General features: G+C 67.1%; 60 protein-coding genes (1 of these 60 running past the window's edge). 24 read left to right on the top strand and 36 right to left on the bottom strand.

Annotated features, from left to right (window positions below; genetic code table 11):
• From ABZX92_RS12780 to ABZX92_RS12725, 12 genes are all read right to left on the bottom strand, one after another.
• Positions 1–169 carry the start of a hypothetical protein gene (locus tag ABZX92_RS12780; protein WP_355557447.1) on the bottom strand. 527 nt of this gene lie to the left of the window's left edge, so only the first 169 of its 696 coding nucleotides appear in the window; it begins with the start codon at positions 167–169; the stop codon falls past the left edge of the window.
• A gap of 10 nt (positions 170–179) precedes the next feature.
• Positions 180–860: a hypothetical protein gene (locus ABZX92_RS12775; protein ID WP_355557446.1), complete on the bottom strand. Its 681-nt coding sequence runs from the start codon at positions 858–860 to the stop codon at positions 180–182.
• Positions 861–886: 26 nt separating this feature from the next.
• Positions 887–2,203, bottom strand: a complete 1,317-nt coding sequence (locus tag ABZX92_RS12770; protein WP_355557443.1) for a hypothetical protein — start codon at positions 2,201–2,203, stop codon at positions 887–889.
• A gap of 43 nt (positions 2,204–2,246) precedes the next feature.
• Entirely contained in the window at positions 2,247–3,047 is an 801-nt protein-coding gene (locus tag ABZX92_RS12765) for an ABC transporter permease (RefSeq protein ID WP_355557440.1), read from the bottom strand.
• Complete coding sequence (locus tag ABZX92_RS12760) at positions 3,044–3,820, bottom strand: ABC transporter permease (protein ID WP_355557437.1); 777 nt, start codon at positions 3,818–3,820, stop codon at positions 3,044–3,046. Before ABZX92_RS12760 ends, ABZX92_RS12765 begins: the two co-directional genes overlap by 4 nt.
• Positions 3,817–4,761, bottom strand: coding sequence for an ABC transporter ATP-binding protein (locus ABZX92_RS12755; protein ID WP_355557434.1), 945 nt, complete (start codon positions 4,759–4,761; stop codon positions 3,817–3,819). Before ABZX92_RS12755 ends, ABZX92_RS12760 begins: the two co-directional genes overlap by 4 nt.
• On the bottom strand, positions 4,758–5,879 hold the full coding sequence (locus ABZX92_RS12750; RefSeq protein ID WP_355557431.1) for a hypothetical protein: 1,122 nt from the start codon (positions 5,877–5,879) through the stop codon (positions 4,758–4,760). Before ABZX92_RS12750 ends, ABZX92_RS12755 begins: the two co-directional genes overlap by 4 nt.
• Positions 5,876–7,891, bottom strand: a complete 2,016-nt coding sequence (locus ABZX92_RS12745; protein WP_355557428.1) for a pitrilysin family protein — start codon at positions 7,889–7,891, stop codon at positions 5,876–5,878. The genes ABZX92_RS12750 and ABZX92_RS12745 overlap by 4 nt, the downstream gene beginning before the upstream one ends.
• Before the next feature lie 683 nt (positions 7,892–8,574).
• Positions 8,575–9,963, bottom strand: coding sequence for a dynamin family protein (locus ABZX92_RS12740; protein ID WP_355557426.1), 1,389 nt, complete (start codon positions 9,961–9,963; stop codon positions 8,575–8,577).
• Positions 9,960–11,723 (bottom strand): dynamin family protein, encoded by a 1,764-nt coding sequence (locus ABZX92_RS12735; protein WP_355557423.1) that lies wholly within the window; start codon positions 11,721–11,723, stop codon positions 9,960–9,962. Before ABZX92_RS12735 ends, ABZX92_RS12740 begins: the two co-directional genes overlap by 4 nt.
• 6 nt (positions 11,724–11,729) lie before the next feature.
• The gene (locus tag ABZX92_RS12730; protein WP_355557420.1) at positions 11,730–12,302 is read right to left on the bottom strand and encodes an IniB N-terminal domain-containing protein; all 573 of its coding nucleotides are present in this window, start codon (positions 12,300–12,302) and stop codon (positions 11,730–11,732) included.
• Between the two features lie 55 nt (positions 12,303–12,357).
• Complete coding sequence (locus tag ABZX92_RS12725) at positions 12,358–12,927, bottom strand: hypothetical protein (protein ID WP_355557417.1); 570 nt, start codon at positions 12,925–12,927, stop codon at positions 12,358–12,360.
• Between the two features lie 232 nt (positions 12,928–13,159).
• Between ABZX92_RS12725 and ABZX92_RS12720 the strand changes: the two genes are divergently transcribed.
• From ABZX92_RS12720 to ABZX92_RS12710, 3 genes are read left to right on the top strand one after another with little or no spacing between them, the layout of a single operon-like run.
• On the top strand, positions 13,160–14,575 hold the full coding sequence (locus ABZX92_RS12720; RefSeq protein WP_355557414.1) for an Hsp70 family protein: 1,416 nt from the start codon (positions 13,160–13,162) through the stop codon (positions 14,573–14,575).
• Positions 14,572–15,021 carry a hypothetical protein gene (locus tag ABZX92_RS12715; RefSeq protein ID WP_355557411.1) on the top strand — a complete coding sequence of 150 codons (450 nt, stop codon included), beginning with the start codon at positions 14,572–14,574 and terminating at the stop codon, positions 15,019–15,021. Before ABZX92_RS12720 ends, ABZX92_RS12715 begins: the two co-directional genes overlap by 4 nt.
• Entirely contained in the window at positions 15,018–16,394 is a 1,377-nt protein-coding gene (locus tag ABZX92_RS12710) for a helix-turn-helix transcriptional regulator (protein ID WP_355557409.1), read from the top strand. The genes ABZX92_RS12715 and ABZX92_RS12710 overlap by 4 nt, the downstream gene beginning before the upstream one ends.
• Before the next feature lie 448 nt (positions 16,395–16,842).
• On the opposite strand, the gene ABZX92_RS12705 is transcribed toward ABZX92_RS12710, so the two are convergent.
• Positions 16,843–16,995 (bottom strand): hypothetical protein, encoded by a 153-nt coding sequence (locus ABZX92_RS12705; RefSeq protein ID WP_355557406.1) that lies wholly within the window; start codon positions 16,993–16,995, stop codon positions 16,843–16,845.
• Positions 16,996–18,025: 1,030 nt separating this feature from the next.
• Here ABZX92_RS12705 and ABZX92_RS12700 point away from each other — a divergent pair.
• The gene (locus ABZX92_RS12700) at positions 18,026–18,634 is read left to right on the top strand and encodes a hypothetical protein (RefSeq protein ID WP_355557403.1); all 609 of its coding nucleotides are present in this window, start codon (positions 18,026–18,028) and stop codon (positions 18,632–18,634) included.
• A 279-nt stretch (positions 18,635–18,913) separates the two neighbouring features.
• Here the strand turns inward: ABZX92_RS12700 and ABZX92_RS12695 are convergent, their stop codons facing one another.
• The gene (locus ABZX92_RS12695; protein ID WP_355557400.1) at positions 18,914–19,186 is read right to left on the bottom strand and encodes a helix-turn-helix transcriptional regulator; all 273 of its coding nucleotides are present in this window, start codon (positions 19,184–19,186) and stop codon (positions 18,914–18,916) included.
• 875 nt (positions 19,187–20,061) lie between these two features.
• On the opposite strand from ABZX92_RS12695, the gene ABZX92_RS12690 reads away from it, so the two are divergent.
• Genes ABZX92_RS12690 through ABZX92_RS12655 form a run of 8 tightly spaced genes read left to right on the top strand, consistent with a single transcriptional unit; the run spans position 20,062 to position 29,309 of the window.
• Positions 20,062–20,796 carry a hypothetical protein gene (locus tag ABZX92_RS12690; protein ID WP_355557398.1) on the top strand — a complete coding sequence of 245 codons (735 nt, stop codon included), beginning with the start codon at positions 20,062–20,064 and terminating at the stop codon, positions 20,794–20,796.
• A complete protein-coding gene (locus tag ABZX92_RS12685) occupies positions 20,787–21,128 on the top strand; it encodes a pilin (protein WP_355557395.1) in 342 nt (113 codons plus the stop codon). Before ABZX92_RS12690 ends, ABZX92_RS12685 begins: the two co-directional genes overlap by 10 nt.
• A gap of 2 nt (positions 21,129–21,130) precedes the next feature.
• A complete protein-coding gene (locus ABZX92_RS12680; protein ID WP_355557392.1) occupies positions 21,131–22,390 on the top strand; it encodes a hypothetical protein in 1,260 nt (419 codons plus the stop codon).
• Entirely contained in the window at positions 22,387–23,370 is a 984-nt protein-coding gene (locus tag ABZX92_RS12675; RefSeq protein ID WP_355557389.1) for a PrgI family protein, read from the top strand. The genes ABZX92_RS12680 and ABZX92_RS12675 overlap by 4 nt, the downstream gene beginning before the upstream one ends.
• The gene (locus ABZX92_RS12670; protein WP_355557386.1) at positions 23,367–25,118 is read left to right on the top strand and encodes a DUF87 domain-containing protein; all 1,752 of its coding nucleotides are present in this window, start codon (positions 23,367–23,369) and stop codon (positions 25,116–25,118) included. Before ABZX92_RS12675 ends, ABZX92_RS12670 begins: the two co-directional genes overlap by 4 nt.
• Positions 25,115–27,388 carry a DUF87 domain-containing protein gene (locus tag ABZX92_RS12665; protein ID WP_355557384.1) on the top strand — a complete coding sequence of 758 codons (2,274 nt, stop codon included), beginning with the start codon at positions 25,115–25,117 and terminating at the stop codon, positions 27,386–27,388. Before ABZX92_RS12670 ends, ABZX92_RS12665 begins: the two co-directional genes overlap by 4 nt.
• A 17-nt stretch (positions 27,389–27,405) precedes the next feature.
• A complete protein-coding gene (locus ABZX92_RS12660; RefSeq protein WP_355557382.1) occupies positions 27,406–28,353 on the top strand; it encodes a replication-relaxation family protein in 948 nt (315 codons plus the stop codon).
• Positions 28,350–29,309, top strand: coding sequence for a bifunctional lytic transglycosylase/C40 family peptidase (locus ABZX92_RS12655; RefSeq protein WP_355557379.1), 960 nt, complete (start codon positions 28,350–28,352; stop codon positions 29,307–29,309). The genes ABZX92_RS12660 and ABZX92_RS12655 overlap by 4 nt, the downstream gene beginning before the upstream one ends.
• 190 nt (positions 29,310–29,499) lie before the next feature.
• Here ABZX92_RS12655 and ABZX92_RS12650 read toward each other — a convergent pair whose 3' ends face one another.
• From ABZX92_RS12650 to ABZX92_RS12585, 14 genes are all read right to left on the bottom strand, one after another.
• Positions 29,500–31,701, bottom strand: coding sequence for a hypothetical protein (locus tag ABZX92_RS12650; RefSeq protein WP_355557376.1), 2,202 nt, complete (start codon positions 31,699–31,701; stop codon positions 29,500–29,502).
• The gene (locus tag ABZX92_RS12645; RefSeq protein WP_355557373.1) at positions 31,698–32,063 is read right to left on the bottom strand and encodes a hypothetical protein; all 366 of its coding nucleotides are present in this window, start codon (positions 32,061–32,063) and stop codon (positions 31,698–31,700) included. Before ABZX92_RS12645 ends, ABZX92_RS12650 begins: the two co-directional genes overlap by 4 nt.
• Complete coding sequence (locus ABZX92_RS12640) at positions 32,047–32,412, bottom strand: pilus assembly protein TadG-related protein (protein WP_355557370.1); 366 nt, start codon at positions 32,410–32,412, stop codon at positions 32,047–32,049. Before ABZX92_RS12640 ends, ABZX92_RS12645 begins: the two co-directional genes overlap by 17 nt.
• Positions 32,409–32,831: a TadE/TadG family type IV pilus assembly protein gene (locus ABZX92_RS12635; RefSeq protein ID WP_355557368.1), complete on the bottom strand. Its 423-nt coding sequence runs from the start codon at positions 32,829–32,831 to the stop codon at positions 32,409–32,411. Before ABZX92_RS12635 ends, ABZX92_RS12640 begins: the two co-directional genes overlap by 4 nt.
• Entirely contained in the window at positions 32,828–33,232 is a 405-nt protein-coding gene (locus ABZX92_RS12630) for a TadE/TadG family type IV pilus assembly protein (RefSeq protein WP_355557366.1), read from the bottom strand. The genes ABZX92_RS12635 and ABZX92_RS12630 overlap by 4 nt, the downstream gene beginning before the upstream one ends.
• 2 nt (positions 33,233–33,234) lie before the next feature.
• Positions 33,235–33,432 (bottom strand): hypothetical protein, encoded by a 198-nt coding sequence (locus ABZX92_RS12625; protein ID WP_355557363.1) that lies wholly within the window; start codon positions 33,430–33,432, stop codon positions 33,235–33,237.
• A 17-nt stretch (positions 33,433–33,449) separates the two neighbouring features.
• Positions 33,450–34,100: a type II secretion system F family protein gene (locus ABZX92_RS12620; RefSeq protein ID WP_355557360.1), complete on the bottom strand. Its 651-nt coding sequence runs from the start codon at positions 34,098–34,100 to the stop codon at positions 33,450–33,452.
• Positions 34,101–34,279: 179 nt separating this feature from the next.
• Positions 34,280–35,116, bottom strand: a complete 837-nt coding sequence (locus tag ABZX92_RS12615; protein WP_355557358.1) for a type II secretion system F family protein — start codon at positions 35,114–35,116, stop codon at positions 34,280–34,282.
• On the bottom strand, positions 35,104–36,408 hold the full coding sequence (locus ABZX92_RS12610; protein ID WP_355557355.1) for an ATPase, T2SS/T4P/T4SS family: 1,305 nt from the start codon (positions 36,406–36,408) through the stop codon (positions 35,104–35,106). The genes ABZX92_RS12615 and ABZX92_RS12610 overlap by 13 nt, the downstream gene beginning before the upstream one ends.
• Complete coding sequence (locus ABZX92_RS12605; RefSeq protein WP_355557352.1) at positions 36,405–37,079, bottom strand: chromosome partitioning protein; 675 nt, start codon at positions 37,077–37,079, stop codon at positions 36,405–36,407. The genes ABZX92_RS12610 and ABZX92_RS12605 overlap by 4 nt, the downstream gene beginning before the upstream one ends.
• Complete coding sequence (locus ABZX92_RS12600; RefSeq protein WP_355557349.1) at positions 37,076–37,621, bottom strand: hypothetical protein; 546 nt, start codon at positions 37,619–37,621, stop codon at positions 37,076–37,078. The genes ABZX92_RS12605 and ABZX92_RS12600 overlap by 4 nt, the downstream gene beginning before the upstream one ends.
• 126 nt (positions 37,622–37,747) lie before the next feature.
• The gene (locus tag ABZX92_RS12595) at positions 37,748–38,575 is read right to left on the bottom strand and encodes a hypothetical protein (protein ID WP_355557346.1); all 828 of its coding nucleotides are present in this window, start codon (positions 38,573–38,575) and stop codon (positions 37,748–37,750) included.
• Complete coding sequence (locus tag ABZX92_RS12590; protein ID WP_355557343.1) at positions 38,569–38,934, bottom strand: hypothetical protein; 366 nt, start codon at positions 38,932–38,934, stop codon at positions 38,569–38,571. The genes ABZX92_RS12595 and ABZX92_RS12590 overlap by 7 nt, the downstream gene beginning before the upstream one ends.
• A 399-nt stretch (positions 38,935–39,333) precedes the next feature.
• Positions 39,334–39,966: a prepilin peptidase gene (locus tag ABZX92_RS12585; protein WP_355557340.1), complete on the bottom strand. Its 633-nt coding sequence runs from the start codon at positions 39,964–39,966 to the stop codon at positions 39,334–39,336.
• Between the two features lie 213 nt (positions 39,967–40,179).
• Between ABZX92_RS12585 and ABZX92_RS12580 the strand changes: the two genes are divergently transcribed.
• The 3 genes from ABZX92_RS12580 (at position 40,180) to ABZX92_RS12570 (ending at position 44,086) form a co-directional block, all read left to right on the top strand.
• Positions 40,180–42,429, top strand: a complete 2,250-nt coding sequence (locus tag ABZX92_RS12580; RefSeq protein WP_355557337.1) for a tetratricopeptide repeat protein — start codon at positions 40,180–40,182, stop codon at positions 42,427–42,429.
• The gene (locus ABZX92_RS12575; protein WP_355557334.1) at positions 42,429–43,622 is read left to right on the top strand and encodes an FAD-binding protein; all 1,194 of its coding nucleotides are present in this window, start codon (positions 42,429–42,431) and stop codon (positions 43,620–43,622) included. The genes ABZX92_RS12580 and ABZX92_RS12575 overlap by 1 nt, the downstream gene beginning before the upstream one ends.
• Before the next feature lie 95 nt (positions 43,623–43,717).
• Complete coding sequence (locus ABZX92_RS12570) at positions 43,718–44,086, top strand: DUF6355 family natural product biosynthesis protein (protein WP_355557331.1); 369 nt, start codon at positions 43,718–43,720, stop codon at positions 44,084–44,086.
• Here the strand turns inward: ABZX92_RS12570 and ABZX92_RS12565 are convergent.
• From ABZX92_RS12565 to ABZX92_RS12550, 4 genes are read right to left on the bottom strand one after another with little or no spacing between them, the layout of a single operon-like run.
• Complete coding sequence (locus ABZX92_RS12565) at positions 44,071–44,934, bottom strand: DUF5753 domain-containing protein (protein ID WP_355557329.1); 864 nt, start codon at positions 44,932–44,934, stop codon at positions 44,071–44,073. The two genes, ABZX92_RS12570 and ABZX92_RS12565, sit on opposite strands and share 16 nt — an antisense overlap.
• Before the next feature lie 2 nt (positions 44,935–44,936).
• Positions 44,937–45,902, bottom strand: coding sequence for a Scr1 family TA system antitoxin-like transcriptional regulator (locus ABZX92_RS12560; protein ID WP_355557326.1), 966 nt, complete (start codon positions 45,900–45,902; stop codon positions 44,937–44,939).
• Between the two features lie 6 nt (positions 45,903–45,908).
• Positions 45,909–46,271, bottom strand: coding sequence for a hypothetical protein (locus ABZX92_RS12555; RefSeq protein WP_355557323.1), 363 nt, complete (start codon positions 46,269–46,271; stop codon positions 45,909–45,911).
• A gap of 17 nt (positions 46,272–46,288) precedes the next feature.
• Positions 46,289–46,510 (bottom strand): hypothetical protein, encoded by a 222-nt coding sequence (locus ABZX92_RS12550; protein ID WP_355557320.1) that lies wholly within the window; start codon positions 46,508–46,510, stop codon positions 46,289–46,291.
• A gap of 698 nt (positions 46,511–47,208) precedes the next feature.
• Between ABZX92_RS12550 and ABZX92_RS12545 the strand changes: the two genes are divergently transcribed.
• From ABZX92_RS12545 to ABZX92_RS12535, 3 genes are all read left to right on the top strand, one after another.
• Positions 47,209–47,775 carry a DUF5753 domain-containing protein gene (locus ABZX92_RS12545; RefSeq protein WP_355557317.1) on the top strand — a complete coding sequence of 189 codons (567 nt, stop codon included), beginning with the start codon at positions 47,209–47,211 and terminating at the stop codon, positions 47,773–47,775.
• A gap of 39 nt (positions 47,776–47,814) precedes the next feature.
• Positions 47,815–48,045, top strand: a complete 231-nt coding sequence (locus tag ABZX92_RS12540; RefSeq protein WP_355557315.1) for a DUF397 domain-containing protein — start codon at positions 47,815–47,817, stop codon at positions 48,043–48,045.
• A 117-nt stretch (positions 48,046–48,162) separates the two neighbouring features.
• The gene (locus tag ABZX92_RS12535) at positions 48,163–48,450 is read left to right on the top strand and encodes a hypothetical protein (RefSeq protein WP_355557312.1); all 288 of its coding nucleotides are present in this window, start codon (positions 48,163–48,165) and stop codon (positions 48,448–48,450) included.
• Between the two features lie 128 nt (positions 48,451–48,578).
• On the opposite strand, the gene ABZX92_RS12530 is transcribed toward ABZX92_RS12535, so the two are convergent.
• Together ABZX92_RS12530 and ABZX92_RS12525 are read right to left on the bottom strand one after the other, a co-directional pair.
• Positions 48,579–49,133 (bottom strand): isochorismatase family cysteine hydrolase, encoded by a 555-nt coding sequence (locus ABZX92_RS12530; protein WP_355557309.1) that lies wholly within the window; start codon positions 49,131–49,133, stop codon positions 48,579–48,581.
• 4 nt (positions 49,134–49,137) lie between these two features.
• Complete coding sequence (locus ABZX92_RS12525; RefSeq protein WP_355557307.1) at positions 49,138–50,313, bottom strand: hypothetical protein; 1,176 nt, start codon at positions 50,311–50,313, stop codon at positions 49,138–49,140.
• Between the two features lie 39 nt (positions 50,314–50,352).
• On the opposite strand from ABZX92_RS12525, the gene amcB reads away from it, so the two are divergent.
• The 6 genes from amcB (at position 50,353) to ABZX92_RS12495 (ending at position 54,378) form a co-directional block, all read left to right on the top strand.
• Complete coding sequence (gene amcB, locus ABZX92_RS12520) at positions 50,353–51,510, top strand: cyclophane-forming radical SAM peptide maturase AmcB (RefSeq protein WP_355557304.1); 1,158 nt, start codon at positions 50,353–50,355, stop codon at positions 51,508–51,510.
• Complete coding sequence (amcA, locus tag ABZX92_RS12515) at positions 51,507–51,668, top strand: multiple cyclophane-containing RiPP AmcA (RefSeq protein WP_355557302.1); 162 nt, start codon at positions 51,507–51,509, stop codon at positions 51,666–51,668. The genes amcB and amcA overlap by 4 nt, the downstream gene beginning before the upstream one ends.
• 2 nt (positions 51,669–51,670) lie before the next feature.
• On the top strand, positions 51,671–52,552 hold the full coding sequence (locus ABZX92_RS12510; RefSeq protein WP_355557300.1) for a hypothetical protein: 882 nt from the start codon (positions 51,671–51,673) through the stop codon (positions 52,550–52,552).
• Between the two features lie 406 nt (positions 52,553–52,958).
• Positions 52,959–53,249: a hypothetical protein gene (locus tag ABZX92_RS12505; RefSeq protein ID WP_355557297.1), complete on the top strand. Its 291-nt coding sequence runs from the start codon at positions 52,959–52,961 to the stop codon at positions 53,247–53,249.
• A gap of 334 nt (positions 53,250–53,583) precedes the next feature.
• Complete coding sequence (locus ABZX92_RS12500) at positions 53,584–53,661, top strand: hypothetical protein (protein ID WP_355557522.1); 78 nt, start codon at positions 53,584–53,586, stop codon at positions 53,659–53,661.
• A 225-nt stretch (positions 53,662–53,886) separates the two neighbouring features.
• Positions 53,887–54,378: a GNAT family N-acetyltransferase gene (locus tag ABZX92_RS12495; protein ID WP_355557294.1), complete on the top strand. Its 492-nt coding sequence runs from the start codon at positions 53,887–53,889 to the stop codon at positions 54,376–54,378.
• A gap of 1 nt (position 54,379) precedes the next feature.
• On the opposite strand, the gene ABZX92_RS12490 is transcribed toward ABZX92_RS12495, so the two are convergent.
• Together ABZX92_RS12490 and ABZX92_RS12485 are read right to left on the bottom strand one after the other, a co-directional pair.
• The gene (locus ABZX92_RS12490) at positions 54,380–55,153 is read right to left on the bottom strand and encodes an SDR family oxidoreductase (RefSeq protein WP_355557291.1); all 774 of its coding nucleotides are present in this window, start codon (positions 55,151–55,153) and stop codon (positions 54,380–54,382) included.
• A complete protein-coding gene (locus ABZX92_RS12485) occupies positions 55,150–55,653 on the bottom strand; it encodes a histidinol dehydrogenase (RefSeq protein WP_355557519.1) in 504 nt (167 codons plus the stop codon). The genes ABZX92_RS12490 and ABZX92_RS12485 overlap by 4 nt, the downstream gene beginning before the upstream one ends.
• Positions 55,654–55,832 lie beyond the last annotated feature (179 nt).

The following is a 55,832-nucleotide window of genomic DNA, read 5'->3' as shown; positions in this document are numbered from 1 at the left end:
CCAGCGCCCGCAGCAGTGCGCGGTCGTCGCCGATGCGATGCGCGACCTGCGAGGTGATCTCGTGCGCCGCCTCGAGGTCGTCCCAGTCGACGGCGGGCAGGCCGTGCATGATCTCGAGAACCTGGTCCTCGCTGAGACCGGTCGCGGTCGTCGTGGTCGTCGTGGTCATCCCCGCCCCCTCAGATGATCTCGAGCCGGTTCAGCTGACCGACCAGGTCCTCGAACTCGGTGCGCTCCATGGCCTTCGCGACCCGGCGCTCCGTCTTCTCCTTGTCCGCGCCGTAGCGCCACCACAGGCGGCCGGTCTCGCGCTCGGTGATCAGCGAACGGTCCTTCTCCGCGGGCCCGCGCAGGAACAGCGACACCGTCCCCGGCGTGGTGAACGTGGTGTGGACTTCGGTGTGGTGCAACGAGTACGTGCTGCCGGCGGTCTGGTGGGTCACGAACATCGGCACGGCGCGAGCCTCGGACAGCCTCGCGTCGACGTCGTCCTGGACGTGCCAGGGCACCGACTCGTCCAGCTCGCCGACGAGGTCGTGCCGGGTGTGCCGGTAGCGGCCGGTGAGGATCCGGCTGGTGAACGAGAACCTGTGGTCGTGCGGCCGGTCGCGGTGCTCACGGGTGGAGATGTGCACCCGCAGCCGGAACCCCCGTTCACCACCGTCGTACACCACGATCTTGTCGAGCAGCCGGTGCCGCTCGCACATCGCCATCAGGGACTGCTCTTCCCGCACGCGGTCGACGAGCAACCGCAGCGTGTCCTTGTCCTCGGCGAGCTCGGCGAGCAGCGCGCTCGTCACCTCGTGGGTCTTCGGCAGGTCCGACCAGTCCAGGTCGAGCTTGTCCAGCACGTCGATCATGAGACTTCCTTCCCCAGATGCGAAAATCAGCGCGGCGCGTGAGCCGGCTCGGCGGGACCGGACAGCACCGCGGTGCGGCGCGGGCCGCCGTCGGACGGCAGCACGAAACACCCGGACCCCGACGGGCCGAGCCACGGGTCGCGGTCGAGGCCCAGCGCGTCGTAGGCCGTGAACGAGATCAGGTCCCACAGCAGCGGTTCGCCCACGCCGACCGACCGCGCGTTCGCGATCTGCTGGTCGAGCGGCTGCGACCCGGCCGCGACGATCCCGCCGTCCTGGTACCACAGGGAGTTCTCCGTGCCGCGCGCCAGCTGCTGGCCGCCGAGCCGCGCCGAGTCGCAGCGGTCGGTCATCAGCATGATGTTGCGCCCGCCGATGACCTCGACCGCGCGTTTGGCGATCGTGAGGTCGACGTGTTCACCGTCGAAGTTGATGCACGACGACACCAGGCCCTCGTAGCACAGCCGCATGATCGCGGCCGGGACCGGCCCGACCTGCTCCGGCAGGTCCGCGAGGTTCCACGACGACAGGTCGTACGCCGCGATCGTGGCGTCCCTCTCGGCACGTGCCCGGCGGGTGCGGAACGAGTGCTTGATGGTCAACGGCATGTCGTTGAAGAGGTGGTCGGTCACCACGCGAGCGCCGACGAGATCGGTCTCCGTCTCCCACGCCGTCGCCACGAGGTCGTTCACCAGCGCGGCGGAACCGGACGGATCGCTGCGCGTGAAGTGGCCGAGCGCGGGACGCACGCCGTTCTCCACGAGCATCCGCACGATCCACGCCATGTCCGGGTGGTCGCGGTCGAGCCGGTCGTGCAGGTCGGAGCCGGGGGTGAGCGCGTCGGGCGACATCACCACGTAGACCAGCCCGAGCCGGCCGAGCCCGGCGAGGATCTCCCACTCCCGCTTGGTGGGCGGCCACACGGTCGCGGCCGGGGTGCCACCGTGGCTCGCCAGCAGCGGCCCTTCGAGCGCCACACCGGGGACGTAGGGCAGCAGTCCTCGCCGGCGCAGCTCGTCGAACGTGCGCATGAACGCGACGAACTCGTCCAGCCGGTCGTGCCGCAGGTAGAGGGTCGGGACGCACAGCACGCCCTCTGCCGCGGAGGTGGAGTTGAGTTCCACCAGGTCCAGGGTGGCGAAGTCGGAGAAGTCCACCGCCCCCATGCCATGACAGTGCATCTCCACGGGCAGCCCGGGGACGAAGTAACCGTCTCCTGTGGACAGTTCACCCGCCGGGACGCCCCCGTCCACGGTGAGCGCGTCTCCGTCCCACGACGCCGTCTGCGCGTGCAGGCCGTCCGGGCGCAGCACCCGGTTCACCGCAAGTGTCCGCCATGCCATCTGCTCGTCCCCCAAGTGTTCGTCTCTTCCCTGCTCTCGCACCTCACCCGCCGAACTCGATGGACCCGTCCTTCCGCCCCTGCTCGACGAAGTGCCGGAAAGTCAGCGCGGCGACGGCGAACCACCCCGCGCCGACCGCGACCTCCAGCGCCGCCTGGGTGATCACGACCTGCGCCGGCACACCGTCGAGCAACCCCCGGATCGCGGCGAGCCCGTGGTTCACCGGCAGCACGCTCGCGACGGCCTGCACCCAGCCCGGCCAGAACGTGACGGGCACCTGCACCCCGCACAGCGCCATGACGCTCAGGTGGGCGACGTTGGACACGACGTTGCGCGCCTCCATGAACCGCAGCACGATCCCGCTGAGCACCAGGCCGAAGCAGTAGGTGCTCAGACCCACCAGCAGGATCAGCGGTACGGCCAGCAGCGCGGCCGGCATCGGCAGCGGTATCCCGAACACCGGTGACAGCGCGAACAACGCCACCGACGCGGTCGCGGTGCCGCTGCCCACCCAGAAGAGGCTGCGGCCGGTGAACGTCAGCAGCGCGCTCGCGGGAGCCGCGACGAGCAACGGCAACGTGCCCGCCTGGCGTTCCCACACCGTCGAGGCGCACACGAAGAACGCCTCGACGGCGACCATGACGACGGCGTTGCCGATCAGGAGGTGCCGCGTCGCGTTCTCGTCGTTGAGCAGCAGGCCGATGACGGCGAAGAAGGCGACCTGGGCGAGCACCCTGGACAACCAGCCGAGCGTCCACGTCTTCCAGGTGTAGATCACGGAGAAGTCGGCGATTCCGGACATCAGCGCGTACCGGATCACCTGCAGTCGTGCGGTGAGGCTCACGCGAACGCCACCTCCCCGGTGCCGCGCACCCGTTTCGCGGTGGCTCGCAGGAGTGCGTGCCCCAGGGCGAACCCGGCCAGCCCGAGCAGTGCGACGACGCCGAGACGGCCACCGAAGCTCGTCACCGCCGCGGGTTTCGTGGCGTCGCGCAGCAGATCGCTGGCCCACGACAGGTACACCGCGTCGCACACCGGCTGCAGCCAGCCCGGCAACAGCGAGGTCGGCACCACCACGCCGCCCAGCAGGAAGAACGGGTAGCTGATCGAGTTCTGGAACGTGCGGGCGGACCTCGCCAGCACGAAGATCCCGCTCATCGCGCTCGCCCACCCCGCCGTCGCGGCCGCGGTCACGAGCAACGTCACGCCGAAGGCCGCGGGGTGGTGGATCACCAGGCGCACCCCGAAACCGAACGTCGCCACGAGCCACGCCTCCGCGAGCGCGACCAGGCTGACCACCGTCACCACGAGGATGCGGACCGACACGACCAGGGTGATGCTCGCCGGACTGGCCAGCAGCAGTTCCAGCGTGCCCGCCGCGCGGTCCCGCGAGATGATCTCCCCGCTGACGATCACCGCCATCGACCACAGCGCCATGACCGCGGGAGCCAGCACGGAGTAGGCGTCGAGGTCGGTGCGCCCGGCGTGCCGGGTGATGGCCAGGAAGATCACCGTCAGCAGCGGGGTGTTGACCAGGACCATGAGGTCGCCCGGCGACCGCCGGAGCACCGTGGCCTGGAAGCGCGCGACCTCGGCCGCGGTCCTGACGACGCTCACACGACCAGCCCCCGGTCGCCCACCACGTGGAGGTAGACCTCCTCCAGGGTCGGCCGGCCCGTCGCGACCTCCGTGACTCCCGCGTCGGCCAGCAGTCGCAGCACGTCGGCGACCGCACCCGTCGCGTTCGTCTCCACGCGGACGCTCCCGCCCTCGGCCGAGTGCACGGCGCTCACGGTGGGCAGCGCGCGCAGCCGTTCGACGGCCTCGTCCGGGACGTGCCAGGCGGTCACGCGTTCGTACTGCGAGATCCAGTCGCCGATGGTGCGCGGGTCGGCCGTGCCGACGAGGCGGCCGTTGTCGATGAGGGACACCCGGTCGCACACGGCCTGGGCCTCCGCCATGTCGTGGGTCGTGATCAGCAGCGTGCGGCCCTCGTCGCGCAGCTGGGCGACGAGCGTGCGGAACTCCCGTGCCGCCACCGGGTCCATGCCGACCGTGGGCTCGTCGAGCAGCACGACCTTCGGATCGCCGACCAGACCCCTGGCCAGGTGCAGGCGTTGCTTCATGCCGCGGGAGAAGGTCTCGACCCGCTCGTCCGCGCGGTCGGTGAGACCGACCCGGTCGAGCAGCTCGTCCGCCCGCTGCCTGCCCTGCCTGCCGGTCACGCCGTACAGCGCGGCCCAGTACCGCAGGTTCTGCCGTGGTGAGAGCCGGGTGTAGAGGCCGCGTTCGCCGCCCAGCACGATGCCCACCAGCGACCGCACTGCCTGTGCCGCGCGCACCACGTCGTGGCCGCCGACCAGCGCCTCGCCCGAGGTCGGCAGCAGGACCGTGGAGAGGATCTTGCATAGCGTCGTCTTGCCCGCGCCGTTCGGCCCGAGCAGACCGTGCACCTCGCCGGTCTGCACGTCCAGGTCGAGCGTGTCGAGAGCGCGTCTCGGCTTGCTCCTGCCGTACTCGCGGACCAGCGACCGGACGACGACCGCGGGTTCTGTCATTGCGCCACCTCGAAATCGACACCGGGGACTCGGAGCCAGTGTTCGCCCACCGCGGCCGAGCCGACCATCAGGAACGAGCCGAACGGCGTGCGCAGCACCTCGGGTGCCGTGCCGGTCACGGGCACCCCGTACGCCCACAGCCTGCGGCGCAGGGGCGCGGCCGTGGGCAGCACGCTCTCGACGGCTCGCCACATCCACCGCCGCTGACCGGCGAACGGGCCGGGGAACGCCTCGGCGCGCTGGAGGTGGCGCAACGCGGCGACGAGTGGTCCGCGCGCGACCTGCGCGACACCGCGGCCGAGCACCGTCCGGCGGGGCCGTGGTGTCGGGAGGTCCGGCCCGAGCCCGTGCTCGGTGATGTGCCGGCGCAGTTCCGCGAGGTGCGGCAGCACGCCCAGCTCGGCGGCCGAGGCGACGAGCCGCTCGGACTCCGCCGCCGACAGCTCGCGCTGCAGCACGGCACCGTCCAGCACGTCCTTGAGACCGAACGGGCCTTCGAGCCTTTCCGCCACGATCATCAGAAGTTGTTCGGGCAGACCGAAGCCATCGCCTGGAAGCGTCCTTCGTGGACGGACGGCGCCCGCGTCACCGAGCCACGCGTGCGTGGTGATCTCGACGTTCACCCGTTGCGCCAACGGGTGCACCGGCGGCGCCTCCAGGCTGAGCAACAGGCCGACGGGTCCGCCGTCGTCGGCGCCGAACGCCGACAGGGCCTTCACGATCGTGAGGCCGAGCTCGTCGCGCAGCCACTCGGCGAGTGTCCACAAAGTACGGATGTCGGGCACCACGACGTCCACGTCGTTCATCGTGCGCACCACGCCGGCGGGATAGCGGTCGACCACCGCCACGCCCTTGAGCGGTTGTGCCTCGGGGAACTTCGCCACGAGGGCCTCGGTCAGCGCGCGCATCGTCGTCACCCGGTCGCGTGCCGTCGCCAGCTCCGCGTGGTGTTCCGGCCGCAGGGCGACACCGGTGACGTCCAGGGCGCTGAGCCAGGCGGGTACGAAGGCGGGTGTGCGCTTGCGCAGGACGCCCAGCATGGTGTGCGGGTTGTCCGCGGCTTCGGGGAACCACGACCGGGCGAGCTCGACGACGTGGTCTGCGGTGAGGCGGGTCATCGCGCGCCCTCCAGCGGGAGCACCCAGTAGCCGAACGCGGGCGCCCATCCTCCGGCGGCCAGGCGCGCGTGCACCAGGTCGGCTTCCTCACCGCTGCCCGACACGTGGCCGTACAGCGGCAGTCCGGTGGTGTGGGCGTGCGCGGCCGCCGCCGCGCTGAGCAGGCGGCTCGCCGGGCTGCCGCGCCACGGTTCCAGCACGAACATGTCGAGCATCTCCCAGCGCCGTTCACCGGTCAGCTCGTCCTCGTCCGGCACGAGCGTGGCGTGTCCGGCGAAGACGCCGTTCTCGCGCGCCACGAAGACCGTCGTGTCCTCGCCGGCCAGCACCGCGTCGACGTGGTCGCCGATCAACCGTTCGTCGGCGTGCTGCCGGTAACCGACGCGCAGGGCCTCGCACAGCAGCTTTCGCACGTCCTCGGCGTCCTGCTCCGCCATCGGGAGGACGGTCCACCCCGGTTCCGCGGCGGGCTCGCCGGGGTCGCCCGCCCGCAGGTACCGCATGTGCGGCACGAGCTCAGGTGCCGCCGGGCTGTGCGCGGGCAGCTTCAGAACACCGCTGGTCGCCTCGGGATGGCGAGCCGCGATCTCCCGGCGGAGCTCCGCGAGCCCGACGTGCTCGGCGCCGAACGACACGAGTGCGCGCTGCTCTCCGGTCAGCGCCTCGGTTTCCGGGCTGATGACCACCACGTGCGGGCCGATGGCCGCGGTGTGTCCCTGTGCGACGAGCGTGTCCGCGACGTCGTCGAGCAGTCCGCCTCTCACCAGCGCGGTCCGGTGGTCGCGTGCGGGCGGTGCCACGACACAGGTCCAGGTGTCCAGCACCCGCCGCGCGGCCCTGGCGAGCTGCTCGCCGGTGGCGGCCGCGATGAGCCGGTGCGACAGCTCGACCGGTGCTCCCTTCGCGGCGTCGGAGGCGAAGAACGTGTCGAGGAACGCCAGTGCCACCGGATCCTCGTTGTCCAGCAACACCGAGCCGAGCGCCTGCCGTCGCGCCGCCGTGATCACGTGCTCGTCGATCTCTCCCGCGGCCACGGTCTCCAGGCAGGCCCGGACGATCCTGCCGACCTCGGTGACGGCGGCGGGTTCCGCACCCGCCACGACCCGCCACACGCCGCAGTCGCTGTAGGCGGAGTGCACCGACTGGAACTGGTAGCTCAGCCCGCGTTCGCCGCGCACGGCGTCGTACAGCATCGATCCCGGCGTGCCACCGATCGCCGCGGTGAGCAGCTGGAAAGCGCCCCACAGCTCGTCGTCGTGGTCGGCTCCCCTGCCGCCGATCGCGACGTAGGCGTACTCGGCCTCGGGATCGGCGAGCGGGGTGTCGCCCGCGGGTCGGTGAGCGGTCGGCGGCCGTGTTCTGTCCGGTGGCGACGGCTTGCGTTCGACCGTGCCGAGCGGGCTTGCGGCCAGGAGGGCCGTCAGCTCGTCGAACAGCTCCGCGGGCCCCACCACGGTCACCGTCAGGTCCGCGCTCGTCACCCACTCCTGATGCGCCTCGAGCAGGCGGTCCGCGGTGAACTCCGGAAGGTGCTCGGCCGATCCGCCGACGGGACGTCCGAGCGGATGCCCGTCGAAGAGCGCGCGGTAGAAGCCCGCGTTGACGACGTCCACCGGGTCCGCGGCCCCGGACAGCAGTTCCTGCAGGACCACCAGCCGTTCGCTCGCGCACAGCTCGTCGGTCCACAGTGGATCGGACACCGCGGATGCGAGCCGCGCGGCACACTCCGCGCCGTGCTCCGGTGGCACGCGCGCCCAGAAGACCACGAGGTCGAGGAAGGTCGAGGCGTTGGTCTGCCCGCCGACCGTGTCGGCCCATTTGCTCACCGACGGGCCGTCCGCGGACGGCCCGGACATCACGACGTGCTCGAGCATGTGCGTCAAGCCGTTCTCGTCCGCCCGCTCGTCACGCGAGCCGACGTGCAGCGCAACGCACACCGTGACACTGCGGACCCCGAGCGTGCCGTCGAGCATCAGAGTGGTGCCGTTGGGCAATGCACGTACTTCGAACACGTTCCTTCTCCTGTGGATGGTGGTACGGGCCGCCGGAGCGGCCCGCACCGGAGGGCTTACTTGCCCTTGCCCTTCACGACGACCTTCGGCCGAAGGTTGGCAATGTGGTTGCGCGTCATGTCCCCTCCTCCCCTCGATTTCGAGCGATCCCCCTGAGAACACAGGAGAAACTCGGTCGGTCACGGCAGGACCACCCCACCGGACCCGCTTGTGGGCAGCACGGTTCGCGGTCTGTCGCACGTGGACAGACCGATGTCAGTGCTGGTCAGCCTCGGACGAGGCGATGAGTTCCAACTGGACGAACGACGCAGCTCACCCCAGAGCGTCGTGCCGTCACAGGCCGGGCGATCGCCCGCGAGTTCTTCCTGCGCAACAAAATCCGTTCCGATGCAACTTAGCCCCCAGGCGATGCATTTCGGACAATGCGGGAAACATCCCGCTCCCCAACGCGGATCACCGTTGATCAACGCTTCTTTCACCGTAGTGACGCTCTCCGCCGACGGCAAGCGCTCTGGCGAACTTCCCGGAAATTAGTCTGGACCAATGGGTGCCATACGAGACAACCAGGCCTGCGAGCTGCGGTTTCTCATCCCTGAACCGCCAGAAGTACTCTCCGTGGGCCTGCACCGAGCAACTGGAAACCCAGTTGATGTGCCTTTTCGGACATACGGCCCGGCGACCGTCTAGCGCCGAGCCAGCAGTCCCTCGCAGGTGCGGACCAGCACCCGGCACGCGTCGGCGGAACGCCTGGTGAGCATCGGGTTCTCGGCGTGCCGCTGCCACCGCTGCAACGCGGCGAACGCGGCCCGTCCCACCTCGCCAGGGCCGGAGCCGCGCGGCAACCCCAGGCGCACCAGCGGATGCGCGCCCTCGTCGCCCAGCAGCCGCGAGGCCAGCTCCGCGTCGGGCACCTTCACCGCGCCCGACCGCAACGCGCTGAGCAGCCGCAGCTCGGCGAACTCGTGCGTGCCCGCCAGGATCCGCTCGACCGCGCCGGTCAGCCGCGAGTCGCCGACCGAGCGCAGCACGCCGTCCAGTGCCAGCAACGCCGAACGCGCCTTGAGCAGGTGGCGGCGTTCGCTGAACTGGGTGTGCAGCACCTTCTGCAGTTCGAGCAGACCACTGCGCGCCACCAGTTCTGCGGCGAGCGCCGACGGTTCGGTCACGCCCTGTCTGATCAACGTCACCGCCAGCCGGATGCCGAAGACGCCGAACCTCCCCAGCAGCGCCCGCCGTTCCACCGAGCCGTCCACGAACCGGTCAGCGGACAGCAGTGACGCCTCCAGCTCTTCCCGTGGCAACGCGGCGAGCGCCGACAGTGCAACGAAGTCGTTCTGCCGCAACGAACGCCCGGCGAAGGCCAGCAGACCGGCGACGGCCACGACGTTCTGGCACAAGCCCTGCAACGAGGAGTCGGCGCGGTAGCGGCCGGCGATGCCCCGCGCCGAGATCATCGCGTCCACCCTGCCGCCACCGATCTCGTCGGCCCGCGAGATCACCGCGACCGTGTTGATCGCGGTGGCTCGTGCGACGCCCTGGTCGCGGAACGACTCCAGGAAGTTAGCGTCGGCCGAGTGCAGGTGCCGCATCAGGTAGATGACCGCGTCGGCCTCGCTGGGAGAGTCCTCCGGCGCCAGGAAATGAGTGGTGCGCAACGAGTTCGCGGTGGTCAGCGACGCGATTCCGGGTGTGTCGATCAGCGTGGTCGACCGCAGGGACTGCGACGGCCAGTCGACCACGAGCCGGTCCGCCGGGCCGTCCAGCGCGATCTCCAACGCGCCGTCGCGGCGGACCACCGGGAGCGATTTGCCTTGGGGGAACTGGACGATGCGCGGCGAAGGGCCGTCGCGGTACCAGGTGACGACCTTCGTGCACTCCCCCGCGTCGGTCGGCGCGATCTCCTCGCCGACCAGGGCGTTGAGCAACGTCGACTTGCCCGCCTTCACCTTGCCCGCGATCGCCACCCGCAACGGCTCGTCGAGCCGCATCAGCTGGCGGCGCAACACTTCGGAAGCCTGCGGGTACAGGTCGACGGCGGCGAGCAGCACCCGCCGCACCTCGTCGGTGATCATGCCGTCACCTGCTTCACCACGCGCTCCAGGGCGGCCAGCTCGGTCTTGATCTCGGCGAGCCGCGCGTCGCGGTCGCCCTGCGAGGCCTTCACGGACTTCTGCGCCGCCTGGATCGACTCCGTCAGCGAACGCTTCAGCTGCTCGGCCAGCGTCGTGAAGTGGTCGCGCAGATCGCGTTGCAGGCCGCGCAGCATGTCGCGGGAGTCCTTGCCCGCGTGGAACGACACGTCGTCCACGTACTTGCGCAGCGCCACCTTGCAGTCGTTCTGGCGTTTCGTGGTGATCCGCTTGCGCTCGTCCACGATTCCCTTGCCGCCCAGCAACAACGCCGCGCCGACCGAGAGCGGGTTGATCAGCGTCAGGCCGATCACCGAGCCGATCAGGCCGAACATCAGCAGGCCGCCGTAGCCGCCGCGCAGACCGGTGAGCAGGCGGCTGCCGATGCCGAACTTGTCCGACTCGCGCACCGCGAGCTCCGGCACCGACCGCAGCGGGTCGGAGGTGCCGACGCGCAACGCCGGCAACATCTGCTCGCGGTCCGAGTCGAAGTGCTCCGCGACGCGCTTGGCCAGCCAGCGGGCTCGTTGCGTGGCCCAGACCGAGTTCGCCGACACCGCGGACGTCACCGCCTGCTGCGCCCACACCGAGAACTGGTCCCAGATCTTCTGCGGATCGCCTGCCAGCAAAGCGTCCTCGGCCTCGCGGACGATCTCGCGCATCCGGTCGCGCAGGTCGTAGTCGACGTCGGCGTTGAGGTCGGCCACGCCGTCGCTCAACGTCTGCTGCCAGCGCGCCGAACGTTCCTTCAGGCCCGCCGCGCGTTGTTCGGCCTCGGTCAGCTCCCGGATCAGCTGCTGCACCGACTCCGGGTTCTCCTGCGCGGTCTGCTCGGCTCGCAGACTGTCCACGACCTGCCCGATCACCGTCAGCACGTCGTGCAACGTCGAACGGCGTGCCAGCAGATCAGCCTGGGCAACGACCTTCTTGCGCAGGTAGGTCACCAACGGCGGATAGCCCGACTCGGTGTTCACCTCCTGGTCGCCGGACTGCAGGGCGTGCCACCGCAGAGTCGACGACACGGTGAACACCTCGGCCTTGATGCCCGCGTCCGCCAGGTGCTGCCGGTCGCGGTCGGCGATCGAGCGCCACTCCGGGTACAGGTCGGTCTTGGTGAGCACGCACGCGACGTTGGGGCACACCGCCATGGCCTGCTTCAGGAACTCCAGCTCCGGCGCCGTGTACTCCTGCGAGCAGTCCGACACCAGCAGCACCGCGTCCGCAGACGGCAGCGCGGCCATCGTGGCGGCGCCGTGCACCGAGCTGAGCCCGCCGACACCGGGTGTGTCGACGAGCACCAGCCCCTCGGCCAGCAGCGGCCGCGGCAGGCCGACCTCGACGTGCAGGAGGCGTTCGCGGTTGCCCGGGTTGCCCTCCTCCGAGGCGAACGCCGGCAGCTCCTCCAGCGGCACCTCGGTGCGTCCCTCGGCCCGCACCAGCGTCACGACCGGCGTCTCCGCGTGCCTCACCACGGTCGGCACGGCGGTGGCGACGTCGTCGGACACCGGGCAGACCGGCGCCCCGACGAGGCCGTTGACCAGCATGCTCTTGCCCTGCTTGAACTCGCCGACGACCAGCAGGCGGACCTGGTCGTCGGCGAGCCGGGCCCTGGCCTGGTGCAGGCGTTGCTCCAGGTCAGGACGCTCGTAGCGCTTGATGGTGGCCAGCGCGAGCTCGATCGCCTGCTGGGGTGAGGTGGGCACCGGGGGTCACCCCGCCAGGCTGTCGACGGGGTCCGGCTCTGGCTCTTCCACGGGCTCGGGTTCGTCCAGCAGCACGGGCTCGTGGTCCAGCTCCGGGTGCACGTCCAGCACCGGCTCCTCGACCGGTTCCGGCTCGGGTTCCGGCTCGTGCTCGTCCGCGGGCCCGGTTCCGTCGGGCTCGTCGGGCTTGTCGACCTTGTCCACGTCGATGTCGTTGAACGAGTCCTTCACCTGCACGACGTTGGTCTCGGTGTCGTTGTCCTGGATGGCGACGGAGTTGACCTCCGTGTCGTCGTCGGAGTTGAACGAGTCGTCGATGATCGTGACGTCTCGGTCGTCGATGTTGAACGTCTGGTCGACGTGCTGGACCGGACGGTCGTGCACGACCTCGGTGTGGTGCACCTCCCGCATCGGCGCCGGGCGGTCGGCCATGATCAGCTTCGCGTCCCGGACGTCGGCGTCGGTCGCCCCGGACAGGCCGTTTCGCGCCAGCTCCTTCTGCGGGTTCTCGTCGAACGCCTGCTGGGCCTTCGGGTCCTTCATCATGTTCATCAGGAAGTCGATGAGCTTTTCCAGCATGGTGGTGTCTCCTCACCGAGGAGACCGGCCCCGAGGCGGCGGGGCCGGTCCGGCGTCAGATGGGCAGGTCGAGGTCTTCGAGGACGTTGTCGATCTGCGTGTCGACGTCCAGGTCGAAGTCGGCGTCCTGGTCGGAGACCGCGGTCTGGTCGGCGTCCTGGTCGGAGAACTGGTTCGAGTCCAGGTCGGCGTCCTGGTCGGCGTCCACGTCCACGTCGGAACGCGCGTCGCCGCCGTTGCCACCACCGGCGTCGGCGTTGCCGCCGTTGCCCGCGACGCCGCCGTTGCCGCCGAGGCCGAGCCCGCTGCCACCGGCGGAGCTGCCGAAGTTGACGTTGACCAGACCGTCCTGGTCGATGTCACCGCCGGCGCCACCGATGCCCAGGCCGTTGCCGCCGTCCGCGCTGCCACCGTCACCGGCCACCGCGATGCCGCCGTTGCCGCCGTCGCCACCCTCGGTGTTCGTGGCGGTGGTCGTGTCCTGGTCCTGCCTGGCGTCCTGCGAGGAGGACTGCGGGGCGACCTGTGCCGACTGCACCTGCTGCTCGGCGGCCTGGTTGCTGTCGACGTCCAGGTCGGCGGTCAGGTCGGCGAGGAAGGCGTTGAGGTCGATGGGGTTGCTCATGTCGGGCTCCTTGGTCGTGTTCTGCCGGACGACGTTTCGACCGGATGCCACAAAGTTAGGGAGCTGCGAGCCCTGTGCCATCTGGGAGGCACCCGGTTCGTCACCGGCCGCGCACACCGGGATCGCGACGGTCATAGGGGATTCACCCCTGTATTTCGCTCTGGCTGAACCACTCCATATGAGACGTACGTGTACTGACGTCCGCCTTGTTCGCCGCTACAGGGGGTGTCCGATGCACTACCAGATCGGGCTGGATCTCGGATCCACCCGCACCGCAACAGCCACGTGCCGCGAGATACCGCGGCTCGAGTCGGTGACGCCGACCGTGGTGTTCGCGAATCCTGATGGCTCTTTGGTCATCGGTGAGGAAGCGGAACGCCGCGCCGCCGCCGATCCGAGTCGCGTGGCACGCCGGTTCCTGCGTCGGGTGGGGGATCCGACGCCGTTGCGACTCGGTGGGGTAGCGCTCGGTGCCGATGTGCTCACCGCGCGTTTCGTCACGCAGCTGCTCGCTCCTCACACCGGCCGGATCGCCGTCGCGCATCCGGCTTCGTGGGGTCCACACCGCTTGGAATCCCTTCGCGGAGCTGGACTTTCCGACGTGCTGTTCGTGCCGGCACCGCAGGCCGCTGTGGTTGCTCACGACGAGCGGGCCCGGCTGGAACCGGGTTCTGTCGTCGCCGTGTACGACCTCGGCGGGAGCGGGTTCGAGGCCGCGGTGGTGCGCAAGCTCGACTCGTTCGTGCTCGCGGGCCGTCCCGAGGAGGCCGAGATCGGCGGGCTGGACTTCGACGAGGCGGTGTTCTCCCACGTGGTCGAGTCCTTGGAGTGGGACTCGCTCGACGCGGAGAATCCTGTTGTGCGGGCGGCGGTCGCCGATCTGCGGCGGGCCTGCACGGCTGCGAAGGAACAGCTGTCGTCGGACACCGAGGTGCGGATTCCCGTTGCGGTGCCGGGGATCTCGGTGCGCGAGGTGCGGCTGACCCGCGCCGAGTTCGAGGAGATGATCCGGCCCGCGCTAACCGAGACGATTAGCGCGCTGTTGCGTGCTTTGGAGAACGCCGGGGTGCGTTCTGGGGACCTCGCCGCAGTGCTGCTGGTCGGTGGGTCTGCCCGGATTCCATTGGTGACGCAAGAAGTTTCCGCGTTGCTCGGCCGTTCGGTGACGCCCGCGTTCGAGGGGATGGTCGCCGTGGGTGCCGCACTGTCCGCCCGTGTGCGCGCGGTCGCCGCGCCGGAGGTGGCGACCGTGATGTGGTCGCGTCCGCCTCGGCCGGCCGCGCCCGCGTTGCAGCACAAGAGGAAGAAGCTCACGCCGTACATCACGGCGGCGGTGCTCGCGGCGGCGGTCGGCGGTGGTCTCGCGATGAACACGTACTTCGCGGGCAACGCCACCCCGGCGACGACGACCACGACTCCGCCTACGACCACCACCGAGGAGAAGGCCGCCGTTGTGGTGGCCACGACGACCGAAGCGCCGGTCCAGCCGCAGAAAACGGTTGCGCCGCCGCCTCCTCCCCCGCCGACGAAGCGCACCACGACGACGACCACGTGGCCGTCGAGCTCGGCGCCGAGCGTCAGCAAGTCGACGAGCGCACCGCCGCCGACGCCCAGCACCAAGGCGAGCACGAAGGCCGGCGCACCGTGACCGCGTTGCCTCCGAGACCAGGAGTGTCGAAGTTCCAGCTGGTCCAGGTGCCGCGACCTCGTCTGGCCACGATCTCCGTCTACCTGTGGTTGCTCGTGGTGGTCGTCGAACTGGTCGTGACCGGCGTGGCGTTCGGCGACGTGCGTGCCTCGCTGGCCACCGAGGTGGCGGCGCGTGGTGTCGATCAGTCCACACAGGACGAGGTGGTGCTGGCCGGGCTGGGTGTGCTGCTCGGACCGGGCGTGCTGGTGGCGCTGCTGCAGCTGGGAGTGCTGCGGGCCTTTGCCCTTGGCCGGAAGTGGGCGCGGATCTTGTTGGTGGTGCTGGGAGTTGTCGGGGTGCTGGTGTCGCAGATGCCGGTAGTGGCGGGGATCGCGGTGGCAGGTGCGGGCGTGCTGATGTTCCTGCCCGCGTCGAACGCCTGGTTCGCGGGGAGGCGAAGATGACCGCTGTCGCAGCGGAACTGGCGTGGCGGGAGGGTGACACCGCGTCGGCGATCGAGACCGCGGACCGGATTCTCACCGAGGGCACGGACCAGGACTGCCTGGCGGCCGGAGTCGCGGCCGCCGCGGCAGCTGCCGACGGGGCCTTGTTCGACGCCGCCGCACGGTGGCGCGTGATCGCGAGCTCGCTGACCGGCGCACCCGGTGTCACCGCGGCCGCCCGTGCCGCACTGGCCGCCTGCCTGGTGGGTGATCTCTCGTCTGCCGCGGAAGACCTGGCCGCCGCACGAGCCAGGCTGTCCGGTGCCGCACCACGAGGCCTGACGGTGCTGCTGGACGGCGTGGACGCGGCGCTGGAAGCCGTGCGCGGCTCGTTCGCCCCAGCTGCCCGCAAGCTGGCCGGCCTGGCCGCCGCGACCGTGCCCGCCGACCCGATGGCCGCCGAGCAGTGGGGCGACCTGGCGGTGACGGCGCTGATCGCGGGTGGTCACGACGCCAGTGCCTCGGAGCTGCTGGCGATGTTCGCGGACCGCCCGACGCCTCGCCGCCACCTGCTCACGGCCTGGCTGCACCTGCGCGCGGGCCGATTGGCCGCCGCCCGCACCGAGATCGCCGCCTGCACCGCCCCGGTGCTGCGCCGCGACGCCGTGCTCGCGGCGGCCGTGACGATCGGACTGGCTCGCCGAGCAGGTGACGACGAGGCGTTGCGCGCGACCTGGCGACGAGTGGCGCCGGTGGTGGCGGGCGTCGACGTGGAACCGTTGCTGCTGGACGCGTGGGGCGAGCTGTCGGCCGGTGCGGGCAGCGCGTTCGAACGCGACACGATCGTCGACGCGATGACCAGCGCGGTCGAACGGGTCGGTGCGGCTTGGTGCGAGGAAACAGACAACTGGTGGCGCGTGCAACGGGCCGTGATCGCCGGTGACGCGTCGGTGGCGGTATTACTGACCGTCGAACCTCGTGCCTCCGCCGCACGCATGTGGGCCTCGATCCTCACCGACGACGTCAATCCTGTTGCGGTGACGGAGGTTGCCAATCTCCTCGCCCTCGCGGGCCACCCGTGGGACGCGATGGCGTTGTGCGGCGCGGCAGCCGCCCGCATGAACAACCCGGCCGAAGCCCGCGAACTGCTGAGCACCGGCCGCGCCCTGCGAGCCCGCATCGGCACCGAGGACAACGGCCCCGGAGACGGCCTCTCGAAGCGGGAACGCGCGGTCGGCGAGCTGCTGCTGGAAGGCCTCACCCACAAGGAGATCGGTGCCCGCCTCTACATCTCGCCGAAGACGGTCGAGCAGCACGTGGCGAAGATCCGCCAGAAGCTGGCCGTGGGCGGACGCGCCGAGCTGATCGCCTCTCTGCGCGCCCGGCTGGCATAGTCAGCGACCCGGAACGGCCAGATCGCCCTCGACGTACTGTGCGCGCCCGAAGTCGAACGACCAGTCCTGGGGCCGTTCTCGACGATGCTTACGAACACGTCCTCCGCAGCGATGCCGAGGACTTCCAGGCCCGCGGCAACGGTCCTGAAGACCGATTGCTTGACCCCGTGATGGGTTCCGACTGCGTGAGGATCTGGATCATCATGGGCCGATCGGCGCACTCGAAGCAGAGGCCGACGTCGAGGGCGATCACGTGGTCGGCGTCATGGTCGGTGATAACCTGATGCCTGACCGTTCGGGGATGGCCAGCACGTCTACTGCGGATCAGCGCCGGTAGTCGATCACGAGCGCGATCGTCGCGAACTACGAGCGGCCCAACGGCCAACACCAGCTGAGCGTCGGACACGCGCTCGAGCCTTCATCGCAGGACGGAGCGCCAGAAAGCAGGTCAGCGCTTCTTGATCGCACTGTAGACAACGGCAACCACGGTCGCGGTCATCACGGTGGCCGGCACCGCCATCAACAAGCCCATCGCGCCGAACAGGGTCAAGACGGCCGCGGTCGGCACCACGACGACGAGGACGAGCACGAAGATCTTCACTGCCGTCACGTTGAGGCGCCTCTCGTGATCGGGTGATTCGTCGGCTGAGCACCCGCCGTCAGCCAGCACGGCCATCGACCCGAACTACTCGTTCAAGGCCAGAGGCAGCGCTTGACGGACTCCTGCTCAGGGCATGTTTCAGGCCCTGAGCTTAGGCCGATCGGGCTAGAGTTCGGCCCACAGATTCCCGATCACCCATCCAATCGTGCACCTTCACTCCCAGGCACTGACAGGCCGGCAAGTCACGACGGCAGCGATCGAATTTCGTCTGCACCTCCGCGCGCCGGCTGGCGGTGAGCTCGCGGTCGCCGCACACCGCCAGCGCGTCCTCAGGCCGGCGGTGCTCCCCCCACTGGACCCAGCAGCCCCTCGAGGCGCGGCACGAGCCGCGAGCATGACCGAACCACGCGGCAACCTTTTCTGACTGTTCCAGCACTCGCAGACTGTTTGACATGGCGTTCCGTGAGCATTGTGGTGATGCGCCGACGAGCACGCCTGGCCAAGTCTTTCTCGCTCCGTACCCGCTCAGCCATGGGCGTCCTCCGGTTCAGGAGCCCAGACTGTCAACAACCTCAGTCAGTTTTAGACCTAGTCCGGGGCCTGCGGGTGTACAAAGCGCAAGCACAGCCTGTGTGTCCTCAGCCCTGCTCTGCGCGAGCAACATCCGCGCGACACGTGCCGCACCGAGACGTGTTCGAACCACAAAGTCGAACTCGGCTGACAGCGCGGGGGCCCGCTCGACCATCTCCATGGCGCCACCTGGCCTCTCCATGGACACGAGGACCTATCCGTTCCAGCCAGTCCCCGCGTCGATCGCCAGCCGCCACGGCGAGGCCGTCTCCTCCTGCCGATTGACCGCAAGGGCAGACGCGTGCCGCGAAGAGGCATATCGGTGCCTCTCCGACCATCTCCACGGCAATGCAATGGGAGAAAGGAGCTGGTCCGAGGGAGCCGCTCAAGGCCACACCATCACGCTAACCAGCAGAAGGAGCCGATGAAGACCGGCCTATTGGCTCTAAGACTCGTAGGGGTGATCGCGGTGGTGGGTACGTTCGCGGCGCTGGCGGTGTCCTCGAAATCGCCGGACCCGGCTGCCATCGCCACCACCCAAGCCCACGCTGACGAGCTGACAGAGCAACTGGCGAGGACGGTTCGCTACCGCCTGCCGGATGAACGATTGTCCTCCGTGTCTCCCCGGACACGGCCACTCGCGTTCTTCTCGCTCGGCGAAACCAGCGAGGACGGGTACCAGGCGGCCGCCGTTCTGAACGACGCAGAAGGTGCGTCCACCCTGACGGTATTCGTGCGCTCTACGGACAAACACACAGAGTGTGTCCTTGTGCTTGACTGCCAGGTACCGCTGAAGTCCGCTGGTCAGCCCGAAATCGAGGAGACCTCGATCATCGGCACTACCGGCTCGACCATCAACCTCACCACGACATCTATCGATGGCAAGGTGAAGATGTTGTCGGCGAGGTCGACGTTCCCAGACGGCACGACGGTCAGCGCTGTACTGCGCGCCCAGATCACGACGGGCGATCTCGGAAACGGCATCGAGATCAAGCCGTCGCGTTCCGAAGTGCCAGTTACAGCTGATCAGTTCGTCGCGATGGTCGACCGGCCCGGCTTCCACTACTGACACGACGCGGCAGGTACAGACGAGAGTCAGAACGCGACGGGTTCATCCGAACGCTGGTTTGAAAGGTCATGCGGTCCGGCTCTCGAGGGCTCGTGTGGGTTGCCGTCGTTACTGCGCATCAAGGAATAGGCAGGCGCCGGCACGCACCCGCTCGAACTCACGCAGCGTCGGCCACGCACCAACTCCGCCGCACCGAACGAGTCGACGAGCGTAGCGCGGTGTTCGAAGTTGCTCTCGTCCCTGGACGGCACCGACCACTTGCTCACCAATCTAATGTGATCAGTCCAGCTGTGCTGCCCGAATCGCGCCCGCGACAATTCCCGCGCGCCCGTGAGCTCGCAGCTTTCGGCCAATCGGACACACGTACGACTTCACGGTCTCGGTGGACAGTTGCATCTCAACGCCGATCTCGTCGTTGGTCATCTCCCTGACCATCAGCCGGATCACATCGAGTTCGCGGCCGGACAACTGCATGGACGCGAGGTCATCAGTTGCACATCTTGGAGCCAGCACCTGCTGACTGATCAGCCACCCGTTGACACCGGCGTTCACCGCGCTGGAGATTCGGACCCACTCGATCCGGTCGTCACAGCGATGATGCTGACCCATCCACGGCCGCGCAACACGTTCAGCACGTCGTACACCCCGCCTGACAGCCCAAGGTCGACCACGGTGACGTCCCCTCAGGAACCTCGTCGACGGACCCGATCGCTTCCCAGACAGCGACCCCGTGCAAACGATGACCAGACTCGTCGACCTGAGATGCCCTGACGGAACAGACAGTCCTCATACACCGACTGAGAGACTGGGCATTGCAGCGCGCAGCCGACCTAGCCACAGCCGTGGCATGCACCTCATGATCGGCTTGCCTCACAGTACGGCCTCGGACCCAGACCTGACACCGAATGTGTTCTACGTCCTCCGCCCTCATCCCACTGCGGCGCAGCTGATACTGGACGTCCCCATCATCGCTCCTGTCACGTTCCAGCAAAGCTCTCATGCCCGTACATGTGCTCGCGATCTCGGCTGCGGATCAGGTCTCCGGGACTTCACCGCGTCGCCCACCGAGATCGAACCGGCGCAGGAGCTGCGGGTGCGGATGGCCCGTTTGCACGGACGAGCCAGCCGCCCTGACGGTTTGACCGCGGCGATGCTGTCCAACGCGATTGCTTTAGTACATCGCGCGGACTGAACCGTCGTCGACCCGATCAATACCGCCGAGCTAGCCGATTCGTGGCGAGAGATCGGCGCAGCTGCCACATCAGCGGAACCTCCGTGGCCGGCTGACCTGTGTGCAGCTGACCAGATCAGCATCTAGTCGAGATTTAGCAGGCATTTAGTTCGGCGCTAAGCGCCGGATAGCAGTTGGTTAGTAGCTACTCGCGCTTCATGGCGTGGTCGTTGCACCACTACACCTAGGAGCGGTCATGAGCCTGCCGAACACCTGTCTGGACGTCGCGAGACACGCGTTTGACCTGCTGGTTGCCGGGCCTCATCCGGTGTCACTGGACGGTCGGCGATTCGATGGACTGCCTGATCGGCTGTTGCCGGTGGACGAGCTGCGGGACTTGCTCGTCAAGCGCACGTGCCCGCTGACGACACGGGATGCAGTGTGGGCGCATCTGGTGCATCAGTGCCGTGTGGAAAGTGCGACATGGACAGTCGCCGCCGTTGGGATCGCATTGCCAGCGTTGACTACGGTGACAGCACGGCTGTCGCAGAGTTCGGAGTGTGACGTCGGCGAGATTCACGCCGAGGTGCTGAGCGGGTTTCTGCAGGCGTTGAGCACCATCCACCTGGACGCGCCGAATGTGTTGGCCCGACTGCGGTTGGTCGCGTTTCGCGCTGGTTGTCGCGCGCGGCGGGAACTCGTGACGAGTCCGGTGCCAGTACCGCCACGGGCGCCGCAGGGGCACGTGGACCTGGTGCTGGCACAGGCCGTCGAGCACGGAGTCCTGTCTCGAACCGAGGCCGACTTGATCGGTACTACGCGGCTCGATCGAGTGCCGGTGACGGAGTGGGCCCGGCGGCGGCAGATCGGCCAATGGGCGGCGTATAAGGCGCGCCAACGCGCCGAGCAGCGGCTGGTTGCCCATCTGAGCGACGGAGTGTCCACACCGGAGCTCGGAGCCGTGGTTGCGGAGGAGCCGCCATGTGCCTGACCAACTGCCGTTTGGCACTCGTCACGCTTGGAGCCGTCGGAACCGTATTGCTCCTCGCAGGACCAGCGCATGCAGAAGTCGTCCAGCTCGCGGCACCGGTCCAGTCGATCGACGCCGTGTTGAACAACATCCGGAACTGGCTGGTGGGCATCTCGGCCGCGCTCGCGGCGGTGTGTTTCACGGTCGCGTTCCTGCGCCGGATGGCCGGTGCCGGTGATCCCAGCGAGATCGAGAAGTCGAAGACGTCGTTCCGAGCGGCCTGCGTCGGGTTGGTCGGTGTGTTGCTGACTCCGGTGGTCATCGAGGTCCTCAAAGGATTTGTGGGGGCCTAGCGATGGACACGTTCGACGAGTGCGGGATCACGAGTCCCGGCGCGTGCATCGGTGAAGGCATGGCGGGGTTCATCGACCTGGTCGTCGGCCAGTCGCTGAACAAGCTGTTGACATTCGTGGGCGAGACGTTGTTGTCGACGCCGACGCTGGACGAGTTGCCGCGTGTAGGTGAGTTGTGGGAGCAGTCACGGCTCATCGTCGTAGCGACATACTCGCTGTTCGTCATCGTGGCGGGGTTGGTGGTGATGGCCCACGAGACCGTGCAGACGCGCTACTCGGTGCGGGAGACGTTGCCGCGTCTGGTCATCGGGTTCGTGGCCGCCAATCTGAGCCTGCCGGTCGGTGACCAGGCGATCCGGCTGGCGAACGGGTTGTCGGTCGCGCTGCTCGGCGGTCTTGATCCGCAGCAGGCCGGTCAAGGTCTCGGTGAGGTGTTCGTCGCGGTGGTGCTGAGCGCTGTGGCGACGAGCGGGGTGACGACGGGGTTGCTGTCGCTCGTGCTCGTGATCCTGTTGGTGCGGCTGCTGGTCGGCTACGCGGTGCGAGTCGGGCTGACCGTGATCCTGCTCGCCGGCGCGCCACTGGCGTTGATGTTTCACGGGTTGCCGCACACCGAAGGCATCGCGTTCTGGTTCTGGCGTAGCGGTGCCGCCATTCTGGGTATCCAGGTTGGACAGAGCCTCGCGTTGATTTGTGCGCTGAAGGTGTTCCTCGAGCCCGGTGGCTTCCGCCTGTTCAGCACCAAGACCGATGGGACCGTCAACCTCATCGTCGTCATCGCGTTGGTGTGGGTGCTGGTGATGATCCCGACGTGGATGATGCGCCAAGTCAAGATCGGTAGCGGCAAACGCTCGTTCGTCGTGGGCGTGGCTCGGTCGTACGTGTTCGGCAGGGCCGCCGGTGCGCTCGGACTGCGCCGCAACGGAATCGCGGTGTCACGAAATGCCGTTCATAGGTCAGCGCCGAACCAACACCACCAATCGGCGCCGATCAAGCAGGCCACAGGCGCACGCGTGATATTGGCTGCCGCCAACGCAGGACAACGCACCAAGACTGCGCAGGGGCAGCAGCCAACAGCGCACGTCCCAGGCAAACGCCCCATGGCACATCCGGTCCAGGCGCCGCAGTTCCGGCCGCCTGTCCAGCCGCAGAACCTCAACTTCCGACCACCCACCACCGCTCCACCAACTCTCCCTCGTCGCATGACGACGCCGCCCGCTCCGCCGACGTTCCGCGCCCCGAAGGGTGGTGGGCGGTCATGAGTCAGGTGCGCATTCCCGCCGATGTCGACCGCGAGGACCAAGTTCTCGCCGGGCTTACGTCGCGCCAGGTCGCGATCCTCGCCGTGGTGGGCCTAGTACTCTACGTCGCCTACACGGCTACCCGCGACGTGGTTCCGGTGGGGGTGTTCGGAGCTGTGGCGTTGCCAGTTGCGGCAGCGAGCGCGGTGCTCGCACTCGGACGCCGCGACGGTCTTTCGTTTGACCGACTCGTGCTCGCTGCAGTGCGACAACGCCTACGCCCGAGACTGCAACTAGCAGCGATGGACGATGCCCAGCCTGTGCCAAGTTGGCTCGCGCACGCATCCGCGTCCGATGTCCACAATGGAGACGGTCCAGTGCAGCTGCCTGCCGAGAGCGTCACCGAGGCAGGAGTGGTGGACCTGGGCGACGACGGTCTTGCTGTGGTCGCTGTGTGCTCGACCATCAACTTCGCGCTGCGCACCGCCACAGAACAGGAGTCGCTCGTCGCCTCGTTCGGTCGGTACCTCCACAGCTTGACCGCACCGGTCCAGGTGCTCATCCGCACCGAACGGCTCGACCTGTCCGAGCAGATCGCCGAGCTGCGCGAGCAGGCTTCCGGTCTGCCACATCCCGCGCTGGAGAACGCCGCTCTGGAGTTCTCTGACTATCTCCAGCAGCTCAGCACTTCTACCACCTTGCTACGTCGCCAGCTGCTGCTGGTGCTTCGTGAACCAGGTCTGTCCACGCTCGTCACCCGCCGCGGGAAAATGCGATTGAGCGACGCTGACCGCGCCGCCGTTGAGGGGCGGCTGGCGCGGCGGTTGGGCGAGGCAACCGAGCTTCTCGGAGCGGCTGGCATCGCGGTCCGCCCGCTCGATTCCGGGCAGACGACGAGTGTGCTGGCCGCGACGTGCAACCCTGACAACCTGATCCCGCCCACCGTTGGGCTTGCCGGTGCCGACGACATCATCACCGTTGAGGCTGGGTGGTCGGCATGAGCGCGGCCTTCGTTCCAGACGCGATCGCTGTTCATCCTCGCTCGCTCGAGGTCGGCGGTGAGTGGGTGGCCAGCTTCGCGGTCACCGGGTATCCGCGGGAAGTTCAGCCTGGCTGGCTACAGCCGCTGCTCACTCATGCCGGCCGCCTGGACGTGAGTCTGCACTGCGAACCGATTGATCCGGTCACCGCGGCTGCTCGACTCAAGAAGCAGCTCGCCCGGCTGGAGAGCGGGCGCCGATACACCAGTGACGCCGGCAAGCTGTCCGATCCACAGGTTGAGGCCGCCACCGAGGACGCCTATGACCTCTCCAGCCGCGTCGCGCGCGGTGAGGGCAAGCTCTACCGAGTCGGCTTGTACATGACCGTTCACGCGGCAACCGAGCAGGCGCTCGCTGACGAGGTCGCAGCGGTTCGTGCTCTTGCGGCGTCGTTGCTGCTGGACGCGAAACCAGCCAGCTATCGAAGCCTGCAGGGTTGGGTCACAACGCTGCCGATGGGCTTGGACCTGCTCGGGATGCGGCGCACGTTCGACACCCATGCACTCGCGGCCGCGTTCCCGTTCACGTCACCGGATCTCCCGCCGGCAGATCCGACGTCGTTGTCAGCCCCGCGCGGGGTGCTGTACGGGTTCAACCTCGGCAGCCAGGGTCTCGTGCACTGGGACCGGTTCGAGTGCGACAACTACAACTCCGTCATTCTCGGCCGTTCCGGCGCGGGCAAGTCATACCTGACGAAGCTGGAGTTGCTGCGGTCGCTGTATCGCGGCATCGATGCGTTCGTCATCGATCCGGAGGACGAGTACGTCCGACTTGCGCAGTCGGCCGGCGGCACGGTTGTCCGGCTGGGCGCTGATCAGGTCCGGTTCAACCCGTTCGACCTGCCTGTCCACACCCGACCCGACAGCAAACGAATCGCACCGAAGGACGCGCTCACCCGGCGGACGTTGTTCCTGCACACCGTGGTCAGCGTCCTGCTCCGCACCGAACTGACGGCACACGAACGCACCACGCTGGACTCTGCCGTCACCGCGACCTACGAGCGGGCCGGGATCACCACCGAGCCCAGGACGTGGTCGCGGCCCGCTCCCCTGCTTCGCGACCTCGCCGACGAGCTGGACGACTCGGAGTTCGCGGCCCGGTTGAAACCGTTCACCACCGGCGCGTTCGCTTCGTTGTTCGCCGGGCCCACCACGACCAGGCCCGAGGGACACCTCGTGGTGTTCTCGTTGCGCGACCTCGCGGACGAGCTCAAGCCGATAGGCACGTTGCTCACGCTGGACTCGGTGTGGCGCCAGGTCAGCAACCCTGCGATCCGGCGGCGCCGTCTGGTCGTGGTCGACGAGGCGTGGCTGCTCATGGCACAGCCCGAAGGAGCGCGATACCTGCTGCGGATGGCCAAGTCCGGACGCAAGCATTGGTGCGGGCTCACCGTTACCACGCAGGACAGCGACGACCTCATCGGCTCCGAGCTGGGCCGGGCGATCGTGGCGAACTCGACCACCCAGATTCTGCTGCGGCAGGCCCCGCAAGCAATCGACGCGATCACACGGGAGTTCGGGCTCTCACTCGGCGAACGGCAGTTCCTGCTGTCCGCAGACCGCGGCCAAGGGCTGCTCGCCGCGGGCACTCAACGCGTCGCCTTCCAGTCCCTCGCCTCCCCGGCTGAACATGAGCTGGTCACGACGGATCCAGCCGCAGTCGCGCATGTTCAGGAATCCGACGCTGCGACGTCCTGGGTCGAGCTATGAGCGCGGTCAAGGACTTCCTGCGCGATCCGACCGCAGTCTTCGAGCATCTCCTCACATGGCTCACCACTGCCGACCCGGCCATCGGAATTGCGTTGGCGGGTGTGGCAGTCGCGGCCGCCGCGTTGAGGATCTGGTTGATGCGACGACAACACCGGACGCTGATGGCAGGCGCGCGGATGGTGACGGTGTTCGTGCCGCCGACTGTCGATCCGGCCGGGTCAGCGATGTTCTGGACGAACCTCGTCGGCCTGCTGCATCGACGACGGACGTGGTGGACAACCCAACCGCACGTTGCATTCGAGTACGCCTTTTCGAGCTCCGGCGCGCAGATCGCGTTGTGGGTACCTCGTGTCGTGCCTGCCGGCACCGTTGAACGCGCCGTGGAAGCTGCCTGGCCGGGCGCCCGAACCAAGACAGCACCAGCAACAGAGACCGCCCAGGTGACTGCAGTCGGCGCGGAGCTGCGGCTCGCGCGCAGCGAAGCCCTGCCGATCCGCAGCGACTTCGCCGCCGACCCGTTGCGCACGCTGTTCGGTGCCGCCGCCGGAATCGGCCCGCACGAGCGCGTCACTGTGCAGATCCTCGCCCGCCCGGCCAAACGCCTCGCCAGGACCCGGTCCACGTCGACGCGGAGCCTGGACAACCGGACCCGGCTCCGGCAGAGCGCCGAAGACCGGGCAGTCGTGGCGAAACGCAACGCGCCGATGTTCGAAACACGCGTCCGCTATGCAGTCACAGCCGATCACAACGTGCCGCAGGCACTGCACGGGAGAGCGCGAGCCGTCGCCTCGGCGTTCACCCTGTTCTCCGCGCACAACCACTACCGCCTAACCCGGCTCCACAACCCGATCAATGCCCTCAACTCGCGGCGACTGCGGCGCGGCGATCTCCTGTCGATTCCAGAGTTGGCCGCGCTCGCGCATCTCCCACTTGACGCTGCGGCTCCAGGGTTGATCCGCGCCGGGGCCAAAGCCGTTGCGCCACCACCGGGCGTCGCTGAACGCGGTACCGACATCAAGCCGATCGGGATCAGCGATTCCGGCCGTCCTCGACCCGTCGGGTTGCGTGTGGCCGACGGGTGCCACCACGTGCACATCATGGGCGCCACCGGTTCCGGCAAGTCCGAACTGATGGCGCGGATGATCCTCGCCGACGCCGAAGCCGGTCGCGGCCTCGTCGTGATCGATCCCAAAGGCGACCTCGTCAGCGACCTGCTGGCGCGTCTGCCCGAACAGGTCGGCCCGAAGGTCGTGCTGTTCGACGCCACCTCGCGGTCCCGCCCGCCGGTGCTCAATCCGCTGGAAGGCAACGACGAACACCAGGCGGTCGACAACCTCGTCTCGATCTTCTCGCGGGTCTACTCCTCGTCCTGGGGACCGCGAACAGACGACATCTTCCGCGCAGCACTGCTCACCCTGGCCGCTTTGCCCGGCACGCCGACGTTGATTCAGCTACCCAAGCTGCTCACCGAGCCCGCGTTCCGCGAACGCGCGGTCGCGCACATCCAGGACGAGGTGCTGCGCGGGTTCTGGGCCTGGTACAGCGAGCTGTCCGACGCCTCCCGCGCACAGATCATCGCGCCATTGATGAACAAGCTCCGCGGTTTCCTGCTCCGCCCGTTCGTCCGCGCCTCGATCGCCGGCGGTCCGTCCACCTTCGACATGGACGCGGTGCTCAACGGCGGAATCTGTCTCGTGCGGATCTCCCGTGACTCTCTCGGCATGGAGACCGCGAATCTCATCGGTTCCATCATCGTCGCCCGCACCTGGCAGGCCGCCGTCCGCCGGGCACGGCTCCCCCGCCACCAACGCCACCCCTGCGGCCTCTACATCGACGAATGCCACAACTTCCTCAACCTGCCGTACCCCATCGAGGACATGCTCGCCGAAGCCCGCGCCTACGAACTCTCGCTCACTCTCGCCCACCAGTATCACCTGCAACTCACCCGCGAACTGGCAGAAGGCATCAGCACCAACGCCCGCTCGAAGATCTACTTCACGGCCAGCCCGGAAGACGCGCGCGTGCTGGCCCGCCACACCCATCCGCGGCTCAACGAGCACGACATCGCCCACCTGCCGCAGTTCCACGTCGCAGCCCGGCTCATCGTGAACGGCCAGGAATTGCCCGCGTTCACCGCCGTCACCGAGAAGCTTCCGAAACCGAGCCCGTTGCGGAGCAGGCAAATCCGCAAGGCCGCGCAAGCCAACACCCACGCCGTTCCCGCTCCCTGCTCCGCAGCTCCCACCGCCGACCCGAGACTCGCCGGCTAACAACAAGGAGAATGCTCATGACCGCACCAGCACGTCCCACGCTGCGGTTCGCCGCCTCGGGGGAACATCATGCCCGCCTCGCAAGGCACCTCACCATCCGAGACCGCTGGCTCGCCCGCATGCTCCACGAGCACAAGGTGCTCACCACGCATCAAATCGCCGAGCTCGCGTGGCCCACCGCGCGTGCCGCCAACCACCGCCTGCTCACCCTCCACCAGTGGCGCGTCGTCGACCGCTTCCAACCCTTCGTCACCGTGGGCAGCGCCCCGATGCACTACGTCCTCGACGTCGCCGGCGCGGTTCAGCTCGCCTACGAAGACGGCCTCGACCCCAAGACGCTCAACTACCGGCACGACGCCGCACTCGGCATCTCCCACTCGCTCCAGCTCGCACACGACGTTGGCGTCAACGGCTTCTTCACCAGCCTGGTCGCCGACTCCCGCAACCACGCACACGGCTTGACGACGTGGTGGTCGGAACGACGCTGCGCCACCTACTTCGGCGACGTCGTCCGCCCCGACGGCTACGGCCGCTGGACCGAGAACAACGCGATCTTCGAGTTCTTCCTCGAACACGACTGCGGCACCGAAACCCTCACCAGACTCGCCGACAAGATCCACCGCTACGCCCGGCTCGCCACCTCGAGCGGCATCTGCACTCCGGTGCTGTTCACGTTCCCCAGCGCCCGACGCGAAGCCAACGCCCGCATCGCTCTCGCCGATGCCCTGCGCACTCTCGACGGCACGACCACGTTCCCGGTCGTCACCACCAACTCGGAGTTTCCGCCCACTGCGGCTTCCCTTCGCTGGCTGCCGGTGGCGGACATCCGCGTCGGACGACTCCGGCTCGGCGAGCTCTCCCAGCTCTGGCCGTTCAAGCAGAACGCCACGATCGTGCGGCCAGATCACTCGAGGACCACCCTCTCACCGCCGTCCCCGCTCCCTCCTCTGTGGAGCTCACGATGAAAGCCACGATCGTCGCCAGCTCTGCGGTGCTCGCCACCGTCGTCGTGGTGGCCGCCACGGGACAAGCACTCGTCTCGTCACTGTTCGGCGGCGCCCAGCCCTCCCAAGAGGCGCTGTCGGACATCCCGCGCAACTACCTGACGCTGTACTACGAGGCTGCCGGGAACTGTCCTGGTTTGGGCTGGTCGGTCCTCGCCGCCATTGGAAAGATCGAAAGCGATCACGGCCGCAGCAGACTCGTCGGTGTCGCCGAAGGCACTGAGAACTACGCAGGCGCGCGAGGCCCCATGCAGTTCCTCCAAAGCACCTTCGACAGTGTCGTCGTCCGCCACCCACTACCCGCAGGTGGTCGAACCCCTCCCTCGCCCTGGGATCCACACGACGCCGTCCACGCCGCCGCGCACTACCTGTGCGACTCAGGAGCCCGCGACGGCCGCGACCTCCGCGCCGCGATCTGGGCGTACAACCATGCCGACTGGTACGTCGCCCAGGTCCTGGCCCAGGCAGACCGCTACGCCAGCGCAATCGGCCGTGGCGCCGATCGGGCACCCGCAGCCGCCGCCATGCTCGCCATCAACTTCGCCCAGGGACAGCTCGGCCTGCCCTACGTCTGGGGTGGCAACGGCCCGGACGCCGGTCACGCGGGCTTCGACTGCTCTGGTCTCACCAAAGCGGCCTACGCAGCAGCAGGCATCGAGATCCCTCGTACCGCCCAGCTCCAGCACGACGCGGGCCCAAGCTTGCCGAACGGCACAGTCCTTCGTCCTGGAGATCTCGTCTTCTACGGCACGCCCGCTGATGTCCACCACGTCGGCCTCTACATCGGCAACGGACAAATGATCCACGCACCGACCTTCGGTCAAATGGTCCAGATCGCGCCGTACCGGTGGCCCGACGACCACTATCTCGGCGCCACCCGTCCCACCAGCAACCCAGTTGCAGGGACTCGTGCTTGATCGCGCATTCTCATCGTCCTTGCGGCCGGCTTGCGGTTGTGCGATCGGAACGCGTCCTACCGTCCTGCCTGTCGTACTACCAACCGGGCTTCCAGCAGGCTTTCCTTCTGGACAGGTAGCTCGCTCACAGCTGAATGTGCAGTTCAGGGCTCTACCTGGGTTACCGATGGTGTCCCCGACTGTTGAGGTCTCAATTCTTCGGAGCGTGAAGGCTTCGGGTGGACAGCGCATCAGCGAGCGCCACGGTCTCAGGGCTCGGGCAGTGATCGAGCTCTGCCAGTTCGGTTCTGAGCAATGCCAGCGTGCGGGGAACGGAGTCGAGCTGACCGAGTTCGGCCTGCACGGTGAGGATGTCTCGGTAGACGCTCTCGTTGTAGCGGTCCAGCCGACGGATCTGTTCCAGCAGCGCAAGCCGCTTCTCCGGCTGACCGGCGAGTCCACGGGACAGGTCTGCAAGGGCGTCGAGGAGATCACGCCGGACCGATTCTCGAAACGGTTCGACCCAGGCGGAGGTGCAGTCTTCGGCGAAGTCACCTGCGTACAGCCGCAGAAAGCCGGCCAGCTCTTCAAAGCCCGCTTGTTTGACGATGGCGAGGTCGGTGTCGACGCGGTCCGGAGCGAGCATGAGGCGACCCTTCTTGTCGCTCTGGACGACATCGGCGGCTCCGGTCTCGGCAAGCGCGCGGCGCAACCGGGACAGCAAGTTGTGCAAGGAGTTCCGCGGACGTTCGACGGGAGCATCAGGCCACAGCGCCTCGATCACGGCGTCGAGCCGCGCCCCACGGGGATGGTGCACGGCGAGGTAGGCGAGCAGTTCGAGGTGCTTGTTCGTGAGCAGGTTGGTGAGGTCGCGTTCACCGCTCTCGGCACGATGTACCAGCCGCACGTCGCCGAGCACCCTTACCAGCAAGGGTTTCGTCGTGGCTGATTCGACGGCAGGTTCAGTGCCGCCCTCCGCCGCGTGGAAGAGCTCGAGCAGTTCAGCAGACTCGGCTGCGGGCAAGCTGAACAGCTTGGCCTCACTGAGCTGCTCGTGCAGGTCAGGCGTAGTGGCACTCACCGTCCCGTCGGCGCGCACCCTGATGGTTCCGCCCCGCTGCCACTGACCAAGCAACAGCACGACCGCGCCGCTGGCGAGTGCGGCCTGCACGTGCTCTTCACACTCGGGTGTCGCGTTGGTGACGAGCACGGCACACTCGGGTTCCTGTTGCAGGACTTCAGTCACTGCATCGAGATCGGGAACGAGCTTGATGGCTGACGGCAGCATCGTCTGTTCTCCCAGCAGGTCGTTGCTGGTGAGGATGATCCGGTTGCGTCCATTGGCGACGAGGTGGATGAGCAGGGCCCGGAGTGCGGGCGGTGCGCCTGGGCCGACGAACCCGATGCCGTTGGCCGCGGCCAGGTCCAGGATGATCTCGTGACCGTCGCGGATGCCCACTGCGGTTGCCTGCGGTTCGGCGCGCAGGTCGGGTTCGGGGTGGAGGTCATGGGCGATGCGTAGCGCTCGCACTATCGGGCCCTGTGGGTGTTCGAGGTCGCGGCGGTCCCTGCTGCCTGGGCGATAGCGCCGTCGCCGCCAGACTCGGGCACTCACGATCGCGCCACTCACGGCAGTAGCGAGTCCTATTGCAACGAACGCACCCGTTGAGGTGCTGACGGCGGGTTCGATCGGCAGTGGCTGTTCGTCGAGCGCGGGCGGCGGCTCCGACGCCACCTCGGTGGTCGGTTGAGCATCGAGGTCAGGTGGCGGCTGCGGCACATGGCCCTTGATCTTCCAGCCGGGTCGGATGTTGTCGGGGTCTGTGAGGGCGAGGCCGTCCGGTTGGACAACGCCGCGGTTGAGCTCGAACAGTTCTGGCCATCGTGTGCCGTCGCCGAGCATCCGGTGGGCGACATGCCAGAGGCTGTCGTAGGTGGTGTGCGCGCCGTCGTGTTGCGGAGGAAGGACTTCCTCGATGACCTCGACCGTGCCGAGCGGCGGTTCATTCGGTAGCGGCAACGTGACCGTCTCCGCCGACGGTGCCGATATGGCGGTAGCGGGCGTGCGGTTACCGAGGACGCTCAGCACGATCGACCCGACCAAGACGGTGCTGAGCTTGCGCAATTCCTTGCCAGTGCCACTCAATTCGCTTGCGGCGGCAGCGAACACCCCGGCGGCAAGCCAGAACCACAGCAGCCAGCCAAGGCAAGCAGACAGGTTCAGGAGGAACCCGGTGCTCATGGGCCTCTGCACCAGATCCCAAAACTCGCTCCGCGTCGGCAGGTGGTCGGGGAGAGGCCAGCCGATGAAATAGGCCAGTGCCCACGGAGGTGCTGCCATCAATACGAGCAGCATCAGGCAGTCGGCGATCATGCCGATGCGGCGTCCGCTCTCCGTGGGCGACTTGTTCACGACGTGCTGACCGGTGTGGATTCAGGTTCGGAGTCGTCGGGCGGACGAACTACGGCTTGCTCGGCGACTGGTGCGGTTGCCGCACGCTTGCGCCGGCCGCGTCGGGGCTTTGCTGCGGCCGACAACCGCGTGAGGTCTGCAACCGGCACCTCGGTGAACTTCGCGAGCTCCTCCAGTTCGATGACGCCCTTCGACTCCGCCAAGACCTCGCCCAGCTGACGTTCAGTGTCGTGGAGCTCGGCGGCGAGGGCTTTACAGCGTTGAGCGAGGTCACCCACCTTCTCGGCACAGGCTGCACGCCTGATGCTCAGTGCTTTGTCGGCCTGGGAGACGCGGAGTCGGATCTCATCGGGGCTGGGCATGACCGCTTCCTTTCACGGTGAGAGTCGGGATGCCGATGAGCCCCAGGAGCAACGTGGGCTGCTCGTCGGTGATGGTGACCTCGACGCTGTCGCCGGTGACCGTCGCGGTTCCCGATCTCCCAGCGGCGGCGAGGAATTGCAGGGCGGCCTCCGTTGCTTCGCCTGGAAGCAGGTGGAGTGTGCCGTCCGCGCGAAATGCGAGGAGGTCGATGTGCTGGGCTCCGGCGCGGGCGGCTTCCTGGGCGATGCCGTTGGCGCTTGCCTTTGCGGCCAGCGCGGCTCCACCGTCGAGGATGAGTCCGGTGAACCCGAGCGCCGCGACGAAAAGCACGACGACGAACATGGTCATGGCGCACCTGTTCCTCGGTAGCGGTCTACCACAGATGTGCTGGTAGCGGTGATCGTGTGGGCAACGGCGATCCCTAGGAACGCCATGCCGGGCAGATCGATCGTGCAGGACACGGTGGCGCTCACGGCGCCGCCAGGACGCAGATCGGCTGCCGCGACATCAACCTGCACTGAACGGCAATGCGCCCCTGCAGCTGCTAAGGACGCTTCCGCGACTGAGCGGCCTTCCGATGTGGCCGTCTGTGTTTCGCGGCTGAGCGAGGCGGCTCGAGCTGCTTGATGCGCTGCGTCGTTCACGCACAGCTTCGTGTTCGCCAAGCTTCCGCTCCCGGCGATGAGCAGAGTGAGCGCAATCAGCAACGGGGTGACCAGTGCGAATTCCGCGGCGACGCTGCCATCGTCTTCAAGGCGGCTGATCATGGTGCCCCTCCCGTTTCCTCCGGTGAGGTGAGCCGCTCGACCGGACCGGAGGCCTCGGCGTGGATCGCGATGTTCCAAAGCGGCAAAGCTCTCAGCGCTACTCCCGTCACGCTGACCGTGGCCCGTTCTTCACCTCGTTCAGCGAGCACGACCGGTTCACGTAGCGAGCTGGTGCCGAAGTTGGTGAGCAGCCGCTGGCCCTCGGTGACACCGTCGGCGGCCGTTCCGCCCGCGGCCCGAGCAGCTGTGAGCGCTTGTACCGCAATCGATTGCGCGATATGCGTCGCATGCAAGTGCAGCGCGAACTGCAGTCCGGTCAAAAGGATCAGGAGCAGCACTGGCATCACGAGTGCGAGCTGGGCGCTCACCATGCCACGCTCGTCATCGATGAACCTGCGCAAGGTCAGGCCTTGAGTTTGGCCACGATGCCGTTGGCCAGTTCCAGCACGGCAGGGCCGAGCAACGCGACGAGCGCGACGCCCAGGCCGATGAGCAGCGCGGTCACCAATGCGGTCTCGCTGACGTAGCCACGATCGTCCTCGTACAGGATCTGCAGCCTGCATTGCACACGACGCAAGGATTCTGCGAGCGAGTTGAACATGATCTCACCTCTATCGATCAGAGTCCGTTGAGGACAGACATGGTTGCGGGATAGCCGATGAACATGAGGAATCCTGCGAGGAGCAGGACGACAGGGAGCGTCATGCGTTCAGTGGCCGCATGTGCTTCGCCTTCGGCCTCGGCGAGTCCTCTGACACGCAGCGCAGCGGCCTTGGCCCTGAGGCTGGCACGGATTTTGGCTCCCTCGGTGCCGGTGAGGCTGACCGAGGCCGCCAGTTCGCGCAGAGAACGTTCGTTCAACTCGTCCCCCAGGCGGGCAAACGCTTGCCACACGGTTGATCTGGTGACCTGGGCGGTGAGAAGCTCGTATCGGAGCCGGTGGAACACCCAGCCGGTGCCGACGTCGGCGGCTGTGCTGAGGGCGGTGTCGACACCGGCACCGCCGGCCAGCAGGACACGGACGAGGTTGAAGTAGGCGCCCAGCGCGTGCCGGAACGTGGTACGTCGACGTTCGGCAGTGCGGCGAACGATGAAGTCCGGTGCCATGAACCCCACAGCGGCGAAGCCGACAGCGATGACGGCAGTGACGGTCCACGTGCGGCCGACTCCGAACGTCGCCACCACGACGTTCGCCAAAACGGGAACGAGAAGACCGAAGCCGGCGGAGATGGCCTTCTGGCTGACATGAGCATCGAGGCTTTTGCCCACCACGACAAGATCTCCGCGTAGCCGAGGCGTTGCAGTAAGACGCTGGATGCGCTGTGGCGGTGGCGCTTCCGCGTTCAGCCTGCGGAGAACGTGCGCCAGCGCGGGCCGAGGCGGGAACGCCCAGACCACCAACGCCCACAGCCCCACACCCAACCCCGCTCCGCAGAGAATTCCTGAGGTCATGGCGCTACCCGGTTTTCGGCGAGGAATCGCTCGGGCTCACGGTCGCGAGCGATCCGGGCCAGCCAGGTGAGCGCGGCTGCGAACACCATCGCGATCAGGCTCAGGACTACCTGACCGGTGATGCTGCTGTACGGCTCCAGGTAGCTGCGGTTGGCCGCAATCAAGCCACCCGCGAACACCACCGTGGTGATCACGACGACACGGACGCTGGTGCGCAGCTGGCGTCGTGCGGTCTCCACGCGAAGCCGCATCGAAACCTGTTCGCGGGCCTCCGCAGCGAGTTCCCCGAGCAGCTCGGCGAGCCGCCGTGCCGGGTGGTCGGCAGCCATTACGAGCGCTGCGATCACGAGATCGGCGGTGGGGTCGTGCAAGTCGTCTCCAAGACATCGCAACGCGGTGGCCAGCCGATTGCCCTCTCGCAGGCGCCGGGCTAGGTCAGTGACCTCAGATCGGATGGCGTCGGGTGCGGTCTCGGCGGTCGCGAGGATGGCCTGCTCGAGGCCTGCCGAGCCCGCGATGACGTCGCGCACCGCCTCGGTCCACGTGGCAATCGCTTCGATCCGTTCCAGTCGACGCCGCCGCTCAGCACCCCCGCGGACGAGACGCGGCACGAACACGACCGCGGACGCCGCCACCACGCCGGCGACAATCCAGCTCGTGGCAACGAAGACCACAGCCGCTGCTGCCAACGCAGCAACAAGGCGCAAAAGGTGGTCCCGATGGAAACGCGGCCGTGATTGCGACGTGTTTCGCAGACCGGAGATGATCAAGCACACGCCTGCTGTCACTCCAGCGGCCAGCACTCCAAAGGCGTACGGGTTCATGATGGCCATCCATTGTGCACATATCCGGCCTCGCTCAGTCGCTCGAGCGACTCGACTCGCAGCGGTGCACCGGGAATCGCCCTGAGATCCGGTCCAGGCCGCCAAATCTCGTTGCTGACGACCTGATTTCCATCGACGTCGACGACTTCCCTGATCGACGTGAGGACCCGCCCGCCATCACGCCGCTTGTCCAGGTGCACCACGAAATGCACAGCCGAGGCGAGCAACAGGTTGGTTGCTTCGACGGTGAGCCGTTCAGGGCCCTGGACCGCGTACGCGGCCAGCTTGAGGAACGCACCGCGGCTGGAGCTGGCGTGCAGGGTGCTCATGGAGCCGTCGTTGCCCATGGACATCGCGTTGAACAGCGGGATGACCTCGGGACCGCGGATCTCCCCTACGATCACGCGATCAGGCTGCATGCGCAGTGACTGCCACACCAGCTCGGACATGCTGACCGCGCCGTGGCCTTCGATGTTGGGCTGACGGGCCTGCAGCGCGACGACGTCTGGGTGTCTCACGCGATTGTGGTCGAGACCGAGCTCGAGTACGTCCTCGATCGTGATCAGCCGCTCCTGAGGCGGGATGGCCGCGGCGAGCGCCCGGAGCAGAGTCGTCTTGCCCGTGGTGACGCCACCGGTGATCAGGATGTTCCGGCGTGCACGTACAAGCGCGGTCAGCAACTCCTCCACTGGCTCATCGAATGTGCCGTTGGCGCGGAGGTCGGCCAGCGTCACGAACTGCAGGCGGTGGCGGCGGATCGACACGCACGGACGCGCGGTGACCGCGATCGTGGCAGCGACCCTTTCGCCGGTGGACAGCGTAAAGTTGGCGAGTGGGGAGCTGGTGTCGAACCGTCGTTCCTCAATGCCGTCGCGGGCGGCGAGGTCACGGACGAGTTGGATCAGTTCGTCGTCACTCGACACGATCGGCGCGAGGCGTTCACGGCTGCCGTCGGCGTGGGTGACGAACACGTGGTCGGCACCGTTGATGTCGATGTTCTCGATGCAGGAGTCGGCGAGCAGCGGTTCCAGCCCCGCGGCACCGAACACATCTGCCAGGACCGCCATGATGACGCGATCCTCGTCCTCCTCGGTGAGCAGGCGTCGGCGGTTGTTGAGGCGCTCGCGGGCGTCGTTATCGATCGCGTCCCGCAGGATGGCTCCGGCGAACTGACGACGTTGCACCGCACCGAGCGGTGGCCGTTGCGCTCGCCCGTCATCACGGAGGCGATCGCTGAGCTGGGTCGTGAGCTCGTTGCGCAGCCGAGCGCGGAGCTCCTGGAGTTCGGGAGCGAGACTCATCGCACGCTCCCTTCGCGATTCTGGAGCCGTTGTGCCAGGGCCGTGACTGCTCGTTGGAGCTGCTTTCGACTGGGGCGACGGGGAATCGATCCGAACACCGGAAGGCCGAGGACGGTGGTGATCTCGTCAGCGGGATAACCACCGCCGGTCACCACGAGACCTGGCCGTGGCGACCACTGCCGCACCTCTTCTGCCACAGCGGCCAGGCGTGTCAGCCCACGGCTATCGCGATGGGTGACGACCAACAGCGCGTCCGCCAATCTCAGCAGTGCCAATGTCGGCGGGTCCGGATCCACCCTGCCGAAATCCAGGATCACCACTGTTCCTGGCACGTTCGCCGCAGCGCGAAGTACCGAGGCGGGCGCCGCTACCAGCGCCACCACCGCAGCCCGGCAACGCGCAGGTTCTACCGGAGCTAGCACGATTCGCATGCCGTCAGAGAGCGTGTGGCTGTGGCGCAGTAGAACGTCTGAGCCTGAATCGCGACGGCTGGCGGCCGCGAGGCTGACCAGACCGGGTGTCGGTGGGAGTCCGAACCGCAGCGACAGATCTCCGCCGCTCAGGTCGGCTTCGACGACCACCCGCCTGCTGGCTGGCGAGTATGTACCGAGCGCGAGCGCCAAGGTGGTAGCGCCCTGTGATCCTTTCAACGTGCAGGTGGCGATCATCATCGTCCACCGCCAGCGGTCAGCACCACGGCCACGTGTTCGGATTGCTGGGAGGCGACGGCCTGAGCATCCGATTCGGACAGTTCCAGCGAGACCACTGCAAGATTCATGTCGCGCCGGTTCTCGAAGACGGACACCACGGCCGGCCAGATTCGCAATTCCCCGATGGGGTTCGCACCGGAGGGTCGTGCCAGCACGATCACGGACGCACCGGCGGACAGATTCGGCGGATACTGCCCTGGCTTGAGGGCAACAGCCGCGATCGCACGACCTTGCGCGGGCACCTTCGGTTGCCCGACCGCGGACGCGGTGAGCAGCAGACCCGCTGGCAGGCGATAGGCCGCTGGCTTGCCCAGCACGGTCGAAGTGGCGGAGGCCGGGACGAGGTCGACGCCGTCGCTGACCCTCAAGCTGACTTGTACTAGGTCCTGCGTGGTCAAGGCCTGACCGACTTCCACTGGACGGGCAAGAGCCAGCGCTTCCTCGTCGCCGGTGAGCCGTTGCATTCCAACGGCTCCTCCCACTCCGCACACCAGCACGATCACGCCCGCTGCTACTGGACGTGGGATCTTGCGCAACACGTTTGACGGCTTCATGTGATCCTCCACAAGGCATGGGGGTACCGCGACGTGTCGCTGGGACTTCGCGGCACGCCTGGGGATTGCTGGGATTCAGCGCGAGTTGAGCGCCTGGCTCTCGATGACGCGCAGCGCGGTCGAGGACGTGGTCGTCAGGTCTGGGAAGACTCCGCTCTGACCTGCTCCGGACCAGCGAATGTTCCACCGCACGGTCGTCGAGAACCGGTAGACCCCACCTGGTTGCGACGACGAGGGTCCGCGATAGACGTGACCGCAGTCTGGCGACGCGCTCTTCGGATCACGACCAGCGGCGAACGGGGTGCCAGGCCCGCTGCAGGTGATTGTGGCGCCGTCGCCGGTCGACCACACAACGGCAACCGGTTCCGCCACGGCGGTAACTGCGATGCCCGGAACGGACGCGGTCGCGCGAATCGAGCGCCAGCCGTTGCGCAGCCACAGCCATGTCGGCAGGTTCACCAGTTGCTCACCCGGAGGACTCAGCGCGATACCGGGATCGGGCAACCGCAATCGGTTGCGCGCGATCTGCGCGACCTGTTCTGGTGTGAATGCCGGTGGAGCCTGCTGACCTGCGGGCAGCCACACCGGCGGACGTGAGGCGGTGTCTTTGCCTTCCGCTGAGCACAGCAGGCGGAACCAACCGCCGGGGCCTTCCGGATGCGGCGTGCCGGGATCGACGTTGTCGACCGGTACGTACCGGCACTCGAACTCTCCAGCGGCGGTGTCGGGAGTCGGTGCGATACCTGGGGTTTGGGTGCTGGCGGTGATGCCGGCCGCGAGTTCACATCCGGCGTGTGGCTGGGGCGAGCAGTCGATGGTGCCCCACCCCGGATCGGCACTCGCTGGTGCACCATGAACCAGCACAAGGCACGAAACCGCCAGAACAGCTCGCCGAGTCAGCATGATCCGACTCCCTGCACTGCGAAGCGCGTTACCCGCCAGCTGCCGTCGGCCTGAGCTTTGACTTCCGCGATGATCGAACGTCGGCCTCCAGCTTCATCATCGACGAGTTGGTCGGTTCCCTTGCGGTACTTCAGCCACGTCGCGTCGTCACCGCAATCTCGGATCATCACGACCGTGGGTATGCCCTCGGGTCTGTCCACATTGGTCACCTTGGGATCGTTCGTGGGTCTGCCTTTCGTGACAACGCCTTTGTCGTTGTCCTCGTGCAGACTCCGGGTGATGACTGAGAGCGCGTCTCCGGCGGCGTATCTGGCCAGCTCGGGCGCCTGCCAATTGGAAGACTCAGCTGCGGCGGCCATCTCGCGCCACATCGCGAGATAGGCCGCAACCGCCTTGCGCTCTGGGGTCTCGGCCGACGAGGTGGACGTCGGACTCGCCGAGGTCGTGCTCGTAGTCGTTGGTGCAACAGCAGGATTAGGTGTGCACGCCCCTGCGAGAACTGCAGCGGCTATGACGGCTTTCACCGCGGCCTCCAGGTCGGGTAGGTAGGTGGTGCCGAGGTGGCCCCGTGTGGGGGTGCAGGGGCCACCTCGACCGGCATGCCCGGTCTGAACGTGACTTCCGGGCGAAGCTCGTCGGAGACACCTGCCAGCACGATGAGCGTGAACAGGGCGGCAGCCCGACGCTGGGCCTTTGGTGCTTCCTCGGCGATGACGGGGTCGGTTTCACGCAGTGGCAGGCACATCACGCGGCCTCCATCAGGTCTGCACGATCGCGTACAGAGCACCGCCGATCAGCGCAGGCCCCATCGCGACTCCCTGGCGGAAGCGGATGACCCTGGCCGTCAACAGAACAGCCGCCGATGCCCCTGCGAGCACGAACGCCACCGCAAACCCGGTGACCAGATGCTGCCAGCTCGACCAGCCGAGGAACAACGCGACCGCAGTCGAGAGCGTCACGTCGCCCAGCCCGGCCTGGCGAGGGGAGCACAGGTGCAGGACCATCCAACAGCTGAACACCGCGCCCATCGCCGCACATGCCCGAAGCAACGACGGCACCTCGTGCTTCGCGAGCGCCGTGCAGCCGAGCAGGATCAGTCCCCCGGCGAGCAGCAGCCCGGAGAGGCGATGGGGCAGGCGACGACAGGTCCAGTCGATCGACGAGACGACGAGCCCGATGATCACCAGCCACGACACCACGGCCACCAGATGAGGCAGGCGACACGCCACGTAGATCAACGCCGTCGCGGTGGCGACACCCACGCTCAGCAGTGGCCACACGCTCAGATAGGCAGAGACAGTCGGCTCGTTCCGTGCGATGCGCAAGCCAGCGATCATCGCGACCGGTCCGGCAACGGCGCCGAGGAGTCCGTAGTTCAGCGCGATCCACATCGCTCCTCCTCGGGTTCGCGCGATTGATCGACGAAAGTTGTCGTTCGACCGGGTGAGATCCCACGCGTGATTGCTGAGAGAACAAGACAGAACGGGCCTGGATCTGCATACCCTCACCTCCTCGGACCTGCAGCTTGCACTGCTCGTAGTTGGGGGACCACGTTCAGTGTCGACAGGTGCGGAGCAGGATCGCCAGGGGAGGGGCGTCTTCAGATGGACAGCAGACGACAGAAGACGGATGTCCAAACGACCGAGCCGACATTCCACGGACTGCTCGAACAGCTGCTGATCGAACGGCGGTTGTCACTCGCCGATGCCGGTGTCGCCGCCAGCGTCAGCAAGAGCCACGTCGGCAACCTCGTGCGAGGCCTGCGCAGACCAAGCCCCGAGATCGCCCAAGCCCTCGACAGGGCGCTCGGCGCGGATGGCCGTCTCGCCGCACTCGCCGTGCCAAAACCTCGGGCACACGCGACACGTGAACGGGTTCGCCCTGCACAGCTGCCGGGTGCCCTGTGCGGGTTCGCTCCTCGGCGCGAGCTGCTCGAGAAAGCCAATGCCGCGCTGTCCGCCCACGAGGGAGTGATCGCGTTCGACGGGCCCGCCGGCGTGGGCAAGACGACCTTCGCGGTGAACTGGGCACGCATGATCGCCGCGGAGTTCCCCGACGGGGTGCTGTTCACCGACCTGCGCGGCTACGCGCCCGACCCGCCGGAAGACCCGGCGATCGTGCTCGGCAGATTCCTCCATGCCCTGGGCGCCGCACCATCGGACATCCCCACCGACCTCGAGGGCCGTGTCGCGCTCTACCGAACGCTCCTGCAGGACACCCGCACCCTCATCGTGCTCGACAACGCCGAGAACGCCGACCAGATCCGGCCTTTGCTACCGAGCTCGCCGAAGTCACTGGCTCTGATCACCAGCCGCAACAGGTTGTCCGGCGCTGTCGTGCACCACGGCGCAGTCCGCATCACTCTGCAGCCGATGACCTGCGCCGAGGCACACGACCTGCTACGACGCCTGGTCGGACCTCGCGTCGACGACGAACCCGATGCCGCGCGGGTGATCGCGCAACGCGCAGGTCGACTTCCTCTGGCGCTGCGCATCGCGGGTGAACGCGCAAGCTTGCTGCCCACTGTTCCTCTACGCAAGTTCGCGGACGAGCTGACGCGTCATCGACCGCTCGACGTGCTGACCGCAGACGAAACAGCCGCCGTGCGAACCGTGCTGTCGTGGTCGCACGACGCACTCCCCCACCAGCTGGCCGTCACGTTCCGGCTCTTGGGACTACACCCCGGCGGACCCATCAGCATCGAAGCAGCCGCGGTGCTGACCGGTCGCACACCATTGCAGGCCCAGGGACAACTCTCCGCGCTGGCGGCCGTGCACCTCGTAGAACAAACCGCGCAGGACAGGTTCGTCATGCACGACCTCGTCCACGCGTACGCGCTGGAACAAGTCCGCGAACACAACACCCAGGAGGTCAACACTGCAGCGCTCACCAGTCTGGTCGACTCCTACCTCGCCACCGGGGCGGCAGCGACCCGGATGCTCTGGCCAGGGCGCACGCGCCGTCCGCTCGACCGACCCCACGGCCAGTTGACGACGACGCCGTTCCACGAACCGGCAGATGCGGTCCAATGGTTCGAGAACGAGCTCCAGCTCCTCGTGAGCCTCGTCCGAACCGGAGCACGCTGGAACATCACCTCGGTCGCCTACCTGCCCGTGGTCGTCAACGAGATGATCTTCCACCGCCGCGCCTGGTCGTGGTGGGTGCCCGCACTGCGCGACGCGCTGCGCATGGCCCGGCAAGGCGCCCACCGCGACGCCGAAGCCTGGGTGCTGGAAACGTTGGGCGACGCCGGCATGGACGAGTCCGACGCGTCCGCTTCCCTCGGGTACTACCGGCAGGCGCTGCAGATCAGGACCGAGCTGTCCGACCACAGTGGAATGGCCGCCTGCCACGTCGGCCTCGGACGTGCCCACCACCAGCTCGGCCGCATCGACACCGCGCTCGCCCACCTCGAAACCGCCTGCCAGCTGGGCGACCCGTGGGAGTTCGCAGTGGCGACGGCATACCTCGGCATCATCACAGCGGCGGCCGGCGACCTGGCCACGGCGCGAACGCTGCTCCTGACCGCCCTGAACATCTTCGACGAAGCCGAAGACAAGATGAACGCCTGCTGCGCCTCCACCGTGCTGGCCGGGTTCGCGGAGTCCGCTGGTGACCTCGACCTCGCGTTGCTCCACCTCGAAGACGCGCTGCGGACCTACACCTCGGTGGCCGACCGGTGGAGCCAAGCCCACATCCACAGCCGCATCGGCGACCTGCATAACCGCCGAAGCCATCACCACGCCGCCCACCAAGCCTGGACCGCCGCCGCCGAACTGCTGAGCAGCAACGCCGAACCTACCGCCGCCGGCCTGCGGCAGCAGTTGATGGACAACCTCAAGGAGGACCGCTAGTGCAGCTGACGCTCACCGGCACGCTCGACACCGACAACGACACCCTCACCTGGGCGGCGCGCGACTACGGCGACACCATCCACCACCGCCCCAACGCTGTTCTCCGTCCCGGCGACCCGACCGACATCAGCACCGTGGTGAGGTACGCACACCTGCACGGTGTGCCGGTCGTTCCGCGCGGCGCCGGACACTCCACCGGCGGCCAATCGCAGGCCCCTGGCGGCATCGTCATCGACATGACCTGCCTGTCCACCATCCACGAGATCGGCTTCGACCGGGTGGTCGTCGACGCGGGCGCACGATGGAGCGACATCGTGCGCGCGACCCTCCCCCACGGCCTCACTCCCCCAGTGCTCACCGACTACCTCGAGCTCACCGTCGGCGGCACCCTCTCCGTCGGCGGCCTAGGCGGCGCCAGCCACCACCACGGCGCCCAAACCGACCACGTCCTTGCCCTCGACGTCGTCACCCCGACCGGCGAACTCATCAGCTGCAACCCGCACGAGAACCGAGAACTCTTCGTCGCCGTACGCGCCGGCCGCGGCCGCAACGGCATCATCACCCGTGCCACTCTTCGCCTGATTCCCGCACCGGAAACCGTGGTGTGGCACAAACTCCGCTACGACGCCATCGACGAGCTCGTCGCAGATCAACGGCTTCTCGTCACCACTGATGCCTTCAACTACGTGGAGGGTCAGCTCAAGGTCCGCGGCGGCCGCTTCGTCGCCGAGCTGGAAGCCGTCTCCTTCGCAGGCTCCCGCTCCGGCCAGCTCACTGATCTCCACCCCCAAGACGGGGAGACCGACACCGTCACCTATTGGGACTTCGTCAACCGTCTCACGACCGCCGAACCGCTCCTGCGTGAGGCAGGACTCTGGGACTCCCCGCACCCCTGGTGCAACGTGATCGTCCCCGACAAAGCCGCCGAAGAAGTGTTGCGCGGCCTCGGAGGCAAACTGGGATCCACGCTCTACAGCGACTTCGGGCTCGTTCTGGCCTACCCGTTGCGCGCCGACCGGATCACCACTCCGCTGCTGCGTCTACCACATGACCGGTTGGTTTTCCTCATCGCCGCCCTGCGCTACGCACCGACTGACGCACCCGACATCGTCGCTGCGATGGAACAGGCGAACGACGCTCTAATCGCCGTCGCGCGACAAGCCGGCGGGACCCTGTACCTCGATCCGCTGTAACCGTATTCTCCTCACAGGAATACGGAAGACATCTTGTCTGTCCGTTCTGGACGCTCGAAAACTGAAGTGCACCAACCACTTCAGAGGAGCAGACCATGAACGAACAGCCCGCCCGCACCCTCATCATGATCGGGACGTTCCTGGCCTCGACGGCCATCGCCATGATGGACACGGCCCCAGCGTCGACCACGACCACGGCTCCGCGCTGCGGTTTCTACCAACTCAGCCGACCTATCCGCGACCTCACCGCGCGCTACGTCCACTGCGCCGGCACCTTCATCCTCATCAAATTCCACTGGAACAACGGCAACGCCTTCACCAGCTGCGAGCCGCCCTGGAGCGACCATCCCTTCTACGCGGACGGCCCGTACCGAGTCGTCAACGCCTACTACGTCCCCACACCACCCAGACTCGGCAACTCGGACGGCCGTGTCTTCTGCCTGACCAGTCAGCCACAAGTCTGACCAGACTCAGTCATCGCCTCGTGCATGCGCGTGAGCAACGCTTTCGACTCGGCCTCACCCAAGCTCGTCTCGTCGAGCTTGCGAACCACCTTGTCGTACCCCTCCAGGGCATCGCCCGCCTCGACGAACAAGCTGGAGTTCTCGGTCTCCACCCACACCAGCGGCTCGTACTTGGGAAAGGTCAACAACGTGAACGGCCCAGCCAAACCTGCGTGCGCCCCAAGTTCCGCAGGCACGATCCGAACCGCGATGTTCGCCCAGGTCGCCCTGCACAGGAGATGAACAATCTGTGCCGCGTGCACCTTGGCCCCGCCTACCTCAAGGCGCAGCGCCGACTCGTGGATGTAGTAGGCGCACTCCACGCGACCACGCCGGAGCAACTCCTGCATTGCGAGCTGCTCCTCAACGCGGCTCTCCAGTTCGTCCTCCGGCACCGTCGCAGACGCACGCAACACCTCCCACATGTAGTCCCTCGTCTGAAGGAAGACAGGAATCACATGCATTTGCCAGCCGACCAGCGTCTTGGCTTTCTGGAGGTTCTCGACGGCTGTGCGAAGCCACCTGGGTGAGCACGTGCCGTGCTGCTGCCACCACCCTTCGGCATCCGTGATCGAGTGAAGCGCCAGCAGATGCACAACCTCGGCGGGCTTGGTCCGGCACGCTCCGAGAAGCAGTGCGACCTCGAGCTGGTTCGCGCCGCCTTTGCCGTTCACCACGCAGGAAAGTTTGCCTTCATCCCAATCCACGATTTCGGCGATCGCGCGGGCCGACAGGCCGGTGGCATCGATGGCCGCCTGAACTCCGGCACCGAACTCACGACCACGAACGGTGGAGAGCCGCTTCGGCATGTCTAGCTCCCCACCCGATCGGTCACCAGCCGCAGGTTCCACTTCTGCTCACCAGACCCGTTGTCCGACAATGGATCCCGATACAGCAAGGACGCTTGACTCAGCCAGCAGGCCGACACTTCCTCAGATCGGAGCACCCCGTCGAGTACCGCCAACGCACGCTCGTACGGCTCGCGTTCAGCCTCGGACTCGATCCAGGTGTCGCCACCGTGCAGAGTTCGCAGCAGAACAACATCATCGAAACGCTGCTCAGCAAACCGCATCATCGTGAACGACGCGCCCTTGCCGAAGTACGACGCCACGTCACCGTTGACGACGCGGAACTCGAACCCAGGCAGTTCGTTCAGCTCCGCCAAGCGTTCGAACTGGTCCACTGTCACCTGAGCGCCCCCGACCGGGTTCTCGAGCTGCGACTCGGGCACGATCAGTCGCACACTCAACCGGCGCGGACTACCCGGCCGTGCCGCGTCCTTGAGGCTCATCGACAAGCGCTCCAGAACCTTGCGCTGCGCAGCGAGGTCGAGGTCGAGGTCGTGCGCAACAGTCCCGGACTCCACCAGCGCCGCGTGGTAGGCCTCGGTGCGTACCAGCTCCGGCAACATCTCGTCTGCGACGATCACCAGCTCACTCGCTTCAGCCATGACGTCCCACGGCGTCCAGGTCAGCCTCGTCCACGCGTCACCGTTGATCCGATCCCACATGACAGGGTCCACAGCCCGCTGCGCCACCCGCACGCAGAGCTCGATCTCCTCGTCGGATGCCTGGCACGCGGCGCCGATCGCCATGACCTCGACCGGCGACACGCGTATCCCAGCCCGGCAGAGCTGAGACAACTTCGCGGGCGAGAAACCGACCAGCTCACCCAGCTCCACGAGTGTCCAGTTGCGTTTCGTCCGCCAGCCCAGCACAGTCCGGCTCAGCGCCCGTACTTCCAGACTTGCTCTACCGGCAACAAGTTCCAGTGCCATGTGCCATCAACCTGTTCCTGATCGGTCCATTGAGGACGTTTGCAACCTGTGTCGCCGCGGGTTCCAGTGGGTGCGTTCACGCGTTGTCGCCGTCGCCGCACCGACGGCGAGATGTACCTGAAGCAACATCCGGCAGGGCGCGGCCACCCTGCGCCAGAACGGCCCGCTGCGGCATTTCCGGCAGTTGCCGTTCTCGTCCGGCTGATGCTCATCCGTGAGAACCCGCAGTGCGGCCACCAGACCCGGAACGTCCTGGCGCATCACGAACAGCGCCGACTGCCCATCACCGTCAGCCGCGACCTGCGACACGAGATCAAGGTGCTCCTGAAAGCGCCGTCGCAGCTCAGAGAACAAGACCAAGTTGGTCATCGCCGATCCCCTCACAGCTAACCGGCAAGGCGGCGCGATTCCGTCGCCTCCGCGTAGTTCGACAGCGCTTGCGCCACCGCAGCGCGAAACACACGAAGTCCTTCATCCCCGGCGTTGACTTCCTTGCAATCCAGGGCTGACGTGACGACCACCGCCGCCCGCGCGAGCACCGAGGCCTCCGCGAGCGTCAGCGCCACAACAACTCGAACCGTTCTTTTCGGCTGCGACACGTGGGTCATAAGGCACTGCTCCACCACGGCCAGGAATCGGCTGAAGCAGCGCCACGGCCAGGTACGGCGTCGACCGTGCCGTGGCGCGCCTCGCTCGCCGGGATCGGATAGCGGCAACGCCGTACAGCCACGGAGCGAGGACCGGCAACAGCATCCCCATCTCCCGACCTACCGCTCTGCCAGCGAGCGCTCATGGAGGGCGCGATCAGGAAGTAGAGCGCAGACGACCTCCGACCGACATCAATATCGCTTATCATCTCAACCCTCCTTCCGCATATCCCCAGGCGACCTTCCGGCAGCACGAGCGTACAGTCCAATATTGGACTCCGATAATGCCCCAAACTGGTGAACGTCTTCCTGCTACTGTCCGTAGCGTCCACCTTGGGTCTGAGCTCCGTTCAGGAGGTGCATGCATGGCGTCGGTGGAGATGCCTGCCTTCATCCACAACATCCAGTGCGGCCGCCTGCTCGAAGCGCTGCGTGGCGAGCGCACGCAGCGCGAAGTAGCGGGCGCATGAGGCTGGAGCCAACCGACGCAGGTCGAACTGGAACGCGGCCACAAGATCTACACGGCCGAAATCCTTGAAAAACTCAAGGCGGCACTCGGAGGAGATGCATCGACCTGGACACAGATCGGCCGGCACGCCGAACTCGGGTCCGTCTCAGTTCCGAAGACCGATCTCCGGTGGAAGTCCAAGTCCGAGCCGATGCGCAAGCTCCTCGACATGGAGCGCACAGCCACGTTGATCCGCTACAAGGCGAGCATGCTGATACCCGGTCCGCTTCAGACCACCGAACTGATGCGTTACCTCATGGAAACCGCCGGGCTCGCCGCCGAAGAAATCGATCAACTGGTTGATCTTCGCGTCCGGCGCCAGGGGGTGCTGGCCAACCCTGAGCAGCGATTCGAGTTCATCATCGACCATGCCGCGCTCACACGGGTAAACCTCATCTCGGACACCAGAGGCATCTGGGCTGGCCAGCTCAAGCGGTTGGCTCAGGTCGCTGCGCAGCCCAACGTCGACATCAAGTTCGTTCCGTTCAGCCACGGCTTCTACCCCGGACAGGAAGCCGACTACCACCTGGCCACATATGAAGCTGATCCGGCGCTGCACCTCGTCTACGTTGAAAGGTACGACGAGCAGGCGGTCCTGCACGATCCGAAGATCGTCAAGAGATACCTGGACCTGTGGCACGCGCAGGAGAAGGTCGCCCTTGGGTCGGATCAAGCGGCGAGCTTCCTTGCGTTCGTGGGTGGGCCACTGCCGTCGTGACGAATGGTGACGGCAACAGCGGAAGGATCGGCTCACGCGATGAACGAGCCATCAGCAGATCTCGATATCGGCTTCACGCTCTGGTTCAAGTCCTCCTACAGCCAGCCGAAGGACAGCTCCTGTGTCGAGATCAGGTTCGGACCTGATCAGACCGGCGTTCGCGACTCCAAGGCACCCAACTCAGGCCAGCTGGCTTTCGGCGGCGGCGCATGGACTCAGTTCAGGACCTGGGTGAGCGACGAAACCCGCACTGACACAACCACGTCCTGACGACCCGTGGCTCGGCCCGGCAGACGACCGGGTCGAGCCACCAAGGCAGGCGCTTCTCCGGGTGGGACGTTGCTTCTATTGGTTGCCCAATGCTGGGGCCCAGGGTGACCAGGTGGCGTGGCGGACTGGAAGTCCGGCCTCACGGAGCTGACTGACGACGCGGGGATCATCGTCCACGATCAGAACGACCGTGCGGCGCTGTTGAAGCTCGAGAACGCGTTCAAGCTTGACCAACCGAGCCGGTCGCTTGTCGCCTTGGGGCTGCATCAGCAGCTCACCCTGTGGCAGGCCATGTTCGGCAAGCCATCGGCGAGTCAGCTCGGCCAGCCGTACCGGCCGCCCGGTGAGCCACACGATGTCGTGGTCAGCGGCCAGTTCATGCGCCAGCTCGGCGCCGTCCGGTAGCACCGGATCATCGCCGGCCGCGTCGAAGAAGTCCGCCCACTTGGTCGGCGAGTCGGAATCGAGGAGGTGGAGGCGATGCTGGACATCCGCCACGGTCCCGTCGATGTCTATCACCGCAACCGGTCGCGTCACGCGGTCGCCACCAACTTCTCGGTGAACAGCGCGTCTGCGTCGATGAGCTGGCGGCGTCCGATGAACCGGCTGGTCACGAGGAGTCCCGCCTCGTGCGCTTCTTGTCCCGCGTGGCTGTAGACCGCGTCCTTGACCACCCAGGGCGTCAGGCCGCGCTCGAACGCGTCACACGCCGTCTTGAGCACGCACGACTCCGTGGCGATCCCGACGATCACAATGTCGGTCCAGCCGTGTTGTGCCACGGTCGCGGCGCCTTCGTCGGTGAACAGCGAATATATCGGCTTGTCCAGCACCTTGATCGCGCGCTGCGACGCCGGTATCAGGTCGTCGACGATGTCGATCTCGGGGGACTCCTGCATCCGCGACCAGTTGATCAGCCGCTCGTAGGGCGATCCCGGGTGGTTGACGAATCGGGTGAACACGGTCGCGCCGCCGGCTTGTTCCCACCGACGCACAACGTCTGCCACGTGCGGAACGATGGGCGCTGATTTGCTGGACACGAAGCCGTTCTGCACGTCCACGACCACCAGCACGCTCTTGGCCAGATCCACCTGATCATTCTCCGCTCGTGTCTCGCAGCAGTTCCAGCGCGGTCGTCAGGTGCTCGCCCAGCTCGCTGGTGTCGAGCACCGCTCGTCGCATCGCGGCGTGTTGCGCTGTCTCCTGCGGCCTGGTCATGGTCAACCGCGACCTGACCGCGCGGATCCAACGCCACCCGTACTCAGCTGAAACAACTGGATCACATCCTTGTTCCACCTGCTCGTGCACGTGGTGGCAGTAACACCACAGCGCTTGTACCAGCAGCTCGCAGTCGATCAAGTCAGAGGTCTGCAGCGCGCGTCCTACCGCCTGCGGGTAGTAGCTGAGTCCCGCCCAGCTGGCACAGCCGATGGACAAGCCGCGGATGCCGAACTCGTCGATGCGGCTGTCGCGGAAGCCTTCGCGCAGCAACGTCTGCTCGACCAGCTCCGCGTGGTGCAGGGACGGCCCGGCCTCGTCTGTTCCGCGGTCGAGCAGTACGCGCGGCATGCTCAACAGCCGCATGGCGGTGTCGAGGGCCTGGCCGCTCCACGGTGACTCGTGCAACCAGTAAGCCGACAGCACGTAGTGCGCGATGGGGGTGTCCGAGCCGGTCAGCTCGCGTAGCCACTCGGTCGCCCACTGCCTGGTCTCCCGGTAGGTCTGCCGACGCCACATCGCGAGGCTGACGATGTTCGGCACGCTCAGCTCCTCTGCCAAATGAAAGACCGCTACACCCCAAGGGAACGCGTACAACTCGCAGAGACCGCCGGGATGCTCGACCCGTCCGACGTGGCAGTCCGCCCACTGCACCGAACCAGGTACGAGGTTCGCCCGTTCGATGAGCGTGGAGAGCAGTTCGGTTCCGAGGTACACCGGCACGAACTTGTGGCTCGTGAGGCCACACGACTGGCAGCCCGTCGCTCCCGTGCTGAGGGCGCCGAACAGCTCGTGCGGTGTCGCCTCGAACGCGGCGCAGTACAACCGGATGTAGACCTCATCGCGCACTGCGGCTCTGCCGGTCTCGTGCCGGTAGATCGCCTTGGCCATGGCGCCCAGTTCAGGTGTCGTGAGCTCCAGTTCACGACCGAGGCGCTCGAACTCCCTGGCGAGCCGGTCTCGCCCCCACCCCTTGGCCTGCCGCCGGCCGATCAGCACGAGGTTCGGTGTCGGCCGCTTCCCGTCACCGGTCGCAACGGCGTCGCTGGACATGATCGATGTCCTTCCGTGTCCCTGCCTGTCATCTGCCGCGTGGTCGTCGTCCGAACCATATTTGAATCATCCCGAACGAACTCTGGAGGAGCGATGGCCCAGTGGTTGGCTGAGCAGCCCAAGACCATCGTCGTCCAGCCGACAACGCTGTGCCCGATGGACTGCACCTACTGCTACCTGCTCGAACGGCACCTCAAGCAGGAAATGACGCCGCTGGTGGCATCGGCGATCGCGGCGGGCATCTGCCCGTCGTGGGAGCCGGTCGAGGTGGTGTGGCACGGCGGCGAGCCGTTGGCGGTCGGGCTCACTCGCTTCGTGGAGTTGTTGCAGCCCTTCGAGTCCCTGCGCCGAGCAGGGCGCGTGCGGCACAAAGTCCAGACCGGCGGCGGCAGGCCGATCACCGACGCATGGTGCGACGTGTTCGAGCAGTACGAGATCAGCGTGGGCGTGAGCATCGACGGATCTCGCGAACTCAACCACCACCGCGTCGATCGCGGTGGCAACCCGATGTTCGACCGGACCATGGCGAGCATCGCGACCCTGAAACGACGCGGTCTCTCCTTCGCCGTCCTGGCGGTGGTCAGCCATGACGCCACCGGGCAGGCCACGCGGGTCCTGGACTTCATGCGGGAACTGGGCACTTCATGGGTTGGATTCAACGTCGAAGCGAAGGAGGGCGCGAACTCCCACGGACAGACACCCTCGATCGACGACGCCCGCCAGTTCTGGCGCGACACCTTCGAGTGGTGCCGTAGCAACAACGACGTGACCGTACGGGAGGTCGCGAACCTTTTCGGGTTCCTCGGCCTGACGCAAGAGCAGCGCGATGCGGACTCCCGGCACGACCCCATTCCGACGATCGCCTGGAATGGAGACGTGGTGCTGCTGTCGCCAGAACTGCTCGGGGTTCGCAGCACCACCTACGACAACTTCATCGCGGGCAACGTCCTGGTGAACGACCTGCCCGCGATCGTGCGGCGCGCTGACGAACTGCAGTACGTCCAAGAATTCACGGTCGCACTGCAGACCTGCAAACAGACGTGCGAGTTCTTCTCCTTCTGTCAGGGCGCGCACGCGGGTGATCGGTTCTTCGAACACGGTACTTTCGCCGCGACCGAGACCGACCACTGCCGAAACTCCGTTCAAGCGCCTGTCCTGGCGCTTGCCGAACTACTACAGGCGAAGGAGAGCAGATGACGGTCTTGGAGCAAATGGTGCGCGCGGTGTCCACCGGGGACAATGGATGGGCACAGGTCGTGGCCGCCAGAACCACGAGGGGCGTGAACGCCAGCGGCGTGGACTGGGGCCGCAAGGGCGGCAGCTGGGGCAAAGAAGGCGAGTTCTGGAAGAAGTGAGCATGGACGCCGTGGAGATCGAGAGAGCCGTCGAGCAACGACGCGTCTGGCTCGACAAACAGCTCGACGTGGCAGCGACGGCGCTCGACCTGAGCGTGGTCGGTCAGTCGGTGAACACTTTCGACATGCGCTCAGCCGGCGCCGTCGCCCGCGACCAGGACGGCGACGTCTGGCTGAGAGTCGTGGTGCAGGACGACGACTACGAGCCTGTCTGCCGATGGGACGGCAACGTCACTGCCAACTCGATCCGCGGCGTCGCCAAACCCGCGGTTCTCCGCTGGCACGACTGGCAGAACAACGTCGAGTACCTGCGGGGCCGGCGTATCCGGGGCGAGGTGATGACCCTCGCCCCAGGGACGACGGTCGCTCCCGGCGGCGTCCTGCACGATGACCCCCAGTTGCCCGACACCTGGTGGCAGGGCCTGCGCCGGTCACTGGCAGCGCTGGCGACGCATCCGACGGAATGGCACAACGAGTTGGGTGCGGTGGCCTTCACCATCCGCGGCGTCGAACACCACTTCGGCATCACCTTGCCCGACAACGTCTTCGCGGACATCAGCTGGACGACCGCGCACGCAGATCTGCATTGGGGCAACCTGCGCCGGCCGCAGATGTGCATCCTCGACTGGGAAAGCTGGCGTCCCATGTTCGCCGGCTACGACCTCGCCACGCTCTACTGCAACAGCCTCCTGCACCCGGTCACCGCCCGGCGGATCCGCGACATGCCCGAACTGCACACCCACAGCGGCAATCTGGCTCTCCTGTCTGCGGTCTGCCGTTACCTCTGGATCGTGGGCGAAGGCAGCGACTGGGATCCGCTCGAACCACACCTTCGGGCCGAAGCCGAGACGGTCCTCTCCAGCATGAGCAGGAGGACCGAATAAGTCGGCATCGCGCCGATCATGACACGGCCGGAATCCTTGGACGATCCGCGAGATCTGCGCTTGAAGTTGGGCTCCAGAGGCCCTCCGTCGCAGCGAAGAACTGAGCGAACTGCCGAGTCAGCGGCGTCCGCGCTCGCTACCGTCGCCTCGTGAACCTGCGGCGCGTGGATCTCGCGTTCTCGACGGCGGTCAGCTTGAAGCCGCTCTTCACCGCCCATCGAACAACTCGAGCGGAACCGTGGTGCTAGCGCACGGCATCACCGTCGACATGAACGAGGGCGGCATGTCGGGACAACTGCGACTTCCACACGGTGACAGGCTCGGACCACGGGTTCGACTCGCGCGAGCGAGGACGAGGCGATCAAAGTGACGGTCGAGGGCTCTTCGGCGGAAAGCTGGCCACGACGTGAACGTCCAGGCGCTCTACGCGCCGGTGCCCGTCGGCGAAACCTCTGTGGTCGGAACTCACTGCACCTTCGGCTACCCGAAGGAAGGTCGAATCAGCGCCGAGCAGCAGCTGCCGAGCTCCCAACTTGCCGGTTCCGAGGTGGTTGTCGGCGAGCGGTGTCAACTGACAAACAGGGTCGTGCTCTTCGAAGGCGTGCAGATCGGTGACGCCTGTGTGCTCGAAGATCGCGTTCGAGTCGGCTACGACAGCGAGCTGCACGAGTACACGCGACCGCACCAAGACCGGTGAGGAGCCACCGGTGATCGAGGCAGACACCCTGGTGGGGTTCGGGGCTCGCGTCGTCGGTGGGGTTCGGATCGGGCCACGCAGCTACGCCGCAGCGGGTCCGGTCGTTACGTAGGATGTGCCCCAAAAGCACGTCGGGACCGGCGTGAACGAGCACACACCAGCTGACTGATGGTCTGGGGAACGCTTGCAGAGCCTCCTCGCGTATTGGCGTGGTGCAACGACCCGAAAGCCTCAAGAGGCAACAAATTGTGAGTCCTCGGTGTCGCTGCCGACTTCCTGTTTTGAAACGCTGACGCACTAGTGGCGGAGCCACGGCGACTTCCACACCGGCAACCTGCTGACCCCCAATGGCCAGCTCAGCGCCATCATCGATTTCGGCGCGTTCGGGTGGGTGATCCGGCCCTCGACCTGATCATCGCCTTCACCCTCCTGTCCGCCGACACGTGGGCTACCTTCCGCGCCTTGCTCGACGTGGACGAGGCCACCTGGACTCGTGGTCGTGGCTGGGCTTTGGCCACCGGTTTGAATGCGTATCTCCATTACGCCGCCGGCGACCCGCAGACCACCGCCAGATCACCCAGGCACTCGCTGGGTAAATGGATGGCGACGATCGGCGGCGATCTACAGGATCGCCGTTGTGCAGTCACCTATCCGCGAGGCGCGGGACAACGACTGGCCGCAGCTGTGGCCGATCATCCGCGACGTCGTGACCGAACAGCAGACCATGCCCTACGACCCCGCCATGACCGAACAGGACGCCAAGCGGATGTGGCTGTTGCCCGCCCCTGCGCGGGTAACGGTGTCGACCAACAGGAGTCGGGTGACCGGCGCCGCGAACATGTACGCCAACCGGCCCGGTCCCGGCAGTCACGTCGCGTCCGGCAGCCTGATGGTCGGCCGGCACGCACGAGGCACGGGCGTGGGACGTGCCCTCGCCACCGACATGATCGACTGGGCGCGGCGGAGCGGGTTCGCGGCCATCCAGTTCAACGCCGTCGTCGACACGAACACGGCCGCCGTCCGCCTCTACGAGAGCCTCGGATTCGTCACGCTCGGCACCGCCCCCGGCGCGTTCCGTCATCCCACCGAGGGGTTCGTGGGCCTGCGCATCATGTGGCTAGACCTGTAGCTCAGCGTGCGGCCATGCCCGCGGACAGGTCGACGTCCGCCGCCGTCATGCCGGGCATGTGCAGCATGGCGAGCACGGCCTGGGCCACCTCGGATTCCTCGACCATGCGCTGCAACGCGGCCATGGACACGAACGTCTGCTCCGCGTCGTCCACGGAGACGCCGGTCTTGGCGGCCTCCAGCCGGAGGTTGCGCTCCATCCGCGGCCCGCGCACCGGGCCGGGCGAGAGGCTGTTGACGTTGACCCCCCACGGACCCACCTCGTAGGCCAGGGTCGTCGTCAGCCCCAGCACGGCCATTTTCGAGGCGGTGTACGGGGTGCGGCGGGCCAGCGGGCGTTTGCCGCTGACCGACGCGATGTTGATGACGTCGCCGCGACCGGCCGCGGTCATCGCGGGCAGGAACGCCTGGCACATCAGGAAGACACCACGCACGTTCACCGCGAACACGTCATCCCAGTCGTTCGAGTTGATGCCGACGAGTGACGCCACCGGTCCCGCGACGCCCGCGTTGTTGATCAGGATCGAGATGTCCTCATCGGACAGTTCCGTGCGCAACGCCTTGACCGCAGCCGGATCCGAGGTGTCCGCGACGGCGACCCTGGCGTTGTCGAGCCCTTCGGCGGTCTCCTCCCGCGTCTCCCGGCGGCGCCCGACGAGCACGACGCGTGTACCCGCCACCGCCAGCGCCTGCGACACCGCCCGGCCGAGGCGGTTGCCCGCACCCGTGACGAGCGCGGTCCGGCCCTCGATCTGGTTGGGGAAGACGCCGTTCACAGCTGGACGCCTTCCGGCTTCCACGGCAGGTCCGCGCCGGCGTAGAGCGCTGCCCGGACGTCACCGGACCGCGCGTGGCCCTCGAACTGCTCGACCCTCGCCGCACGTCCGCACAGCTCCGCGCTGGACTGGTGGTTGAGAACCTCTTGGTAGGTAACGGTCTTGAGATACTTTCCGACCCACAGGCCGCCGGTGTAACGGGCCGCGCCCCTGGTCGGCAGTGTGTTGTTGGTGCCGATGACCTTGTCGCCGTAGGAAACGCAGGTGCCCTCGCCGACGAACAGCGCGCCGTACTCGTGCATCTTCTCCGGCGCCTCACGGGGTTCCTGGGTGAGGCACTGGACGTGCTCGCTGGCGAACGTGTCCGCGAGTGCGTACGCCTCGTCGAGGTCCGAGACCACGATGACCTGGCCGTGGTCGCGCCACGCGGGCTCAGCGAAGTCGCGAGTGGACATTCCCGGCAGCAACGCGTCGACGTGCTCGCTCACCTTGAGCGCCAGTGACGCAGTACGACTTGTTGTTCCCGGAGACGCGGATCCGGAATAGCTGTCCCAACACAGTTGTCCTAGTACTTCTACACCGTGAGGTTCTCGGCGAAGACGCTGCCGATCAACCGGATCGAGGCGGGTCCGCCGGGGTTGATCAGCACGTCTACCTCGTGTTCTCGCAGCAGGTCGCC

Origin of the sequence: Lentzea sp. NPDC006480 (assembly GCF_040611995.1) — a bacterium.
Classification (GTDB): domain Bacteria; phylum Actinomycetota; class Actinomycetes; order Mycobacteriales; family Pseudonocardiaceae; genus Lentzea.
Note: the sequence above shows the minus strand (reverse complement) of the source record. Positions and strands in the feature narration are given on the sequence as shown.

What these genes read in the sequence shown, in the direction of transcription:
- ABZX92_RS12775 (WP_355557446.1), bottom strand. Translation starts at nt 860, where the DNA reads ATGATCGACGTGCTGGACAAGCTCGACCTGGACTGGTCGGACCTGCCG.
- ABZX92_RS12770 (WP_355557443.1), bottom strand. Translation starts at nt 2,203, where the DNA reads ATGGCATGGCGGACACTTGCGGTGAACCGGGTGCTGCGCCCGGACGGC.
- ABZX92_RS12755 (WP_355557434.1), bottom strand. Translation starts at nt 4,761, where the DNA reads ATGACAGAACCCGCGGTCGTCGTCCGGTCGCTGGTCCGCGAGTACGGC.
- ABZX92_RS12750 (WP_355557431.1), bottom strand. Translation starts at nt 5,879, where the DNA reads ATGACCCGCCTCACCGCAGACCACGTCGTCGAGCTCGCCCGGTCGTGG.
- ABZX92_RS12740 (WP_355557426.1), bottom strand. Translation starts at nt 9,963, where the DNA reads ATGATCACCGACGAGGTGCGGCGGGTGCTGCTCGCCGCCGTCGACCTG.
- ABZX92_RS12730 (WP_355557420.1), bottom strand. Translation starts at nt 12,302, where the DNA reads ATGCTGGAAAAGCTCATCGACTTCCTGATGAACATGATGAAGGACCCG.
- ABZX92_RS12725 (WP_355557417.1), bottom strand. Translation starts at nt 12,927, where the DNA reads ATGAGCAACCCCATCGACCTCAACGCCTTCCTCGCCGACCTGACCGCC.
- ABZX92_RS12720 (WP_355557414.1), top strand. Translation starts at nt 13,160, where the DNA reads ATGCACTACCAGATCGGGCTGGATCTCGGATCCACCCGCACCGCAACA.
- ABZX92_RS12710 (WP_355557409.1), top strand. Translation starts at nt 15,018, where the DNA reads ATGACCGCTGTCGCAGCGGAACTGGCGTGGCGGGAGGGTGACACCGCG.
- ABZX92_RS12690 (WP_355557398.1), top strand. Translation starts at nt 20,062, where the DNA reads ATGAGCCTGCCGAACACCTGTCTGGACGTCGCGAGACACGCGTTTGAC.
- ABZX92_RS12685 (WP_355557395.1), top strand. Translation starts at nt 20,787, where the DNA reads ATGTGCCTGACCAACTGCCGTTTGGCACTCGTCACGCTTGGAGCCGTC.
- ABZX92_RS12680 (WP_355557392.1), top strand. Translation starts at nt 21,131, where the DNA reads ATGGACACGTTCGACGAGTGCGGGATCACGAGTCCCGGCGCGTGCATC.
- ABZX92_RS12675 (WP_355557389.1), top strand. Translation starts at nt 22,387, where the DNA reads ATGAGTCAGGTGCGCATTCCCGCCGATGTCGACCGCGAGGACCAAGTT.
- ABZX92_RS12670 (WP_355557386.1), top strand. Translation starts at nt 23,367, where the DNA reads ATGAGCGCGGCCTTCGTTCCAGACGCGATCGCTGTTCATCCTCGCTCG.
- ABZX92_RS12665 (WP_355557384.1), top strand. Translation starts at nt 25,115, where the DNA reads ATGAGCGCGGTCAAGGACTTCCTGCGCGATCCGACCGCAGTCTTCGAG.
- ABZX92_RS12660 (WP_355557382.1), top strand. Translation starts at nt 27,406, where the DNA reads ATGACCGCACCAGCACGTCCCACGCTGCGGTTCGCCGCCTCGGGGGAA.
- ABZX92_RS12655 (WP_355557379.1), top strand. Translation starts at nt 28,350, where the DNA reads ATGAAAGCCACGATCGTCGCCAGCTCTGCGGTGCTCGCCACCGTCGTC.
- ABZX92_RS12645 (WP_355557373.1), bottom strand. Translation starts at nt 32,063, where the DNA reads ATGCCCAGCCCCGATGAGATCCGACTCCGCGTCTCCCAGGCCGACAAA.
- ABZX92_RS12640 (WP_355557370.1), bottom strand. Translation starts at nt 32,412, where the DNA reads ATGACCATGTTCGTCGTCGTGCTTTTCGTCGCGGCGCTCGGGTTCACC.
- ABZX92_RS12635 (WP_355557368.1), bottom strand. Translation starts at nt 32,831, where the DNA reads ATGATCAGCCGCCTTGAAGACGATGGCAGCGTCGCCGCGGAATTCGCA.
- ABZX92_RS12625 (WP_355557363.1), bottom strand. Translation starts at nt 33,432, where the DNA reads ATGTTCAACTCGCTCGCAGAATCCTTGCGTCGTGTGCAATGCAGGCTG.
- ABZX92_RS12615 (WP_355557358.1), bottom strand. Translation starts at nt 35,116, where the DNA reads ATGGCCATCATGAACCCGTACGCCTTTGGAGTGCTGGCCGCTGGAGTG.
- ABZX92_RS12610 (WP_355557355.1), bottom strand. Translation starts at nt 36,408, where the DNA reads ATGAGTCTCGCTCCCGAACTCCAGGAGCTCCGCGCTCGGCTGCGCAAC.
- ABZX92_RS12605 (WP_355557352.1), bottom strand. Translation starts at nt 37,079, where the DNA reads ATGATGATCGCCACCTGCACGTTGAAAGGATCACAGGGCGCTACCACC.
- ABZX92_RS12595 (WP_355557346.1), bottom strand. Translation starts at nt 38,575, where the DNA reads ATGCTGACTCGGCGAGCTGTTCTGGCGGTTTCGTGCCTTGTGCTGGTT.
- ABZX92_RS12590 (WP_355557343.1), bottom strand. Translation starts at nt 38,934, where the DNA reads ATGGCCGCCGCAGCTGAGTCTTCCAATTGGCAGGCGCCCGAGCTGGCC.
- ABZX92_RS12585 (WP_355557340.1), bottom strand. Translation starts at nt 39,966, where the DNA reads ATGTGGATCGCGCTGAACTACGGACTCCTCGGCGCCGTTGCCGGACCG.
- ABZX92_RS12580 (WP_355557337.1), top strand. Translation starts at nt 40,180, where the DNA reads ATGGACAGCAGACGACAGAAGACGGATGTCCAAACGACCGAGCCGACA.
- ABZX92_RS12570 (WP_355557331.1), top strand. Translation starts at nt 43,718, where the DNA reads ATGAACGAACAGCCCGCCCGCACCCTCATCATGATCGGGACGTTCCTG.
- ABZX92_RS12565 (WP_355557329.1), bottom strand. Translation starts at nt 44,934, where the DNA reads ATGCCGAAGCGGCTCTCCACCGTTCGTGGTCGTGAGTTCGGTGCCGGA.
- ABZX92_RS12560 (WP_355557326.1), bottom strand. Translation starts at nt 45,902, where the DNA reads ATGGCACTGGAACTTGTTGCCGGTAGAGCAAGTCTGGAAGTACGGGCG.
- ABZX92_RS12555 (WP_355557323.1), bottom strand. Translation starts at nt 46,271, where the DNA reads ATGACCAACTTGGTCTTGTTCTCTGAGCTGCGACGGCGCTTTCAGGAG.
- ABZX92_RS12550 (WP_355557320.1), bottom strand. Translation starts at nt 46,510, where the DNA reads ATGACCCACGTGTCGCAGCCGAAAAGAACGGTTCGAGTTGTTGTGGCG.
- ABZX92_RS12545 (WP_355557317.1), top strand. Translation starts at nt 47,209, where the DNA reads ATGCGCAAGCTCCTCGACATGGAGCGCACAGCCACGTTGATCCGCTAC.
- ABZX92_RS12540 (WP_355557315.1), top strand. Translation starts at nt 47,815, where the DNA reads ATGAACGAGCCATCAGCAGATCTCGATATCGGCTTCACGCTCTGGTTC.
- ABZX92_RS12525 (WP_355557307.1), bottom strand. Translation starts at nt 50,313, where the DNA reads ATGTCCAGCGACGCCGTTGCGACCGGTGACGGGAAGCGGCCGACACCG.
- amcA (WP_355557302.1), top strand. Translation starts at nt 51,507, where the DNA reads ATGACGGTCTTGGAGCAAATGGTGCGCGCGGTGTCCACCGGGGACAAT.
- ABZX92_RS12510 (WP_355557300.1), top strand. Translation starts at nt 51,671, where the DNA reads ATGGACGCCGTGGAGATCGAGAGAGCCGTCGAGCAACGACGCGTCTGG.